At 68.1% G+C, this 52644-nt stretch carries 65 protein-coding genes (2 of these 65 running past the window's edge); 17 read left to right on the forward strand and 48 right to left on the reverse strand.

The features are described 5' to 3' along the window. Nucleotides 1-201: the end of a putative nucleotidyltransferase substrate binding domain-containing protein gene (locus DFR43_RS05815; protein ID WP_133596583.1), read on the forward strand. It extends 1287 nt beyond the left edge of the window; 201 of the gene's 1488 nt are visible here — the last part of the coding sequence; its start codon lies beyond the left edge, outside the window; its stop codon occupies nucleotides 199-201. Between the two features lie 17 nt (nucleotides 202-218). Here the strand turns inward: DFR43_RS05815 and DFR43_RS05820 are convergent, their stop codons facing one another. From DFR43_RS05820 to DFR43_RS05835, 4 genes are read right to left on the reverse strand one after another with little or no spacing between them, the layout of a single operon-like run. Continuing rightward, entirely contained in the window at nucleotides 219-2420 is a 2202-nt protein-coding gene (locus DFR43_RS05820) for a 3'-5' exonuclease (RefSeq protein ID WP_133596585.1), read from the reverse strand. Nucleotide 2421: 1 nt separating this feature from the next. Further along, complete coding sequence (locus tag DFR43_RS05825) at nucleotides 2422-2790, reverse strand: response regulator transcription factor (RefSeq protein ID WP_133596587.1); 369 nt, start codon at nucleotides 2788-2790, stop codon at nucleotides 2422-2424. Continuing rightward, complete coding sequence (locus tag DFR43_RS05830) at nucleotides 2787-5549, reverse strand: sensor histidine kinase (protein WP_133596589.1); 2763 nt, start codon at nucleotides 5547-5549, stop codon at nucleotides 2787-2789. Before DFR43_RS05830 ends, DFR43_RS05825 begins: the two co-directional genes overlap by 4 nt. 25 nt (nucleotides 5550-5574) lie before the next feature. Beyond that, nucleotides 5575-5772 carry a hypothetical protein gene (locus DFR43_RS05835; RefSeq protein WP_133596590.1) on the reverse strand — a complete coding sequence of 66 codons (198 nt, stop codon included), beginning with the start codon at nucleotides 5770-5772 and terminating at the stop codon, nucleotides 5575-5577. Between the two features lie 118 nt (nucleotides 5773-5890). Here DFR43_RS05835 and DFR43_RS05840 point away from each other — a divergent pair, with 118 nt between their 5' ends. Then, nucleotides 5891-6139, forward strand: a complete 249-nt coding sequence (locus DFR43_RS05840) for a hypothetical protein (RefSeq protein WP_133596592.1) — start codon at nucleotides 5891-5893, stop codon at nucleotides 6137-6139. Between the two features lie 5 nt (nucleotides 6140-6144). On the opposite strand, the gene DFR43_RS05845 is transcribed toward DFR43_RS05840, so the two are convergent. The 3 genes from DFR43_RS05845 to DFR43_RS05855 are packed head-to-tail and all read right to left on the reverse strand — an operon-like array spanning nucleotide 6145 to nucleotide 7248. Beyond that, entirely contained in the window at nucleotides 6145-6558 is a 414-nt protein-coding gene (locus tag DFR43_RS05845) for a type II toxin-antitoxin system TacA family antitoxin (protein ID WP_133596595.1), read from the reverse strand. Nucleotides 6559-6584: 26 nt separating this feature from the next. Continuing rightward, a complete protein-coding gene (locus DFR43_RS05850; RefSeq protein ID WP_133596597.1) occupies nucleotides 6585-6905 on the reverse strand; it encodes a helix-turn-helix domain-containing transcriptional regulator in 321 nt (106 codons plus the stop codon). 1 nt (nucleotide 6906) lies between these two features. Beyond that, nucleotides 6907-7248, reverse strand: coding sequence for a type II toxin-antitoxin system RelE/ParE family toxin (locus tag DFR43_RS05855; protein WP_133596598.1), 342 nt, complete (start codon nucleotides 7246-7248; stop codon nucleotides 6907-6909). A 659-nt stretch (nucleotides 7249-7907) separates the two neighbouring features. On the opposite strand from DFR43_RS05855, the gene DFR43_RS05860 reads away from it, so the two are divergent. From DFR43_RS05860 to DFR43_RS05905, 11 genes are all read left to right on the forward strand, one after another. After that, nucleotides 7908-8822, forward strand: coding sequence for a helix-turn-helix transcriptional regulator (locus tag DFR43_RS05860; protein ID WP_133596600.1), 915 nt, complete (start codon nucleotides 7908-7910; stop codon nucleotides 8820-8822). 15 nt (nucleotides 8823-8837) lie between these two features. Next, on the forward strand, nucleotides 8838-8951 hold the full coding sequence (locus DFR43_RS13700) for a DUF262 domain-containing protein (protein WP_245988849.1): 114 nt from the start codon (nucleotides 8838-8840) through the stop codon (nucleotides 8949-8951). Between the two features lie 96 nt (nucleotides 8952-9047). After that, entirely contained in the window at nucleotides 9048-9329 is a 282-nt protein-coding gene (locus DFR43_RS05865; RefSeq protein WP_133596603.1) for a helix-turn-helix domain-containing protein, read from the forward strand. 35 nt (nucleotides 9330-9364) lie between these two features. Further along, nucleotides 9365-9934, forward strand: a complete 570-nt coding sequence (locus tag DFR43_RS05870) for an Hsp20/alpha crystallin family protein (RefSeq protein WP_133596605.1) — start codon at nucleotides 9365-9367, stop codon at nucleotides 9932-9934. 92 nt (nucleotides 9935-10026) lie between these two features. Beyond that, nucleotides 10027-12876, forward strand: coding sequence for a heat shock survival AAA family ATPase ClpK (gene clpK / locus DFR43_RS05875; RefSeq protein ID WP_133596607.1), 2850 nt, complete (start codon nucleotides 10027-10029; stop codon nucleotides 12874-12876). 17 nt (nucleotides 12877-12893) lie between these two features. Then, the gene (gene cls / locus DFR43_RS05880) at nucleotides 12894-14324 is read left to right on the forward strand and encodes a cardiolipin synthase (RefSeq protein WP_133596609.1); all 1431 of its coding nucleotides are present in this window, start codon (nucleotides 12894-12896) and stop codon (nucleotides 14322-14324) included. 27 nt (nucleotides 14325-14351) lie between these two features. Then, nucleotides 14352-16238 carry an ATP-dependent zinc metalloprotease FtsH gene (gene ftsH / locus DFR43_RS05885; RefSeq protein ID WP_133596611.1) on the forward strand — a complete coding sequence of 629 codons (1887 nt, stop codon included), beginning with the start codon at nucleotides 14352-14354 and terminating at the stop codon, nucleotides 16236-16238. Further along, complete coding sequence (gene trxC, locus DFR43_RS05890) at nucleotides 16231-16671, forward strand: thioredoxin TrxC (protein WP_133596613.1); 441 nt, start codon at nucleotides 16231-16233, stop codon at nucleotides 16669-16671. The genes ftsH and trxC overlap by 8 nt, the downstream gene beginning before the upstream one ends. Nucleotides 16672-16746: 75 nt before the next feature. Next, nucleotides 16747-17247, forward strand: a complete 501-nt coding sequence (locus DFR43_RS05895) for a phosphate-starvation-inducible PsiE family protein (RefSeq protein ID WP_133596615.1) — start codon at nucleotides 16747-16749, stop codon at nucleotides 17245-17247. Continuing rightward, nucleotides 17225-18190 (forward strand): zinc metalloprotease HtpX, encoded by a 966-nt coding sequence (locus tag DFR43_RS05900; RefSeq protein ID WP_133596617.1) that lies wholly within the window; start codon nucleotides 17225-17227, stop codon nucleotides 18188-18190. Before DFR43_RS05895 ends, DFR43_RS05900 begins: the two co-directional genes overlap by 23 nt. Before the next feature lie 24 nt (nucleotides 18191-18214). Continuing rightward, nucleotides 18215-19366 carry a S1C family serine protease gene (locus tag DFR43_RS05905; protein WP_133596619.1) on the forward strand — a complete coding sequence of 384 codons (1152 nt, stop codon included), beginning with the start codon at nucleotides 18215-18217 and terminating at the stop codon, nucleotides 19364-19366. A gap of 18 nt (nucleotides 19367-19384) precedes the next feature. Here DFR43_RS05905 and DFR43_RS05910 read toward each other — a convergent pair whose 3' ends face one another. The 28 genes from DFR43_RS05910 to DFR43_RS06040 form a co-directional block, all read right to left on the reverse strand. Next, entirely contained in the window at nucleotides 19385-19852 is a 468-nt protein-coding gene (locus DFR43_RS05910; RefSeq protein ID WP_133596621.1) for a lysozyme, read from the reverse strand. After that, on the reverse strand, nucleotides 19849-20325 hold the full coding sequence (locus tag DFR43_RS05915; protein ID WP_133596624.1) for a hypothetical protein: 477 nt from the start codon (nucleotides 20323-20325) through the stop codon (nucleotides 19849-19851). The genes DFR43_RS05910 and DFR43_RS05915 overlap by 4 nt, the downstream gene beginning before the upstream one ends. After that, entirely contained in the window at nucleotides 20322-20624 is a 303-nt protein-coding gene (locus tag DFR43_RS05920) for a DUF6127 family protein (RefSeq protein WP_133596626.1), read from the reverse strand. The genes DFR43_RS05915 and DFR43_RS05920 overlap by 4 nt, the downstream gene beginning before the upstream one ends. A gap of 68 nt (nucleotides 20625-20692) precedes the next feature. Then, on the reverse strand, nucleotides 20693-21043 hold the full coding sequence (locus DFR43_RS05925; RefSeq protein ID WP_133596628.1) for a DUF2793 domain-containing protein: 351 nt from the start codon (nucleotides 21041-21043) through the stop codon (nucleotides 20693-20695). A gap of 12 nt (nucleotides 21044-21055) precedes the next feature. Then, nucleotides 21056-21646 carry a glycosyltransferase family protein gene (locus DFR43_RS05930; RefSeq protein ID WP_133596630.1) on the reverse strand — a complete coding sequence of 197 codons (591 nt, stop codon included), beginning with the start codon at nucleotides 21644-21646 and terminating at the stop codon, nucleotides 21056-21058. Continuing rightward, nucleotides 21646-23919, reverse strand: a complete 2274-nt coding sequence (locus tag DFR43_RS05935; RefSeq protein ID WP_133596632.1) for a phage tail protein — start codon at nucleotides 23917-23919, stop codon at nucleotides 21646-21648. Before DFR43_RS05935 ends, DFR43_RS05930 begins: the two co-directional genes overlap by 1 nt. After that, the gene (locus DFR43_RS05940) at nucleotides 23919-24128 is read right to left on the reverse strand and encodes a hypothetical protein (RefSeq protein WP_133596634.1); all 210 of its coding nucleotides are present in this window, start codon (nucleotides 24126-24128) and stop codon (nucleotides 23919-23921) included. The genes DFR43_RS05935 and DFR43_RS05940 overlap by 1 nt, the downstream gene beginning before the upstream one ends. Beyond that, nucleotides 24125-24352: a hypothetical protein gene (locus DFR43_RS05945; protein WP_062196822.1), complete on the reverse strand. Its 228-nt coding sequence runs from the start codon at nucleotides 24350-24352 to the stop codon at nucleotides 24125-24127. Before DFR43_RS05945 ends, DFR43_RS05940 begins: the two co-directional genes overlap by 4 nt. A gap of 16 nt (nucleotides 24353-24368) precedes the next feature. Next, nucleotides 24369-25154 carry a phage BR0599 family protein gene (locus tag DFR43_RS05950; RefSeq protein ID WP_133596636.1) on the reverse strand — a complete coding sequence of 262 codons (786 nt, stop codon included), beginning with the start codon at nucleotides 25152-25154 and terminating at the stop codon, nucleotides 24369-24371. 2 nt (nucleotides 25155-25156) lie between these two features. Then, on the reverse strand, nucleotides 25157-26716 hold the full coding sequence (locus tag DFR43_RS05955; RefSeq protein WP_133596639.1) for a hypothetical protein: 1560 nt from the start codon (nucleotides 26714-26716) through the stop codon (nucleotides 25157-25159). Next, nucleotides 26713-27768 (reverse strand): hypothetical protein, encoded by a 1056-nt coding sequence (locus DFR43_RS05960; protein WP_133596641.1) that lies wholly within the window; start codon nucleotides 27766-27768, stop codon nucleotides 26713-26715. Before DFR43_RS05960 ends, DFR43_RS05955 begins: the two co-directional genes overlap by 4 nt. A gap of 3 nt (nucleotides 27769-27771) precedes the next feature. Further along, the gene (locus tag DFR43_RS05965; RefSeq protein WP_133596643.1) at nucleotides 27772-30471 is read right to left on the reverse strand and encodes a sbcc family protein; all 2700 of its coding nucleotides are present in this window, start codon (nucleotides 30469-30471) and stop codon (nucleotides 27772-27774) included. After that, on the reverse strand, nucleotides 30471-31112 hold the full coding sequence (locus DFR43_RS05970; protein WP_133596645.1) for a DUF6441 family protein: 642 nt from the start codon (nucleotides 31110-31112) through the stop codon (nucleotides 30471-30473). Before DFR43_RS05970 ends, DFR43_RS05965 begins: the two co-directional genes overlap by 1 nt. Beyond that, the gene (locus DFR43_RS13615; RefSeq protein ID WP_164499708.1) at nucleotides 31109-31273 is read right to left on the reverse strand and encodes a hypothetical protein; all 165 of its coding nucleotides are present in this window, start codon (nucleotides 31271-31273) and stop codon (nucleotides 31109-31111) included. The genes DFR43_RS05970 and DFR43_RS13615 overlap by 4 nt, the downstream gene beginning before the upstream one ends. Next, nucleotides 31273-31701 (reverse strand): DUF6631 family protein, encoded by a 429-nt coding sequence (locus tag DFR43_RS05975; protein ID WP_133596647.1) that lies wholly within the window; start codon nucleotides 31699-31701, stop codon nucleotides 31273-31275. The genes DFR43_RS13615 and DFR43_RS05975 overlap by 1 nt, the downstream gene beginning before the upstream one ends. A gap of 10 nt (nucleotides 31702-31711) precedes the next feature. After that, complete coding sequence (locus tag DFR43_RS05980; RefSeq protein ID WP_133596649.1) at nucleotides 31712-32464, reverse strand: phage tail tube protein; 753 nt, start codon at nucleotides 32462-32464, stop codon at nucleotides 31712-31714. A 125-nt stretch (nucleotides 32465-32589) separates the two neighbouring features. Beyond that, nucleotides 32590-32805, reverse strand: coding sequence for a DUF7210 family protein (locus DFR43_RS05985; protein WP_425471075.1), 216 nt, complete (start codon nucleotides 32803-32805; stop codon nucleotides 32590-32592). Then, complete coding sequence (locus tag DFR43_RS05990; RefSeq protein WP_133596651.1) at nucleotides 32802-33227, reverse strand: hypothetical protein; 426 nt, start codon at nucleotides 33225-33227, stop codon at nucleotides 32802-32804. Before DFR43_RS05990 ends, DFR43_RS05985 begins: the two co-directional genes overlap by 4 nt. Further along, nucleotides 33224-33508 carry a head-tail joining protein gene (locus DFR43_RS05995; protein ID WP_133596653.1) on the reverse strand — a complete coding sequence of 95 codons (285 nt, stop codon included), beginning with the start codon at nucleotides 33506-33508 and terminating at the stop codon, nucleotides 33224-33226. Before DFR43_RS05995 ends, DFR43_RS05990 begins: the two co-directional genes overlap by 4 nt. A gap of 13 nt (nucleotides 33509-33521) precedes the next feature. Further along, the gene (locus DFR43_RS06000) at nucleotides 33522-34523 is read right to left on the reverse strand and encodes a major capsid protein (RefSeq protein ID WP_133596655.1); all 1002 of its coding nucleotides are present in this window, start codon (nucleotides 34521-34523) and stop codon (nucleotides 33522-33524) included. 66 nt (nucleotides 34524-34589) lie between these two features. After that, entirely contained in the window at nucleotides 34590-34967 is a 378-nt protein-coding gene (locus tag DFR43_RS06005; RefSeq protein WP_133596657.1) for a head decoration protein, read from the reverse strand. A 3-nt stretch (nucleotides 34968-34970) separates the two neighbouring features. Then, nucleotides 34971-36194 (reverse strand): S49 family peptidase, encoded by a 1224-nt coding sequence (locus DFR43_RS06010; RefSeq protein WP_133596659.1) that lies wholly within the window; start codon nucleotides 36192-36194, stop codon nucleotides 34971-34973. Between the two features lie 4 nt (nucleotides 36195-36198). After that, entirely contained in the window at nucleotides 36199-37677 is a 1479-nt protein-coding gene (locus DFR43_RS06015; RefSeq protein ID WP_133596661.1) for a phage portal protein, read from the reverse strand. Continuing rightward, the gene (locus DFR43_RS06020) at nucleotides 37677-37898 is read right to left on the reverse strand and encodes a phage head-tail joining protein (protein WP_019562384.1); all 222 of its coding nucleotides are present in this window, start codon (nucleotides 37896-37898) and stop codon (nucleotides 37677-37679) included. Before DFR43_RS06020 ends, DFR43_RS06015 begins: the two co-directional genes overlap by 1 nt. Then, nucleotides 37898-38290, reverse strand: a complete 393-nt coding sequence (locus DFR43_RS06025) for a hypothetical protein (protein ID WP_133596663.1) — start codon at nucleotides 38288-38290, stop codon at nucleotides 37898-37900. The genes DFR43_RS06020 and DFR43_RS06025 overlap by 1 nt, the downstream gene beginning before the upstream one ends. Further along, nucleotides 38290-38781, reverse strand: a complete 492-nt coding sequence (locus DFR43_RS06030; RefSeq protein ID WP_133596665.1) for a hypothetical protein — start codon at nucleotides 38779-38781, stop codon at nucleotides 38290-38292. Before DFR43_RS06030 ends, DFR43_RS06025 begins: the two co-directional genes overlap by 1 nt. A 36-nt stretch (nucleotides 38782-38817) precedes the next feature. Continuing rightward, the gene (locus DFR43_RS06035; protein ID WP_133596667.1) at nucleotides 38818-40791 is read right to left on the reverse strand and encodes a phage terminase large subunit family protein; all 1974 of its coding nucleotides are present in this window, start codon (nucleotides 40789-40791) and stop codon (nucleotides 38818-38820) included. Nucleotides 40792-40864: 73 nt separating this feature from the next. Beyond that, nucleotides 40865-41395 (reverse strand): hypothetical protein, encoded by a 531-nt coding sequence (locus tag DFR43_RS06040; RefSeq protein ID WP_019562352.1) that lies wholly within the window; start codon nucleotides 41393-41395, stop codon nucleotides 40865-40867. A 120-nt stretch (nucleotides 41396-41515) separates the two neighbouring features. Here DFR43_RS06040 and DFR43_RS06045 point away from each other — a divergent pair, with 120 nt between their 5' ends. From DFR43_RS06045 to DFR43_RS06060, 4 genes are all read left to right on the forward strand, one after another. Next, a complete protein-coding gene (locus DFR43_RS06045; RefSeq protein WP_123770450.1) occupies nucleotides 41516-41782 on the forward strand; it encodes a hypothetical protein in 267 nt (88 codons plus the stop codon). Nucleotides 41783-41875: 93 nt separating this feature from the next. Then, on the forward strand, nucleotides 41876-42121 hold the full coding sequence (locus DFR43_RS06050) for a hypothetical protein (protein WP_123770449.1): 246 nt from the start codon (nucleotides 41876-41878) through the stop codon (nucleotides 42119-42121). A gap of 34 nt (nucleotides 42122-42155) precedes the next feature. Next, nucleotides 42156-42743 (forward strand): DUF3489 domain-containing protein, encoded by a 588-nt coding sequence (locus DFR43_RS06055; protein WP_133596669.1) that lies wholly within the window; start codon nucleotides 42156-42158, stop codon nucleotides 42741-42743. A 126-nt stretch (nucleotides 42744-42869) separates the two neighbouring features. Beyond that, on the forward strand, nucleotides 42870-43238 hold the full coding sequence (locus tag DFR43_RS06060; RefSeq protein ID WP_133596672.1) for a hypothetical protein: 369 nt from the start codon (nucleotides 42870-42872) through the stop codon (nucleotides 43236-43238). Here DFR43_RS06060 and DFR43_RS06065 read toward each other — a convergent pair. From DFR43_RS06065 to DFR43_RS06125, 13 genes are all read right to left on the reverse strand, one after another. After that, nucleotides 43202-44467 carry a site-specific DNA-methyltransferase gene (locus tag DFR43_RS06065; protein WP_133596674.1) on the reverse strand — a complete coding sequence of 422 codons (1266 nt, stop codon included), beginning with the start codon at nucleotides 44465-44467 and terminating at the stop codon, nucleotides 43202-43204. The genes DFR43_RS06060 and DFR43_RS06065 overlap by 37 nt on opposite strands. Further along, complete coding sequence (locus DFR43_RS06070) at nucleotides 44464-45885, reverse strand: site-specific DNA-methyltransferase (protein WP_133596737.1); 1422 nt, start codon at nucleotides 45883-45885, stop codon at nucleotides 44464-44466. Before DFR43_RS06070 ends, DFR43_RS06065 begins: the two co-directional genes overlap by 4 nt. A 367-nt stretch (nucleotides 45886-46252) precedes the next feature. After that, a complete protein-coding gene (locus DFR43_RS06075; protein ID WP_055424142.1) occupies nucleotides 46253-46576 on the reverse strand; it encodes a helix-turn-helix domain-containing protein in 324 nt (107 codons plus the stop codon). Continuing rightward, nucleotides 46560-46943: a type II toxin-antitoxin system RelE/ParE family toxin gene (locus DFR43_RS06080; protein WP_072756620.1), complete on the reverse strand. Its 384-nt coding sequence runs from the start codon at nucleotides 46941-46943 to the stop codon at nucleotides 46560-46562. The genes DFR43_RS06075 and DFR43_RS06080 overlap by 17 nt, the downstream gene beginning before the upstream one ends. Further along, on the reverse strand, nucleotides 46943-47362 hold the full coding sequence (locus tag DFR43_RS06085) for a DUF6362 family protein (RefSeq protein ID WP_133596676.1): 420 nt from the start codon (nucleotides 47360-47362) through the stop codon (nucleotides 46943-46945). Before DFR43_RS06085 ends, DFR43_RS06080 begins: the two co-directional genes overlap by 1 nt. Further along, a complete protein-coding gene (locus DFR43_RS06090; RefSeq protein WP_054284883.1) occupies nucleotides 47355-47564 on the reverse strand; it encodes a hypothetical protein in 210 nt (69 codons plus the stop codon). The genes DFR43_RS06085 and DFR43_RS06090 overlap by 8 nt, the downstream gene beginning before the upstream one ends. Nucleotide 47565: 1 nt before the next feature. Next, nucleotides 47566-48042, reverse strand: a complete 477-nt coding sequence (locus DFR43_RS06095; protein WP_133596678.1) for a crossover junction endodeoxyribonuclease RuvC — start codon at nucleotides 48040-48042, stop codon at nucleotides 47566-47568. Between the two features lie 144 nt (nucleotides 48043-48186). Next, complete coding sequence (locus tag DFR43_RS06100) at nucleotides 48187-50472, reverse strand: phage/plasmid primase, P4 family (protein WP_133596680.1); 2286 nt, start codon at nucleotides 50470-50472, stop codon at nucleotides 48187-48189. Further along, on the reverse strand, nucleotides 50469-50723 hold the full coding sequence (locus tag DFR43_RS06105) for a hypothetical protein (protein WP_033371809.1): 255 nt from the start codon (nucleotides 50721-50723) through the stop codon (nucleotides 50469-50471). Before DFR43_RS06105 ends, DFR43_RS06100 begins: the two co-directional genes overlap by 4 nt. Then, on the reverse strand, nucleotides 50720-51466 hold the full coding sequence (locus DFR43_RS06110) for a hypothetical protein (RefSeq protein ID WP_133596682.1): 747 nt from the start codon (nucleotides 51464-51466) through the stop codon (nucleotides 50720-50722). The genes DFR43_RS06105 and DFR43_RS06110 overlap by 4 nt, the downstream gene beginning before the upstream one ends. Further along, entirely contained in the window at nucleotides 51463-51978 is a 516-nt protein-coding gene (locus DFR43_RS06115) for a DUF6511 domain-containing protein (RefSeq protein WP_133596684.1), read from the reverse strand. Before DFR43_RS06115 ends, DFR43_RS06110 begins: the two co-directional genes overlap by 4 nt. Before the next feature lie 11 nt (nucleotides 51979-51989). Next, complete coding sequence (locus DFR43_RS06120) at nucleotides 51990-52619, reverse strand: hypothetical protein (RefSeq protein WP_133596686.1); 630 nt, start codon at nucleotides 52617-52619, stop codon at nucleotides 51990-51992. A 3-nt stretch (nucleotides 52620-52622) separates the two neighbouring features. Continuing rightward, nucleotides 52623-52644: the final stretch of an ATP-binding protein gene (locus tag DFR43_RS06125; RefSeq protein WP_211338608.1), read on the reverse strand. 809 nt of this gene lie beyond the right edge of the window; 22 of the gene's 831 nt are visible here — the last part of the coding sequence; its start codon lies off the right edge, out of view; the stop codon is at nucleotides 52623-52625.

Below are 52644 nucleotides of genomic sequence, written 5' to 3' on the forward strand. Positions count from 1 at the left end.
GACCTGCTCGACGCGCTGGAATACCTCAGCACCCTGCGCATTCAGCACCAGGCCCGGCGCATGTCCGACGGCCACGCCGCCGACAATTACCTGCGCCCCAGCGAATTGTCCAATTTCGAGCGTGGACACCTCAAGGAAGCCTTTGCCGTGGTCAAGAGCCTGCAAGGCGTGCTGGCCCACCGCTACCCGATGAGTCGCTGAAGCGGCGCGGCGCATCGTCAGTACTTGATGCGGGCGTAGTAGGTCTGCTGGGCGGCATGCAACGCCTGCCCCAGCGTGTGTATGCCCTTCTCCGCCAGCAGCGGGATGAGTTTGAGGAACACCTCGGCCGTGACCATCGCATCGCCCATGGCGGTGTGGCGGCCGATGACGGTGACGTTGAAGCGCTCGGCAATGGCTTCGAGCCGGTGCGAGTCCTGATGGGGGTGCACCACGGCCGACAGCAGCAGGGTGTCGAGGACGGGCTGGTCAAACACCACCCCGGTCTTGCGTTCCTTGAGCTGCAGGAAGCGCATGTCGAACGCGGCGTTGTGGGCCACCAAGACCGTGTCCTGCGCGAAAGCGTGAAAGGCCGGCAGCACGTCTTCGATGACGGGCTGCCCGGCCACCATCTCCGGCGTGATGCCGTGTATGGGGATGGAGGCGGCAGGAATCAGGCGGCGCGGGTTGACGAGCTGGTCGAAGCACTCCTGGCGCAGCAGTTTGCCGTTGACGATGCGCGTGGCGCCAATCTGGATGATTTCATCGCCCTGGGCCGGGTTGAGGCCGGTGGTCTCGGTGTCAAAGACGGTGTAAGACAGTTCGGCCAGGGGGGTGTCCTCCAGGGCGCGGGTGCGTGCCGTGGCGCGGAACAGGTCGAAATCGTAGTACTCGGGCCGGCTTTCGCTGCGGACGAAGGCGGCGCTGTCGAGCTGCTCCTGCGGAGGCGCGGAAGGCAGCAGAAAGCGGAAGAAGGCCTCGTGGCTGGCCCGGTGGCGCTCGAACCAGAAGGCCCCCCCGTGGCGCTCGACCACGTCGCGCACCGTCAGGGCCGAGGCCTCCTGCCCCACCCGCATCGGATCGATCTCCCAGCCCATGACGGTTTCGGTGCTGATGGCCGGACCGCTCCAGACCAGATCGAGCTCGGCTTTTTGCTGCCCCTGGCTGGATGCATGCAGGCGCAGCCCCACGTAGCGAATGCCAAACGCCTCCTGCAATCGGGCGCTGAGAAACAGCAGGGCCTGGAGGATGGAAAAACTCTCGATGCGCAGCCACAGGTGGTTGTCCACGCCCATATCGGTCACGGGCAAGTCGAGCGCCTCCTCGATCCGGCGGCTGGCCGCGGCCACCAGATCGGCGCCGAGCATGTCCTCCATCGGCCAGCGGGTTTTCAGGGCATCGGCCGATTCGTGCACCAGGCGCTGCAGCCGCTGCGACATCCCCTGCACCTCCTCGCGCGCCACGGCCAAGAAGCGCTCGCGCATGGCGGGGTCGAGGTCTGGGTATTCGAGCATTTCCAGCGCCGCGCGGATGTTGCCCAGCGAGGCGCGGCTGCCTTCGGTCAGCCCGAGCAACAAGCGCTCGCGTGCGGACTCCTCCTCAAAATCGCGGGTGATGTTTTCCAGCATCAACACGAACCCGGCCAGCCGCTGGGGGGGCTCCCCCTCGCCCGCCGCCCCCGCCTGGGCGGCTCGCACAGGCGCCATCTGCACCCGCAGAAGCTGGCCCGAGCGGGTGGTGGTGACGAATTGCGCGCTCGGCTGGGCAGCGCCACGCAGCAACCGCTGCTGCACGTTTTCCAGGGCATGGGCCACCAGCTTGCGGTCAAACACGGTGTAGATGGAGCGCCCCAGCCCGATGAGCTCGGCCCCATCGGCTAAGCGGGGGGCCTGCGACATGGCCCGAAACTGCATGCGGGCCCGGTTGTTGTACAGCAGGATGCGGCCGTCGAGATTGCACACGACCACGCTTTGCGTCAGCTCCGACATGAGCGCCGCGAGTCGGGATTTTTCCTGTTCGATGCCTTCGGCGGCCTCGCGCACCTTGGCATCGATCTGGCGGCGCAAATCCTCGCGCTGAGCCACGAGCTGATTGAACAGGCGGGCCAGTTCCCGGGTTTCCACATTGCCTTTGGGACGCAGCTCCCGCACCACATCCGTGCGCAGCAGCACCCTCGCTTCCTCGGCCAACTGCACCGATGGCGTGACCCAGTGGTCGAACCACCGTTTCAGCCCCCAGGCAATCGCGGCCATGCCCATGCCCCAGGTCAGCGACACCAGCACCAGCCGGTCGCCGATCAGCCCCCAGACCGTGGCGCGCGCCTCGTCCTCCAGCGTCGAGCCAATGAGCCAGAACGTCAGCAGCAGCCACGCCACCGACACCGCTGCCGCCACACCCAGCAGCCACCACAGCCGCCGATCGGTCCGCCTGGGCCCTGGCATGTCAGCGCTCCAGCATCTCGCGCACCTTCTCCACCAGCTCGCGGGTGGAAAACGGCTTGGTCATGTAGGCATTGGCACCCAGGGCCAGGCCCTTGGCCACATCGGTGTCGCGCCCTTTGGCCGTGAGCATGAGGATGCGCGTGTCTCTGACCGATTCGGTGGCGCGAACCTCTTGGCACACGTCGAAGCCGCTCTTGTGCGGCATCATCACGTCCAGCAGCACCAGGTCCGGGCGATGGGCCAGGATGGCGTCGATGGCCTCTTGGCCGTCACGGGCCAGCCTGACCTCATAGCCCTCGCGCTTCATCAAAAACTCCAGCGAGATGAGGATGTTCGGTTCGTCGTCGGCAATCAGTATCGTGGCGCTCATGCGCGGTCTCCCGTCTCTGATGGGGCAGGCCCGTCGGCCGGCTCAGGATGCAAGGGCAGGTCGAAGCCGAAACAGGCTCCCTGCCCGGCGGTGCTGCGCAGCCACATCCGCCCGCCGAAATGCTCGACGATCTGGCGGCTGATGGGCAAGCCCAGCCCCGTGCCTTGGGGACGATGGAGGCCATCGCCCCCTTGGCGGAATTTTTCGAACACCAACTCCTGCTGCGCCTCGGGCACGCCGGGGCCATTGTCCTGCACTTCCACCACCACCCGATCGTCCTGCACAAACAGGCGCACACGCACACGGCCCGTCTCGGCGGGCACGAACTTGGCGGCATTGGACATCAGGTTGAGCATGACCTGGGTAAGCCGGTCCGCATCGGCGCGAATCACCACGGGTCCGGGCGGCAGCTCCAGTTCCAGCACGGCGTGCTTTTCCCGCAGCAGCTCGGTCACCGTCTGGGCCGATTGACGCACCAGCGCCACCAGATCCAGATCGGCGTTGTGCCATTCGGCATGGCCCGATTCGATCTTGGCCAAGTCCAGCACCTGATTGACGAGCCGGCTCAGCCGCTCCGACTCCGACACGATGATGCCCAGAAAACGCTTACGGTCCTCCAAAGTGATTTTGGGGTCCTCATGCATCATTTCAGACAACGCCCGTATCGCGGTCAGCGGCGTGCGCAGCTCGTGGGTGACGGAGGACATGAAATCGTCCTTGAGCTTGTCCAGGCTCTTGAGCTGCTCGTTGGCCGCCCGCAATTCGGCCGTGGCCAGTTCCAGCGAACGCGATTTTTCCTCCAGCTCTTTGGAGTGGATGCGCAGCCGAGTCGCCTCCTCCAGAATGTCCATCACGTCGTCGATGTCGAGCGACTCCTCCTTGACGACGGAGGCCACCATCACCCGGGCCGATGCGCTGCCTATCGCGCCAGCGAGCTGGGTTTCGATGAACTGCACCAGCCGGGCATCGGCCTGCAACTGCTGCACATCCTGCACGCCCTGGCGCTGGGCGTAAGCCTGCAACTCAGCCCGGGCGCGCTCTGGCCCGAGAAAACGCTCGGCCAGCGGCAGCAAATCAGACAAATGGGCCTGCCCGCGCCAAAACACCGGGCGTGCCGCGGTGGTGCGCTCGAACACATCCACGAACAACAGGGCCTGACTCGTCTCGCGGGCCGAGGGCGTGCGCCACAGCGACACCACCACATACGCCCCCACGTTGAACAACATGCTCCAGAACAGCGAATGCGTGAGGTTGTCCAGCCCCGTGAGCCCCAAAAACGCTTCGGGCCGCAACCACGGGTTGCCAAACAGGCCATCGACCAGGAACGCATCCGACATCCAGCCCGACTTGGCCAGCGACGGCAGCATCAGGGTATAGGCCCACATGGCAAAGCCCAGCACCAAACCGGCCATGGCCCCCTGCCGCGTTCCCCCTTTCCAATACATACCGCCCAACAGCGCAGGCGCGAACTGCGCCACGGCCGCGAAGCTGATCAGCCCGATACTGACCAGCGCATAGGCTTCGCCGGCCAGATGGTAGTAGGCATAACCCAGGAGCAGGATCAACACGATGGCCGCGCGTCGGATGTTGAGCAACAGCCGCGTCAGGTCACGGCTTTGGGCATGCATCCAGCGCTTGGAGCGCAGCAACACCGGCATGACCAGGTCATTGCACACCATGGTCGATACGGCGATCGCCTCCACGATCACCATGCCGGTGGCCGCCGACAGCCCGCCAATGAAAGCCAGCAAAGCCAGCGTGTACCAGCCCTCGGCCAGCGGCAGCGACAGCACGAACGTTTCGGGGTTCATGGGCAAATCGCCAAAGTACAGCACTCCACCCAGCGCGATCGGTAGCACGAACAGGTTGATCAGCAACAGGTACAGCGGGAACACCCAGGCTGCGCGCTTGAGGTGCCGCTCGTCCACGTTCTCCACCACCATCACCTGAAACTGCCGCGGCAGCAAAATCACCGACAGCATGGCCAGCACGGTCAGCGTGAACCACTGGGCATAGGCGAACGACCGCCCCTCGCCGAGCTTGAGCAGGTTGGCCAGTTCCGGCACCTGAGCGGCCCGCTGAAAAATGTCGCCCACCCCATCGAACAGGGCATACGACACGAACAGCCCCACCGCCAGAAATGCCACCAGCTTGACCAGCGACTCGAAGGCAATGGCCGCCACCATGCCCTCATGCCGCTCGGTGCTGTCCAGATGGCGGGCGCCAAAGACGATGGTGAAACCCGCCAGCGCCAGAGCCAGATAGAACGTGCTCTCCTGCCACCACGCCTGCGGCGAGGGCCACGGCTGGCCCAGCGGCGTCGTCAGCACGGCATACGCCACCGAAATGCCCTTGAGCTGCAAGGCGATGTAAGGCACGATCCCCACCACGGTAATCAGGGTGACCAGCCCGGCCAACAATGGGCTCTTGCCATAGCGGCTGGCGATGAAATCGGCAATCGAGGTGATGCGGTACGCCTTGGCGATGCGGATCATCTTGCGTACCACCAGCCAGGCCAGGATCATGGCCAGCATGGGCCCCAGATAAATCGGCAAAAACCACACGCCCGAGCTGGCCGCCCGGCCCACGCTGCCGAAATACGTCCATGCCGTGCAGTACACCGCCATCGACAGCGCATACACCCAGGGGCTGCCAATGAGCGAACGCCCCTGCGCGACCCGCCAATCCCCGTAATACGCCACCGCGAAAAGCAGCAACAGGTAAGCAAACGAGACCGCGACGACGAGCAAGGGCGACATGCTGCCTCCGACCCCCGGCCCGCGCTCAGTCGGGCGCCCGCTCCATGAGCCAAGCCAGCGCCGCGATCAACAGGCCCCAGAGCACGAACAACGCCAACGGAAACAGCGGAATGCCGAACCAGACGACCTCCTGGTCCCACAGGGCGATGAGCGGAAAATTGAACACCACGCCTGCCGCAAAAAACAGGGCCAGCAGGCGCTGGGACACCAGGGTCTCGTGCATGGTCGTCTCCTCATCGTGGCGGGCCCGGCCGGCTTCGCCGCCCCTGCGGGTCAACCGCTTATCACGTCTATTGTGCACCCGCGCCGCTTACCCCGGCCTTACCCGCGAGGGGTAAATCTTGACATGGCCCTCTTCGCCCATCCATGTCTCCTGGCCTGCATGGAATCACTCAGCAAGGCATTCGTTTTCCAAGGGCAAGTCCACGGTCAACGAACTGCTGCGGCTGACGCTGCTGGAGCCCGCCCTCATCCAGGCCATCCTGGCGGGCAAGCAGCCGCGCTGCATGAGCCTGCTGTGGTTCCAGCGAAATCCGCTGCCGACCGACTGGGCCGCGCAGCGGGAGGTGGTGGCACGGTTTGATGCCTGACCGGGTTACGAGCCCTCGATCACCCGTGCCACATCACCGTGGCAGGCAGTGCACTGGCCCACCAGCAGCAAGTCAGCACCCTTGATGGTGCCGCTGAAATGGGTGATCGTGGTCTCGTGACGGCAGTGGCCGCACCAGACGTTGGACAGCAGCCGCTTGCGGATGTCGGCAGGGATGGACTCCCAGCGTTGGCGGGCGGGTTTGGTGAAGGTCGGCAGAGATTCCACGCTCGACGACGATGCCCCGGGTTGCTCTTCGATGGGAGGCTCCTCTGCCGCCTGGCAAGCAGACCGAAGCACGAAAGTCGAGACGGGCAGGCCCGCAACAGCCGCCGCACGGCAGAGCAGGTCCCGCTGCTGGGGTGTCATCCGCAAAGTGATGCGGACACAGTCAGGGGATGCCTCGTTGTCTTCCGCCATCGGGATACCTCAGCCCTGAGCCCAAGTCAGGCCATCACGACCTGGGCGCGCACCTCGACCTTCAGCGCGCGCTTGATGGCAGCGAAGATCGCGGACACGTTGGTCATCGTCGGGTTGCCCGACTTCGACAGCATTCGGTGCAGGCTCTTGGCCGGCTTGTGAATCTCGTCGGCCAGCGCCTCGAAGCCCACGGTGGCGTTGACGAGGTCACGCAGGATCAGCTTGGCCGGTTCCGGTTCGCCGTTGACGAACAGGGTGATGGCCTCATCCAGCAGAGCTTGCGCGAAGGCCGGATCGCTCTGCACACGCGCGGCCACGGTCTCTTTGAAGTCACGGGTCAATGCCATGTCACTTCGCTCCTTTCAAGGTGGATGCCTTGCGGCGCTTGTAGTCGTCCCACAGAGCCACCGCCTGGTCGATGTCCTTCTGCTGGCGCTTCTTGGTCCCGCCGCCGATCAGGATGATGATCTTCAGGCCGTCCTTGGCCAGGTAGATGCGCAGCCCCGGGCCCCAGTCGATCTTGTACTCACCGATGCCGCGGAACCACTCGACGTTGGACAAATTGCCTTGCTCTATCCGGCTGACGGCTACGCGCACCTTGGCCGCGGCAGTGGCTTCCAGCGAGCCAAACCACTCACCGAAGGGGCTGTTGCCATCGGCCTGCAGCAGTTCTTTGACCTGGTAGCTCATGAGTCCATATGGTAACTTAAATGTTCCCAATGCACAGTAGTACCCGCTGTTGAGACCGTTTGACGGTCGCTCGGCGGCCTTGGTTGACGATGAACCGCCGCGCGTAAGCCGTTGATTTTGAAGAATCAGGTGCTGCGGCTACCCACAGGCCAGACAGAGAACAGAGACGGCTTGGGCCGAGAAAATGGCCGATGTCGGGCGTTCGGGCCGGGCTTCACCCGCAGCACGGATGGCCGGAGCCCCGCGTGGCGTGGGGATTTCGGGCAAGAAAAAGGGCCCGGAGACTTTCCGGGCCCTTGTGTATGGTGGTGGAACACGGAACCGGCGTGTGTCTGACCCTTACGGCCAAATATCAACGCGTCTGGCCTGAGGGTAGGCACCTTGAGAAAACGCGTTTTCGAGACGGAGCCTGCTCGCCAGTCGGTCCCTGTGGTCACGGTACTGCTTGGAAGCGGGTACGCAGCAGCGCCCGGTGGATCGAACAGGGGTACTCCCAAGCTCGACATCGAACTCGCCTCCCAGGGCGCGGCTGCTTCCGTGTTGTTGCCGTCCAGATCGTGGCGCATAATGTCATCAGTTTGATGACGTGAACCGCCTGGAGATGGACAAACATAAAACCAATCACAGCTTTTCAGTGGTCCGCCTCGGATGAGGAGCCTATGGTGACTCAGCCCCAGCGCGTCGAGACCTTGAGCCACGCCCAGCGCGAGCGGCTGGCCTACATCGACTTTCGGCTTTACTTCTTCGGTGAGATTGGCCGTCCCGACCTCATCGAACGCTTCGGCGTGGCGCCGGCCGGGGCGACGCGCGACTTGGCGCTGTACCGGGAAATCGCACCACAGAACATCCTCTTTGACGGCAGCCACAAGGTCTACCGCATCGGTCAGGCGTTCTCCCCACTGTTCGAGCACGCCCCGCAGCGTGTGCTGTCGGCGCTGGCGCATGGGTTTGGCGATGGCCTGAACGGCCCGGCCAGGCCCTTGCAGCCGCTCTTGCCGTGTGAGTCGCCCGCCACCCTGTCCATCCCCAGGATGGATGTGCTGGCCCCGGTCTGCCGGGCCATCCACGCCATGCGCCCCCTCGCCATCCGCTACCACTCGATGACGAGCGGCGAGACCGAGCGGGTCATCGTGCCCTTCGCCCTGGTGGATACCGGCCTGCGCTGGCACGTGCGGGCCTTTGACCGAAAGCGCGGCGAGTTCCGGGACTTCGTCCTCACTCGCATCGAAGCGCCGGCCTTGCTGGATGAAGCGCCCCAGGCCCACGAACGGCCCGATCACGACATCCAATGGACGCGCATCGTCGAGCTGGAGTTCGTGCCCCACCCGCGCCTTGAGCGCCCCGAGATCATCGAGCGGGACTACGGGATGCAGGGCGGCTCGCTGCGGGTATGGGTGCGCGCGGCGGTGGCCGGCTACATGCTGCTGCGCTGGAGCGTGGACTGCTCGCCCGACCATCGCCTCACCGACGAACAGTACCGCCTGTGGCTGGCCGATCCGCTGGCGCTCTATGGCGTCGAGAACGCCAAGCTTGCTCCAGGCTACCAAGCACCCAGCGGCGCAAAGAAACGATAGGAAAGAACAAACGCAATGGCCAAGACACTTGAAGCCCACGACAAGCTGATCCGGGAAATCTTCGAAGGCTGCTACCAGTTTGAAATCCCAGACTACCAGCGCCCTTACGCCTGGACGACCGAACAGTGACTCTTGACTTTCGGCATGTTAGGCGCAATATCTTGCAAAGTCTTGCAAGAACTTCCTCGAGCGAGGCCGCGTGACGACGGAGCTTGTGGGGGTGGTATGACAGCGCGCCAGCAGGCGATCTTCACACTCGACGAGTTGGCTGCCTACTTGAAAGTCGGCAAGCGGACGCTCTACCGGCTCGCCGCGCACGGGGAAATTCCAGCCTTCAAGGTCGGCGGGACGTGGCGGTTTCGTCAAAGTGAAATCGATCAATGGATCAATGATCAGATCCAAGCAGGCAGAAAGAAGGAGGTGATACGCACAGATGAGCAGCCAAAGTCAGCGGAACACTCCGTGTCGTCTGGGCGCGCTGTCCGTCGCCGCAGGCAAATGAAGTGAGCGAGAGTCTTCAATTTTTCTTCTGGAGGTGTGACATGGACATTGATTTCAAGAAGTTGGCTCCCTGGAACTGGTTCAAAAAGGAGCAGGAAGAACAACAGAGCACTGCCTCGCTGCCGGTGCAGCGCAATGACCTGCCGGTGGCGGGTGGGCCGGTCAGCCCCCTCCTGCAATTGCATCGCGAGATCGATCGCCTGTTCGACGACGCGTTTCGAGGCTTCGGTTTCCCGGCGCTGGCCATGCCACGCTGGCCGTCGGAGTGGCCGGGCTTGCTGAAACCGGCGCTGGACATCCAGGAGACCGACAAGCAGTACAAGATCGCCCTGGAACTGCCCGGCGTCGAGGAAAAAGACATCCAGATCACGCTCGACAACGACGTGCTGCTGGTGCGCGGTGAAAAGCGTCAGGAGCAGGAAACGAAAGACGGTGGTTTCCACCGGGTGGAGCGCTCCTACGGCAGCTTTCAGCGCGCTCTGAACCTGCCGGCCGATGCCAACCAGGACACGATCAAGGCCGCTTTCAAGAACGGCGTGCTCACGATCACGATGGAAAAGCGCGAGGCCAGTACGCCCAAGCAGGGGCGCTCGATCCCGATCAACGGCTGACGCAGGGCAGCGCGTTTTTCTCAAAAACCACAAGAGATGAGGCACCGTGATCTGCGGTGCCTCGCCCAGTTAACCCTCTCAGGAGCATCAGCATGGCCAGAAAACAATGCCAAGTCTGCGGCCAGCCCGCCACGGTGCGGGTGGAAACCAATCTCAATGGTCGCCACAGCACCATGCTGTTGTGTGACGGTCACTATCGCCAACTGGTGCGCCAGCAAAAGCGCACCGTCTCACCGCTGGAAGCCTTGTTCGGCTTGCGCAGCGGGCTGTTCGAAGACTTCCTTGGCAGCGACTTCTTCCGCATCGGTGACGACGCACCGTCCATGGCGGCCGATACCGACGAGGTCGTCGATGCCTCGTTCGGCGAACCCGCCCCGGCCGGTACGGGCACCTCGCGCCGTCGCGGCAGTGGGCTCGCCAGCCGTATCAGCGAACAGTCCGAGGCCCTATTGCAGGAGGCCGCCCGACACGCTGCAGAGTTCGGGCGCGCCGAAGTCGATACCGAACACCTGCTGCTGGCGCTATCCGACAGCGACGTGGTCAAGACCATCCTGGGGCAGTTCAAGATCAAGGTCGATGACCTCAAGCGCCAGATCGAATCCGAAGCCAAGCGCGGCGACAAGCCGTTCGAGGGCGAGATCGGCGTGTCGCCCCGGGTCAAGGACGCGCTCAGCCGTGCTTTCGTGGCCTCCAACGAACTCGGCCACTCTTATGTCGGGCCGGAGCATTTCCTGATCGGGCTCGCCGAGGAAGGCGAAGGTTTGGCGGCCAACCTGCTGCGCCGTTACGGCCTCACGCCGCAAGCGCTGCGCCAGCAGGTAAGCAAGGTGGTCGGCAAAGGGGCCGAGGATGGCCGCGCCTCGACGCCGACCAACACGCCGGAACTCGACAAGTATTCGCGCGACCTCACCAAGATGGCGCGCGAGGGCAAGCTCGATCCGGTCATCGGCCGCGCGCAGGAGATCGAGACGACCATCGAAGTGCTGGCCCGGCGCAAGAAGAACAACCCGGTGCTGATCGGCGAGCCCGGCGTCGGCAAGACCGCCATCGTCGAAGGGCTGGCGCAGCGCATGGTCGCCGGCGAAGTGCCCGAGACGCTGCGCGACAAGCGTCTGGTCGAACTCAACATCAACGCCATGGTGGCCGGCGCCAAGTACCGCGGCGAGTTCGAGGAGCGCGTGCAGAAGGTTCTCAAGGAAGTGACCGAGCACCAGGGCGAGCTGATTCTCTTCATCGACGAGGTGCACACCATCGTCGGTGCAGGCCAGGGTGGCGGCGAAGGCGGGCTGGACGTGGCCAACGTGTTCAAGCCGATGATGGCGCGCGGCGAACTGAACCTGATCGGAGCCACCACGCTCAACGAGTATCAGAAGTACATCGAGAAGGACGCCGCGCTGGAGCGTCGCTTCCAGCCGGTGATGGTGCCCGAGCCGACGGTAGCGCAGACCATGATGATCCTGCGCGGCCTGCGCGACACCTTCGAGGCGCACCACAAGGTCAGCATCACCGAGGATGCGATCATCGCCGCCGCCGAGTTGTCGGACCGCTACATCACCGCGCGCTTTTTGCCTGACAAGGCCATCGACCTGCTCGACCAGGCGGCCGCACGCGTGAAGCTGTCGGCCACGGCGCGCCCGGTGGCGGTGCAAGAGCTGGAGTCCGAACTGCACCAGCTGCGGCGTGAGCAGGACTATGTGGCGGCACGCAAGCAGTACGACAAGGCTGCTGAACTTGGCAAGCGCATCGAGGCCAAGGAAGCCGAACTCAAGAAGCTCGTCGAGGAATGGGAACGCGAGCGCGCCTCGGGCAGCGCCGAAGTCAAGGCCGAGCATGTCGCGCAGATCGTCTCGCGCCTGACCGGCATTCCGGTCAACGAGCTGACGGTGGAAGAACGCGAGAAGCTGCTGCATCTGGAGCAGCGGCTGCACGAGCGCCTGGTGGGCCAGGACGAAGCGGTGCGCGCGGTGGCCGATGCCGTGCGGTTGTCGCGCGCGGGCCTGCGCGAAGGCAGCAAGCCGGTGGCGACTTTTCTGTTCCTCGGGCCGACCGGCGTGGGCAAGACCGAGCTCGCCAAGGCGCTGGCCGAGTCCATCTATGGCGATGAAGGTGCGCTGCTGCGCATCGACATGTCCGAGTACGGGGAACGCCATACCGTGGCACGCCTGGTGGGCGCGCCTCCGGGTTATGTGGGCTATGACGAGGGCGGCCAGCTCACCGAGAAGGTGCGTCGCAAGCCCTACAGCGTGTTGCTGCTGGACGAGATCGAGAAGGCTCACCCCGACGTCTACAACATCCTGCTGCAGGTGTTCGACGACGGGCGGCTCACCGACGGCAAGGGCCGGGTGGTGGATTTCACCAATACCATCATCATCGCCACCTCGAACTTGGGCTCGGACATCATCCAGCGTCGGCTGAAGGCCCGTGGCGCCGCCGGCGAGGAATACGAGAAGACCAAGGCAGAGGTGATGGACGTGCTGCGCGGACACTTCCGCCCCGAGTTCCTCAACCGCATCGACGAGATCATCGTCTTCCATGCGCTGGGCAAGGAGGAGATCCGCCATATCGTCGGCCTGCAGCTCGATCGTGTGGCCCGCAACGCCGCCAGCCAGGGCGTGACGCTGACCTTCGATCAGACCTTGATCGATCACTTCGCGGAGGAAGGCTACAAGCCGGAATTCGGCGCGCGTGAGCTCAAGCGGCTGATCCGCAGCGAGCTGGAAACCGCACTGGCGCGCGAGATGCTCGGTGGCGGCATCGGCAAGGGCGATCACGCCAGCGCCCGCTGGGACGACAAGGCCGAACGGGTGGTTTTCGAGCGCAAGGAGCCACCAGTGAAGCCGGTCGAGCCTGAAAAGCCTGATGCCGCGAAAGTGGCCGAGGCGCCGTCGAGCGACGAAAGCAAGGCGACGCGCAAGAAAAAGCCGGCGGGCGGCGAATCTTGAGTCATGGGGAGGCTGTCGTGTCCGACCCCAACGGGCTGACATGGGCAGCCACCCTCGTGTCGCTGGCGGTCGCTATCCCCACAGCGGGGCACGCGGTCATCTACAAGCGTGACCCTCGATCGGCCACGCTGTGGGTGCTGCTGATCGCGCTGTTGCCGCTGGGCGGTTCGCTGCTGTATGGGCTGTTCGGCATCAACCGTTACCAGCGGCGGGCGCGGCGGCTGTTTCCGGGGCTGGGTCCTGCAGTTCGGCAAGATTTCTCACCCACGGTGCCCGAGGCCGTATCGCCGCCGCTTGCCGGCCTGGCGCACCTGGTGGGACGCGCCACCGGCCAGTCGCTGACCAGCGGCAACCGCATCGAGCCGCTTGTCGATGGCGAGCAGGCCTACCCGGCCATGCTCGCTGCCATCGAGTCGGCGCGGCACAGCGTCGCGCTGGCTTCGTACATCTTCGACAGCCAAGGCATCGGGGTGCAGTTCGTCGATGCGCTGCGCCGGGCTCATGAGCGCGGCGTGCAAGTGCGGGTGCTGATCGACGACGTCTATGCCCGCTGGAGGCTCCGCAGCGCCTACCGCGCCTTGCAACGCGCCGGTGTTCCGGCGGCGGCGTTCAACCCGACGTTGATTCCCGCGCGCCTGCATGCCGCGCATCTGCGCAATCACCGCAAGCTGCTGGTGATCGATGGCGAGACGGGTTTCACCGGCGGCATGAACATCTTCAGCCCGTATTGGCGGCCCGATGCGCCGGAGCAGGCCTGTCACGATTTGCACTTTCGTCTGCGCGGGCCGGTGGTTGCGCATCTGATGCGGTGCTTCACCGACGATTGGTGCGATACCACGGGCGAGCGGCTCAGCAAGGGTTTCTGGGGCGAACCGCCCGCAACGGCTGATGAGCAAGGAACCTCTTGGGCGCGCGGCATCGAGGCCGGTCCCGATGAGGCCCTGGACAGGATGCGCTGGACCTTCATGGGCGCTTTGAGCGCGGCGAAGCATTCGGTGCGCATCTGGACACCTTACTTCGTGCCCGATCAGCCGATGATCGCAGCGCTGAGCACGGCCGCGTTGCGCGGCGTGCGCGTCGAGGTGCTGACGCCCGCAAACGGCGACCATCCCACGGTGCAATGGGCCGCGCGCGCCCACTACTGGCAGGTGCTGGAGCACGGTGTGCGCATCTTCGAACGGCCTGGCCCGTTCGACCACAGCAAGCTGATGCTGATAGACGGCCAGTGGTGCTGCCTGGGTTCGGCCAATTGGGATGCGCGCAGCCTGCGCCTCAACTTCGAGTTTAATGTGGAGGTGTACGACACCGCGCTGTCTACGCGGCTGGAATCCCTTTTTGATGCCGCCCGTGATGCGTCGAACGAGATATCGGCCATGGCGTTGCGCGCCCGCCCGCTGGCCATCCGCTTGCGCGACGGGGTGGCCCGTCTGTTCACCCCCATTCTCTAGCGACACGACTTGCGAGGAACATTGCTCATGGAAAAGAAAGATCAATGGAACATCGGCTACTGGATCGTCGCCGGCCTGTTGCTGCTGACGCTGCAGAACTACTGGCAGGCGGCCAAGACCGTCGAGCCCGTGCCCTACAGCGAATTCGAGAAGGCGCTGGCCGAGGGGCGCATCGCCGAAGTGCTGGTGTCGGACCGCACGGTCACCGGGCGCCTGAAATCGCCGGACAGCCAGGGCAAGACCACCATCGTGGCCACTCGCGTCGAACCCGACCTGGCCGAGCGGCTGTCCAAGTACGACGTGCCTTACGCGCGGGTGGTGGAAAGCACCTGGCTGCGTGATGTGCTCTCCTGGATTCTGCCGGCGGTGGCCTTCTTCGGCGTCTGGTTCTTCCTGTTCCGCCGCTTCGCCGAGAAGCAGGGCATGGGCGGCTTCCTGAGCATCGGCAAGAGCCGTGCCAAGGTGTTCATGGAGAAGAACACCGGCGTGACCTTTGCCGATGTCGCTGGCGTCGATGAAGCCAAGGCGGAGTTGGTCGAGATCGTCGATTTCCTCAAGAATCCGCAGGAGTATGGACGGCTCGGGGCGCGCATCCCGAAAGGTGTGTTGCTGGTTGGCCCGCCCGGCACGGGCAAGACCCTGCTGGCCAAGGCCGTGGCGGGCGAGGCCGGGGTACCGTTCTTCTCTATCTCCGGCTCGGAGTTCGTCGAGATGTTCGTCGGCGTGGGTGCAGCGCGCGTGCGCGACCTGTTCGAGCAGGCCCGCAGGCAGGCGCCGGCCATCATCTTCATCGACGAGCTCGATGCGCTGGGCCGCGCGCGCGGCGTCGGCGGCCCCATCGGCGGCCACGACGAGCGTGAGCAGACGCTCAACCAGCTGCTCACCGAGATGGACGGCTTCGACAGCTCGGTCGGGCTGATCATCCTCGCCGCCACCAACCGCCCCGAAATCCTCGACCAGGCGCTGCTGCGCGCCGGTCGCTTCGACCGTCAGGTGCTGGTGGACCGGCCCGACAAGAAGGGACGGCTGGACATCCTGAAAGTCCACGTCAAGAAGGTGACGCTGGCTCAGGATATCGATCTCGAACAGGTGGCTGCGCTGACCACGGGCTTTTCGGGTGCAGACCTCGCGAACCTGGTCAACGAGGCCGCGCTGGCCGCGACCCGGCGCAAAGCGTCCGCCGTGGAGTTGCAGGATTTCACCGCCGCCATCGAGCGCATCGTGGCGGGCCTGGAGAAGAAGAACCGAGTGCTCAATCCCAAGGAGCGGGAAACCGTGGCCTATCACGAGATGGGGCATGCGCTGGTGGCGCTGGCGCTGCCCGGCACCGATCCGGTACACAAGATTTCAATCGTTCCGCGTGGCATCGGTGCACTCGGCTACACCCTGCAGCGGCCCACCGAAGACCGATTTCTGATGACACGTGCCGACCTGGAGCACAAGATCGCCGTGCTCCTGGGAGGGCGCGCGGCTGAGAAGCTCGTGTTTGGCGAGCTGTCCACAGGGGCTTCAGACGATCTCGCGCGGGCCACCGACATCGCCCGCGACATGATTACGCGCTACGGCATGGATGAGGGCTTGGGGTACGTTGCTTTTGAGGCACAGAGGCCGCGTTTTCTTGATGCGCCTGAACTGGTACAGGGTGGCTGCCGGGTAGCCGAATCGACTCAGACACGCATCGACCAAGCCATCCGTGACATCGTGATGGGTGTGTTTGATCGTGCATACCGAATTCTCGAAATCAACCGAGAAGTGCTGGAGCGGTGCGCGCGCGAACTGCTCGCACGGGAAACGCTGGATGAATACAGCATCCGGCAACTGACGCAAGGGCTACAGCTCGAATCCCCATGTCACAGCGGCCCAACTGCCGGAGCCATTACTTCCTCTGTGTCCCAGGAGCCACCTCATGAGTGACAGCATGCATATCGTCTGCCCACACTGCCAATCCATCAATCGCGTGCCAGCCAACAAGTTGGCAGAGAAGCCCAATTGCGGGCGGTGCCAGCACCCGCTGTTCACCGGAGAACCCATTGATCTGACCACAGCGACCTTCGCCCGTCATCTGGAGCGCAGTGACCTGCCGCTGCTGGTTGACTTTTGGGCGCCGTGGTGCGGACCGTGCAAGATGATGGCGCCGCAGTTCGAGCAGGCAGCCTCCCTGCTTGAACCCAAGGTGAGGTTGGCCAAGGTAAATACCGAGGCCGAGCCTCACCTGGCCGCCCAGTTCGGTATTCGCAGCATTCCAACCCTGATTTTGTTCCGAGGGGGACATGAGGTTGCACGTCAGGCGGGCGCCATGGGCGCGCAGGACATTATGCGCTGGGTGGCTTCGCAATTGCCCCGATGATTCAGGTGCAATCGAGTCGTCTTCTCGGACTCCCCGTTCCATTAACGTTTCATTGAAAGAGGGAGCGCAACGCTTATGCATAAAGAATCTGGCCACACGGCCCTTGACGAGATGCGCTCCCAGTGGCGGTTGATGACAGTTTACGAGCGCTTCGAGCAGGTCGTCGCCCTCGTTCTGTCGGCGGTAATTGCCGTCATCATCGTGGTGTCGCTGTTCCAGCTCATCGCCATCGTCTTCACGCTGCTGGTCCTCGATGCCTTCAATCCCCTGGATTACAAGGTATTCCAGAGTGTGTTCGGCATGATCATGACGCTCTTGATCGCGATGGAGTTCAAGCATTCCATCGTGCGCGTGGCGGCGCGTCGGGACAGCATCATCCAGGTCAAGACCGTGATCCTCATCGGCCTGATCGCGCTGGCGCGCAAGTTCGTGGTCCTCGACCCCGACACGAGTCCCGCCAAAATCGCCGCGCTTGCAGGAGCCACACTGGCGCTCGGTGCCACTTACTGGCTGATGCGCGAGCGCGACGACCGCGCCGCCGAGACATCTGAGCATGACCCGTCATCATCCCAGTGACCCGCGCGCGGCGTTGTTGCAACACCGCTGGCTCAACCGCCTGCAGACCGGGCTGTTGGTCCTGACCCTGGTCGGGATCGCAGCCGCCGCAGGAAGCCTGCTGTTCGGGGAAAGCGGCCTGTGGCTCGCGCTGTTTGCAGTTGCAGGCACGTTGTTGCTGGAACCGGCAGCCGCATCCGCCTTGACCTTGCGCCTGTACCGCGCACGGGCTTTGCACCCGCACGAAGCCCCCGAGATTTGGGCCCTGTTGCGCGAGCTGTCCGCCCGTGCCGGTTTGCCCGCCACGCCGGTGCCGCACTACGTGCCCAGTGCCGTCGTCAACGCCTTCGCCACCGGCTCGAAGCAGCATGCATCGATCGCCCTCACCGATGGCCTGCTGCGCAGCCTGAGCCCACGCGAGCTCGCGGGTGTGCTCGCGCACGAGGTCGCGCACATCGCCAATGAGGATCTGCGTGTCATGGGGCTGGCGGATTCCGTCAGTCGCCTCACGAGCCTGCTGGCTATGGTCGGACAGATCGCTATTGTGTTCAGCTTGCCCGCACTGCTGGCCGGCGCGGTGGCGGTCAATTGGCCTGGTCTATTGTTATTGGCCGCATCGCCCCAGCTGGCCCTGCTCGCACAGCTCGGCTTGTCTCGCGTGCGTGAGTTCGACGCTGACCGCCTCGCGGCGGAACTGACCGGCGACCCGCAAGGGCTGGCGTCCGCGCTGGCGAAGATCGAGCGGGTCAGTCGCTCCTGGCGTGCCTGGCTGTGGCCGGGATGGGGCAATCCCGAGCCTTCCTGGTTGCGCACGCATCCGGCAACGCAAGATCGCATCTCACGCCTGCTGACGTTGGCGCCTGGACCAGCAACAGCCTTGCCGTTTCACGCGCCCCATTTCTTGCCGGAATCCGCTGTGACGCCGCGCCCGCCGCGCTGGCGCCCGAGCGGGCTATGGCGCTGATTGTCTATCAACAGGAGACTTCTCATGGCCTACCCTGACCCGTACCCACGCCCCGCACCGGATCCCTTCATCCGGCGCTGGCTCTTCATCACCGCCTGTATTGCCACGCTCATGCTGCTGTGGCAGTTCCTGCCCGCCATCGAGGCATGGTTCACTCCGCGCGAGGCGGCAGAACGCACCGTGACGGCGCGCGGCGACTTGGCGGCGGACGAAAAGGCCACCATCGAACTGTTCGAAAAATCACGCGCCTCGGTGGTCTACATCACCACCGCGCAGCTGGTGCGCGACGTCTGGACGCGCAATGTCTTCTCCGTGCCCCGTGGCACGGGATCGGGCTTCATTTGGGACGACGCCGGCCATGTCGTCACCAACTTCCACGTCATCCAGGGCGCGTCCGAAGCCACCGTCAAGCTTGCCGACGGCCGCGACTACCAGGCCGCGCTGGTGGGGGCGAGCCCAGCGCACGACATCGCCGTACTCAAGATCGGCGTCGGCTTCAAACGCCCGCCTGCCGTGCCGGTCGGCACCAGCGCCGACCTCAAGGTGGGACAGAAGGTGTTTGCTATCGGCAACCCCTTTGGCCTGGACTGGACGCTCACCACCGGCATCGTCTCCGCGCTCGACCGCTCGTTACCGGGAGAAGCGGGCGGCCCGGCCATCGATCACCTCATCCAGACCGACGCCGCCATCAACCCTGGCAACTCCGGTGGGCCGCTGCTCGATTCGGCAGGAAGGCTCATCGGCATCAACACGGCGATCTATAGCCCCTCCGGCGCCTCGGCCGGGATTGGTTTCGCCGTGCCGGTGGACACCGTCATGCGGGTAGTGCCGCAACTCATCAAGACCGGCAAATACATCCGCCCGGCGCTGGGCATCGAGGTGGACGAACAGCTCAATCAGCGCCTGCTTGCGCTGACGGGAAGCAAGGGCGTGTTCGTGCTGCGTGTCACCCCCGGCTCGGCAGCGCACAAAGCCGGGCTCGCTGGGGTCGAGATTACCCCACAAGGCATCGTGCCCGGCGACCGCATCATCGGTGTTGATGGCAAGGCGACAGACGATGTGGCCAAGCTGCTCGCGCGGCTAGACGACAGGAAGGTCGGCGATGTCGTCGTCTTGTCCGTGGAGCGGGCCGGCAAAACGCGCGAAGTGCGTGTGGAGCTGCAACCGGGGATTTGATCGAGTCGACCCGGCCTATCAGGCGGCGCGGAGCAGGCAAGTCGCCTCGGCCTCCCGCCGCGTGACAAGCCCCGGCAGCACCTTGCCACCGCCAAAGACCCAGCGCCGCAGCTCGGTTGCGGCGCTGGGCCAGTCGCGCTGATTGACTCGCCTCCGTAGCGTCGACGTCTGCAGCCGCCCCGCGCCGAGGTTGAACGTGAAGTCCACGATGGCCGCGAGCCGTTCCTCGGGCTCCGTCGCCAGCACCGGACAGTAGCGCAGTGTGGCGGCGAGCGCGGTTCGCAGATCCTGGGCCAGATAGACCTCGCCCTCGTCCTCGGTAATCGGCGGATGGTCCGGCTTGCAAAGGTGACCGTAGCCGATGGTCCAATACCCTGCCGGGCAAGTATAGGGGTAGGCGCGGCGCTGCGGATCGTGCTTGGGAACACGATGGAAGCCCTCGAAGCGCTTGGCCAGGTCGACCGCGGCCGATGGTACTTCGATCACGTCCGTACCCGGTCGAACACGCGGCCGAGGAACCAGAAGTTCAGCACGCCGGCCCACAGCGCCTGGTCCGCCTCGGTCCAGGCGGCCTGGATGGCCGGAATCCACTCCACACCCGCATCGACCGCGCCGACGAAGGCGGCGGTCTTGGCCGCGCAGTACAGCGTCATGAACCAGTAGGTGATGACCGGCCGCACGCTGCTGGAGAGCGCGTCGGCCCACCGCACACCGGATCGCTGGCCCTGGGCGGCGACGGCCTCGCGCAAGGCCTCGACCGCACCGCTGTTCCAGGCGGCCTCGCTGGCGGCGGCGATCTCGGCCATGCGCTGGGCGCCGCGCAGCTTCTCGAACTCCAGCGCCTTGTCCTGCATGGCGAGTTCATGGCGGCGCTCGCCCTTGCGGTCCAGCCACTTGAGAACCTCGGGCGCCAAGCGGAAGGCTCCGCCCAGGAGGCCGCCGAGTAAGGTCTCGATCATTGGCCACCTCCCATCAGCTTCAGCTTGATGGCGGCTCCGACCAGCAGTGCGGCGAGGATGGCGGTCGTGGCCACCTTGATGGTGGTCTGCCATGCCGTGCGGCGCGCGTCGCGCCAGGCTTCGAGCAGATCGCGCAGTTCGCGGATGTCCCTTGCTGCGTGGCCATTCTCGAGGCCGAGGTGCGCGAGCACCCGCTCGGCTCCGCGCTCGGCGGCGCGGTCGAGCAGGTCGTCGAAGTCCTCGCGGCGCAGGAGCAGCGTGTTCTCCGCGAGGGTGGGCGGCTGGGTCGGTTCGGTCATGGGCTTGTCTCCAAAAACGACAAACCCGCCACGTGGGCGGGTTCGGGGGTGGCGGACGGGGTGCGGGGTCAGATGGGAACGCCGGCGCTCCAGCCGGTGGGCTTGTAGACGGCAAGCCGATCCTCGGCCGCGACGTAGGCCAGCCAGCCGACCTTCGGGGCGTGGTACTCCCAGACACCATTGATCCGCACCGCGATCTGGTCGGTCCTGCCGGCCCAAGCGCCGGTCGCACCGGCCGGCACGATGTAGCGATCGCCCTCGGTGGGGCTGGCGGGCGGCGCGGCCGTAGTGCGGCTCGTCACCGACAGGCCCACGATGGCGCCCAGGCGCTTCAGGTTCGCGTCCATCTCGGTGTGCCAGCCGGACTCGCCCAGCGTCCAGCCGTAGACGAGGCCCAGGTTCGGATCGGTCAATGGCATCAGTTCATCTCCTCACGGTATCGCAAGACTCGGCAGTGACCCCAAAGCCGTGCTGCGCGTGCGGCGGTGGTGCTGGTTCGGGTGCTGCCGCCAGTGGCGGCCGACGAGGGGCAGGTGCAACACGCTGCCCTGCCGGGCCACGAGGCGGGTGAGCAGCCAGTCGGCGCCGGCGTCGAGATCGGCGATGCGTGTCAGCACCGGCTCGACGGCGCTTCGGCGCATCACGATCAGGCCGTGGACGTGGCTGGCCGAGTGGGCGTGCTGGAAGGCGCTGTAGGCCAGCCGCCGCACGCCGAGGGGGCGGCCGTCCTCGTCGATCAGCGCCTCGTCGGTGTAGGCGAGCACCGCCGAGGGGCAGGCCTCGAGCGCATCGGCCAGGGGCGCGAAGGCCGCGGCCTCGTAGCGGTCGTCGGGATCGACGCAGGCCACGAGCGGCAAGGTCCCTCGCGCGAAACCCTCCGCCCGGGACTGCCCCACCCGCCCCGGGAGTCCTGGCAGCAGATGCAGGCGGATCGGCGCGCCGGCGAGGCTCGCGAGGCATTCCTCGCGCCAGTGCCCGGGCTCGTCGAGGGTGAGCAGGTGCACGTCGATGCGCGCGCTCATCACACCCCGCCCCAGTGCTGCCCCCAGCGCAAGCCGTAGCCCGCGCGCTCGACGGTGCGCACCTGTGCCTGCCAACTCACGAGCCCGTCGCGCTCGGCCTCGATCTCGACGGTGACGCGGTTGCCTGCGACGCCGGCGTCCAGGGCGGCGCTGGTCACGTCCCAGGTCCAGGCGTGGCCGGTGAGGCCGGCCTCGGTGCGCACCAGCGCGCCGTCGCGGTCTCTGATGCGCACGGTGTAGGCGGTTCCGGGTTCGGGGCCGATGTCGCCCTCGTCCTGACGCACGAGGTAGGCGGTCTGCTGGGTGCGGTCGCGGTGCGCCCAGGTGAGGGTGAGGTCGCCGGCGACCACGGCGGGCTCGCGCTGGCCGTTGAGCCGCACTCGCCCCGGTGGGTACGGCCGCGCCTGGCGGCCCGCGAGCACGAGGGGCGCACCGTTGGCAGCCAGCACCGCATCCCCTTCGGCGCTGGCCGTGCGCGGGACGGCGGCGACGAACACCGACTCGCCCGGCGCGCGCTCGATGGTCTCTGCGGCCAGCCACTCGCCCACGCCCACCAGTCGCGTGCCGGCCGGATGCATCTGTGGCGTGGTGTCGAGCACCCCGCGGGCGAGATCCACCGTGCCCGCGGTGGCATCGAAGGCGAGGATCGCCACGGCTTCGCGCATCGCACCAAGCGCATCGACCAGGTAGGCGTAGTCGCCGACCGCCAGGCGCTCGGGCTGGGCCAGGGCCGTCACCGGCACGGCCAGCGCATCGGCTTCGCTCGCCGACAGCGCCTGGCCGAGCGTGAGCAAGGGCGCGTAGTCCTCCGGGGCCACTGCCTCGAGCTCACCGCTCGCGGGCCCGGTGGCGAGCTGCCAGTTCAACTGCCCCGAGCTGCCCGCGCAGGCCAAGGCCCCCACGTAGGTGTCGGTGTCGGTGAGGTAGTCGAGATCGGCCCGCGACAGCCGCCGCGCGAGTTCCCAGTACGGCACCTCGACCGCCAGCACCAGGGCCGGCGGCAGCGGTTCGAGCGGCGGCTCTTCGAGGCGCGGCGGGGTGGGGGCGAGCACGGTCTGGCCCATGCCGAAGACGTCCTCCACGGCCTCGATGCGCCATTCGATGGCGCCCAGCGTGCCGGTGTCGATGCCGGTCACGCGCACCACCATGCGCTCGATGCCGAGGCGTGGCCAATGCAGCAGGAACACGTCTCCCGGCAGGGGCGGACGCTCCAGGGCGCCGGGGACGATGGTCAAGGTCATGCGCGCCAGGGGCGAGCCCAGCGCGCGCAGGTCGCGCAGCGCCAGCCGCGCGGCCAGCGGCCCGTGGTTCACGCCCGGATAGTCGCGCCGCTGGTTGATCACGCCGCCTTGCAGCTGGATCGCGGCGAGGTTCTCCACCGTGACGGTGGCTTCCTTGCCGGTGGCCCAGTCGGTGTAGACCACGGTGATCTCGTTGGGCAGTTCCCCCCACTGCGCGCGCTCGAAGCGCTCCACGCGCACGATCTCGTCGGGGCCCAGGAGCGGCAGGCCCTCGATCCAGTAATCGTCGCGCAGGAGCTTGAGCTCGAAGCGGCCCCGTTCGGGGTCGAGGTAGAGGATGCCGCCGACGTGGTCGAGCACCTGGGCGATGAAGGCCTCGATCGGCTGCTGGCGCGTCCAGACCAGGTTCAGGCCGAAGCCTTCGGCTTCGAGCGCCCAGGCCGCGTTCCAGAAGCTTGCGCCGAGGGTGGACGGCGGATAACCCATGCCCCAGTGCGGGTCGGTGAGGCACTGCACCAGGATGTGCGCCGGGTTCATGCCGACGGTGAGAGAGGTGCCGGTGTCGGCATCCCAGGTCCGCACCTCGGCGTTCCAGGGCATCCAGGGTTCGTCGTGCCAGCCCGCCGTGAAGCGCCGCACCCGCACCGCCCAGGGCTTGAGGTAGGGGTTGTTCGCGGCGAACAGGATCTTGCGTGCCACGATCGACAACACCCCGCGAAACGCCGGGATCGCTGCGCCCAGGCGGCTCATCAGGTAGTCGTTGCGGCCTTGCGTCGCATCGCCGCTGAGCACATCCACCTCACCCACCACGCCGCCTTCGCGTTCGTCGCCGCCGAAGAGCGTGGGCTTGTGGATCGAGAGCCGCCCCAGCCCATGGCCGACCGCCAGCGGCGCGCGGCTCGCATCGCCCCAGGCGCTGCGGTCGCCGATCTGGATCTCCTGCACTGCATCCACCGGCCCCTGGCACAGCACCAGGTGCATCCCGATCCGGTAGCGGTAGCCGACGGTCTGCTTCTTGCGGCTACCGCCCATCAGCGCGGCTCCTCATGGCAGGCCTGCGCGACCTCGACCACGCGTGCGGCCATCGCATCCCCGGTGGCGAGCAAGCTCGAGGCGGGAAGCCCCCGGGCGAGGAAGGCCCGGAAGTCCAGGCCCTGGCGCGCGAACCAGGTGCGCGTGCCGTGCACGCACAGCCCCGCGGCGCGCACGTGGGCGATGGTGACGGTCACGTCCTTGCTCATTTCTTGCCGCCCTTCTTCTTGATCGGTTCGGCCTCCAGGTCGCCGTACCACACGACGTTCGCCCCGCGCAGCAGCACCGCGCCGAAGACGACCGGGATCGGTCGGCCCTCCTCGGCCGTGGGCGCGTCGAGGTCGGAGAGTTCGGCGGGTTTGGGAGCGGGCGGCTTGGGCGCCAGCGCCGCCGAGACCAGCGCTGCCACGACGATGACGACCAGGTACCACATGGGAGGATCTGTGCGTTCAGAAGACGCCCGTCGAGAACGGGTTCTTCGTCGGAATGAAGGGGAAGCCGCCGTAGTTGGCGAGGTTGTCGAAGCGCGCGGCGCAGGTGGGCATGCTGTGATCGCAGCCGGCCACGAGGTCGACGAGCGTCTGCGGCGCAAGCCCCACCGGGTAGAGCAGTTCCACGCCCGCGGTCGATTCGCTCACGATCATGTGGCGCGCGCCTGCCGGCGTCTGCAACCAGCCGCCGGCGAGCATGCCGGCCACCTCGGGCGGGAGGCTCGCCAGTTCCACCTGGCGGCCTTCGGAGCGGATCACTTCGGCGCTGGCCGAGATCGGCGTCGCCCCGCACGCGGCCGAATACAGCACGTGCGAGCAGGCGCGGCTGTACAGGCGCCGCAGGCCGATGCGCTTCAAGCTCACCTGGGCGGACTCGCAGCGGATGCGCGCAGAGTCATCGGCCACCTCCACCCCGAGCACGCGGCCCATCCAGCGCGTGCCGGAAAGCCACCAGGCATCACCCCAGGCGTCACGTCGGGCTACATTCAACCGCACCGCGGTCGCCTCGCCGGTGAGGGTCGCTTGCAGCAGATGCCGCACCAGCGCGTGGTTGGGTGGCAGCCTCAACTCCAGCGCTGACTTGGCCGCCTCGGCGCCGAGCGCCAGCGCGCTGCGCTCGAGGGGGCAGCGCTCGTAGCGTTGGCCGCCGATCTCCACGTCGAACTCGTGCGGGGTGAGCCGGAAGGTGGCGCTCGTGCCCTCGAGGGCGTAGAGCTCGACCTCGAACAGGGGGCTCTCGCTCATGGTCAGGACGGGGTGTACGTGATGAGATCGTTGCCGCGCGGCTCGGGCAGCCGGCGCAGGGTCAGGGGCATCTCGACCAGCGTGGGGCTGTGCCAGTACAGATCGACGGCGTCGTGGTCGAGCCGGCAGCGGGCCAGGCGCAGGACGCGGCTGCCGGCGGGCACCGCGGCGTCGAGGCCGGAGCGCAGGACCAGCACGCCGCCTTCATCTCGGTGGAGCGCGCCGGTGAGGACGGCCTGGCGCGTGCCGTCGGGGTGCAGGATCAACGCGGCGGCCGAGCGGTGCCAGAAGGCGGCGCCGGCCTCGGCGTTCACGCGCAGGTACCCGGCCTCGACCTCGGCCTCGGCCTGCACGCGCAACACCGGCGCCAGACCGTCGGGCAGCCAACAGGCACCGAGCCGCCCTTGGGCGCGGTACAGCCGCGCGCGCCAGCGGGCGATGTCTTCACGCCCGGCCGCCAGAAACCGGCGCTGAAAGGTGCTCGTCGGCCACGGGTCGTCACGGCGGACCCACGCGTCGGCCGGCGAGAGGTCCTGCCGGGTGAGCACGCCCTGCGCCGTGACGCTGGGATCATCGCGCCAGTTGCCGTCGGGCCAGACGGGCAGGCCGTCGAGCCAGGGGTCGTCGAGCAGGCCATCTATCGGCAGCGGCTCGAAGGCCACCTGCGCGGTGACGCTGCCGGCATCGAGGCCGGGCACCCACTGCGCGAACTCGGCCGGCTCCAGCGCGACGCCCTCGACCAGGGGAGCGACGGTCGCGCCCGCGGGGACGGCCCGCGCCAGCGGCTCGGTGAGCCAGAGCCGCTCGGGCTCCACCTCGGCGAGCGCCAGCGCCTGCCAGCCGTCCGGGGCCATCAGCAGCGCGAAGCGACGATCCGCAGGCCAGTGCAGGCCGTCGTGCTCCAGGTACGGTCTGGCCGATGCATGGGTGAAGCCCGCCGCCTCCACTGGCGTCACGGCCAGCGCCAGCGCGCCCCTGTGCGCCGCCGTGGTCAGCCTCGCCATATGCTGCGGCAGCGGCCACCAGGCGAGCCGGCCCAGATGGTCGGCCAGCCAGTCGGCCACCAGCGCGTCGCTCGCGCGCCCGTGGCCCACGTGGTAGGTCAGGAAGCGCCGCGGCACGCGCCGCAGCCCTTGCCGCGCCTCGTTGCCCGAGGCGAGCCGCACTACGCCGGTCGCCCATTGCAGGCGCTCGATGAGGGGCTCGGCCCAGTCGTGACGGAAGGCGAACACCCCGCGTGGAGCCTCGGGCCAGGGCGTCTCGCCGAAGGCCTCCATCGCTTCTGCGACCATCGCCGCCGCGGCGGTATCACGGCGCAACACCTCGACGAGCAAGGCGGCGGCGTGCAGCGGCGGCGCGGGCTCGGCCAGCGTCTCGGCCCACAGCGTCGAGAGATGGGGGGTCGGCAGCGGCTGGGCCGAGGTCTCGGCGAAGGCGGTGACGGCGAGCGCCCCGAAGGCCGCGCGCGAGATCGCCTCGGCACGCTGTTCGACCACCTGCGCCATCGCAGCGGGTTGGGCGGCGGCCTCTGCAAGAGCCTCGGTCAACACACGCTCGGTCATGCCGACTCCAGCCCGAACTCGGCGGCGTTGAAGGCGCCTTCCGTCCACGGCACGTTGCCGTTCGGGTTGCGCTCGAACAGCGCCGTGTGCCAGGCCAGTTGCTCTTGCAGATGGATGTCGGCGCTCACCGCCGTCTGCGCACCGCTCGCCACGATCCCGCGCACGCGGCCGGTGCCCGCATCCGTCTTGCGCGCGAGCAGGGTCACCTGCACGCCGTGGATCGCCGGGGTGGTCATCGCGGGCAGCGCCTCGACGTCGAAGGTCTGGCGCAGGCCGGCGGTGGCCGCGCGGATGGCCGTGGCTTCGTCGCCGTCGCTCACCGCGGCCCAAGCGGGCAGCCCCAAGGGCTCGACCGTCCATTGGTTCAGCGCCCCAGGCGCTTGCGGCTTCAAGGCATCGACCCGCACGTCGCCGAGGAAGGTGTTGTTGATCGTGCCCAAGGTGTCGGCGATGTAGAGGTCGTCCACGTCGACGGTGACCGGGCAGGCTTGGCCCGGCACGGCCCCCACAAAAGCAGTCAGCAGTTGCCCGCCGTTCTGGACGGTGTCCTGCGACCACAGGTCGATCGCGAGCACACCGTTCGCGCGCACCTTCACCGTGCCGTTGGCCGTGCCCTGCACGACCTGCAGTTCGACGTAGTGCCAGCCGCGCGCAGCGGCGGTGGCCACCGAGGTCGAGATCAACTGGTCCCAGTAGCCCCTGCGATACAGCCGCAAGCGCCCGTCATTGCCGATCGTGACGAGGTGCGTCACCTGCGCGGTAGTGTCGCGCACGCCGAGCAGCACCGGCTCCTCGCCGGTGTTCTCGAACGGCGCCACGCGCAGTGCCGCGCCCACGATGAGGCTGGTGCGCCCGGTCTCCAGGTTCTTCACATACCCGCCGCCGGCGCCTGCGGGCAGGCGCAAGGCGTAGGACGAGGGTCGCCGGCCGGGGATGCGCGTGGCCTGCGGCGACAGATACGCCGCCTTGCCGCGCGCGAGCCACGGGTCGCCGAAGGGGTCGAGTGCCTGCGGGTCGTAGTGATCGAAGCCGTCGATGAAGATCAAGGCCATGGCTTACCCCTGGAGCGCCGCGCGCACCGCGCGCGCGTTGCGCCCGATGATGTTGAGGATCACCCGCTCGCCGGCGGGGGTCTGCAGGTGGTCGTGGGTGACGCCCGGGTCGATGGTGTTGACGATGCGCACGGCCTGGCTGACCTGCGGCGCGGCCGGCTGCACCTGGACCTGGGGCACGAGTCCCCCGGCGGCCAGGGCCAGACGCCGCCCGTCCCACACCGGCGGGGCGGACAAATCGTTGAGGGCATCGAGGAAGGCCACGCCGACACGCCGGACCGCCGCCGCACGCACCACGTATTCGCCGGCCGACAGCCGCGCCGGGATCGAATCCGAGGTCGCCGTGCCGGGACCCGTGACGAAGCCGCCGGCCGCGAACTTCTTGATCCCGCCCAGCAAGGCCATGACGGCCGCCACCATCGCCGCCATCGCGGCGATGGCCAGCGCCGGCCCGGCGATGGGGATGGAGGCCTGCGAGGCCGCCGCGACCGCGCCGGCCTGGGCCGCGTCCATCGACACCTTGGCGGTGGTCTCGGCAGACTTCTGCGCCACCGACTGGGCCGCCGCCGCTTGCTCGATGGCCTGCTCCTGCTGGAGGAAGCCGAGCTTGAGCGCGAGCATGCGCGCCTGCATCGCCACCCACTGCTGGAAGGGCTGGATCACCATCTGTTGCAGGAAGGCGTCGGCCACCTGGCGGAACAGGTTGGACAAGGCCTCACGAAAGCTTTGCGCACCGGTGACCATGCCCTGCAAGGCGGTGCCGAAGCCCTCGCCGATGCGGTTCCACAGCGGCGCGAGTTCGTCGGCGACCAGCCGCGTGCGCTCCAGTTCGTTGCGCCAGGCGGCCACGCGATTGACCGCCTCCGGTCCGATCGCCTGCGCGGCCTGCTGCATCGCGGGCAGCAGGCGCTGCATCTCGGCCGCAGATTGCTGCTGCAAGGCGACGATCTGCCTGCGCGCCTGGGCTTCGGTGAGCAGCCCGGCCTGCTGCTGGATCTGGATCGCCTCCTGGGCATTGCGCAGCCGCTCGGTGACGAGCCGCCACTCCTGTTCCAGCCGGGCGAGGTTGGCCTGGGCGGCCTTCACGTCGATGAGCCGGTCGATCAGCGCCACGCCCGCGGCGTCGTTCTCGGCCGCCAGGCGTGCGCGAAGATCCCGGACGCTGCGCTCGATCGCGGCGCGCCGGTCTTCCGCCGTGTCGGTGCCGGTGAGCTGGGCGAGTTCCTCGCGCGCCTGGGCCAGCGCATCGGCCAGTTCCCGCTCGGCCTGGGCGGCGGCGCGGGCGTTGGCGACCTCGATGTCGGCGCGGCGGTCGTTGAGGACGATGAGGTCGGCCTCGAGCTTGGCGATCTCCGCTTTGGCGCGCAGTCGGTCCGATTCTGATGCGCGCGGGTTGGTCGCGACGGCTTGGCTAGCGGCGAGTTCCTGCCGGCGGCGGGCGATCTCGGCGTCGAGTTCGCGCTGCTCCAGCGCAGTCTTGCGGCCGTGGTAGTCGCGCACCGACAGCAGCCGGTCTTCCAGTGCTTGATCGAGCGCGCGCTGTTGGCGCTCGAGGCCGTCTTTGAGCAGGGCGAACTCGGCGTCCATCTGCGCCTTGCGCAGGGCCGCCAGGGCGCTGGCGGCCTCGCGGGCCTGGCCCGGAGCCGTGAGCCGTTGCAGCAGCGCCGGGTCGGCCTGGATGCGCGGCGCCTGGACCTCGATGGGCTTGGGGTCGAAGAGGCTGTCCCGGAACTCGGCCAGTTCGTCCAGCCGCCGCACGAGGCTGCCCTTGAGTTCGGCGATGATGGCCTTGGCCCCGGCGGTGTTGCCGCGCAGGGCCTCGACCGCCGCCGCGACACCAGCGCCGATCGCCTCGCCGAGTGCGACGAAGGCCTTGCCGACCGTGGCGGCACCCAGCGCCAGGGTCTTGAGCACCAACACCACGCCATCCAGGATCGCGCGCAAGCTGCCGCCCTGCTTGGCCGACTCGACCATCCCGCCGGCCAACTCGTTCATGGCCGGCAGGAACGCCTCGATCACCCGGTTGGCCAGACTCGTCGCGGCGAGCCGCAGCTTGGCCAGCGAGTCGTTGAACACCTCGGCCTGCGCGGCGGTGTCGCCGCCGATCTGCACGCCGAGCGCTTCCATCTCGCCGGTCAGGGCCGCGATGCCTTCGCGTCCCTGGTTCAGGAAGGGGATGAGTTCGGCGCCGCTCTTGCCGAAGAGCTGCACCGCCAGCGCCGACTTCTGCGCGCCGTCGGGCATGGCCTTGAAACGGTCGGCCAGATCGAGCAGCACCGCATCGGTCGCGCGCAGCGTGCCGTCCTGGTTCCTGAACTCGACGCCGAGGGCGGTAAAGCGCCGGGCGGACTCCTCCGAGCCCGTGGCCGCCTCGAACATCGTGGTGGCGAGCTTCTTGAGCCCCGTCTCGAAGGTCTGCGCCGAGACACCGGACAGTTCGGCCGCCGGCACCAGGGTGGACAGAGCCTCCACCGTGATGCCTACGCGCTGGGAGAGCTTGTTGAGGGCATCGGCCGAGTCCAGCGCCGACCTGACCATCGCGGCCAAGCCCGCCGCCGACAACGCGACGCCGAGCCCGGCGAGCACGCCGTTGACCCGGCGTGCGGCGTCGGCCAAACCGCCGAGGTTGCGCTGGATCGAGCCGAAGGCCGCGCGTGTCTCGTCGACGGCGCGGATGAGGATCTGGGCTCGCTCGGTTGCCATTAGAGTTTGTCCAATTCACGCCCGATCGCGGCAGCGAGCTTGGGCAAGGCGCCTTGCACGCCTGCTGCGAGATCGAACCGGCGCTTCAGATCCACCCGCCGCACCAGCACGGCGATGGGGATCTCCTGGCCGCGCTGCAGGCGCTTGACGCCGCTGCGCTCGCGCTCGGCGCGCTTGAAGCGGTTGAGCTGTGCGGTGTTCTCCCGGATGTTCTCGGCCATCAGCAGCACGCGGCCGTTCTTCTCGACGAAGAAGGCGTTGCCCGAGCGCATCAGGCCGTCGATGACCTGACGGAAGCGCTTGGGGCCGATCCGTCCCGGTAGCAGCGGGATCAGCATCCGGCCCGCCACCGTGCCGCCGTGCGTGTGAATACCGAGCCAGGGGATTCGACTTCCCACCCACAGGGCGGGCAGCCGTTCGGGCTTCTGATCGAACACCTTGGCCTGCAGCGAGGCGACGAAGCTCGCGCGCCGGACCTGGAAGGCGCTGCGCATCTGGGCGCGGGCGGCCTCGCGCACGTCACGGCCGCCCGAGACCATCCCTTTGGCGACGGCGGCATGGATCGCCCGCCGGCGTTCGGCGCTCCAGGCGGAGAGCTTCCTTGGATCGAGCAGTCCGGAGGTGGCCAGCGTCAGTTTCATGGCCGCACGTCCTCCCACAACTCGCGCTGCAGCCGCTCGATCGCCGCCCGGTCGCCCTGGGCCGCCACCGCGTGCAAGGCCAGCCGCAAGGCGTTCTGCCTACCTTCCAGCCGACCGTGGGCGGCCAGCAACCCGCGCACTTGCGCGAGCGTGTAGCCCATCACCTCGGCGTGGCGGTGGCCGGCGGCGACGAGCCGGGCGACGGCATCGTCCCAGCCGAGAGGATCGGCGCCAACCGTTCGCCCGAGCGCGCGATGCTCGGCGCCACGCGCCGCACGAAAAAATCCGCGTTCACCTCGAACACGGCACAGGCCAAGGTGACGGCCTCGTCGAGCGCCAGCCCCTCGATCCAGGCGCGCTCGCGCCGGGTGGCGAGCGCGAGCAGTTCCAGCACCGCCTCGCCGTGTCGGGCGAGCAGCGCGAGCCAATCCGGCTCGGCCGAGAGGTCGGCGGCGATGGGTCGCACCGCGGCGAGGATCCGCGGCAACTCTCCCAAGCGGATCGGCGTGAGTTCCACTGCGGCGCCCGCCACCGTGACCACCTGGGGCACGGGCGGAAAGGTCTGGAAGTCGGTGCGCGTGTGGGTCATCGCCATCCCCTTACAAGAGCACGAGACGGCCGAACTGGCCCAGTTCGCCGTCGGTGGGTTTGGAGAGATCCGCCAGCACCTGGCCGGAGAGTTCGAACTTCAGTAGTTCGTCGGTGATGATCGAGAGCTCCTTGGCCGGGTTGATCGCCACGCGATAGAGGTCGATCACCACCTCGCGGTTGGCGTCGGCGGTGTTGAGGCCCTCGAAGCGGATCCAGCGCTCGGGCAGCGGCCGGGTGAACATCGCCGTGCTCTGCGCGGCACCAAAGGCGTAATCCACGGTGAAGGGCTCGACATAGGGGCCGCCGGTCGTGGCGTCGAGGATCAGCACCGAGCCGTGCCGGGCGTGCACCTGGTACTGCGTCGCCGGCAGGGGCTTGGGCGGGCTGCTGCCGTCCTGGATCTGCACCGCCGAGACGTTCTGGTGCGCGAGCGGATAGAGGCTGCCCGCGGTGACCGGGTTGGGCAGCGCCTCGCCCGTGACCGTGCCCGGTGCCACCGTGGTCGAGTGGCCGTAGAGGGCGAGCGCGAGGTTGCCGCTGCTCAGTTCCTCCAGCGTGCAGGCGAACTCGCCCTTCTTGGTCTTGATGAGCTGCAGGTCGGTCAGGCGCTGGCCGGACTGCGCCTCCTGGTGTTCCAGCGTCTCCACCGACAGCGACACCTTCAGTTCCGGCACGTTGCCGACGAAGGTGAGGCCGGCCGGATTGCCAGCCGAGTCGCGCGCGCCGATGTAGACGCGTCCCTGTCCAGAAAAGTAAGCCATTGCCGTGCCTCCTCAGCGATCGGCGATGTGTCCGGACAACGCGCCGTGTCGGCGCGTTGCGGCGAAGGCTAATGCCCGCGTAGCGGGCGTTAAGCGAAGCGGCCGAAGCCAGAAGTAGGCCATGGTCAGTCTCCCGTGGAGGTTGCCGCGGCGGCGGGACCGTCACGGCGCGAGGGTTTGAGGGATGGCGCCGGGGAGTCCGGCGTGACGAGCCGGGCCACGCCCCGGGCGATCAGCCAGCGGGCGCTGGCCTCGGGCAGGTCCAGCCGCGCGCCGGCGCTCAAGCGCCGACCGGCGTGGGTGTGGGCTTGGAGCAGTTCGATGTGCATTGGATGGGTCATCCCGGGGTCGTGAGGTCGGTCAGCGTGGTGCGGTAGCGGATCTCGTAGCGCGCCGGCAGCATCACCGTGCCGGCATCGAGGTCGTCGGCGTCCCAGTCGGCGTCGAGCTCGCGCACCGCGAGCGCCAGGCCGCCCAGGTTCGGGTCCGCGAGCACGGCGGCGTGGGCGGCGACGATCAGCCGGTCGGCCGCGTCGAAGGCGTCCGTGCCGCGCGCGAGCGCGACCAGGCGCACGGTGAGCGAGCGGTCCACCAGCCGGTTGGCATGCGCGGTGAGGGCGTCGCCCTCGACGAAGACGAGCAAGGCCGGGCCGGCCTCGCGGGGCAGCGGTGTGGCCGGCTGGCGCAGCACGGGTGCCGGGGCCAGGGCCGCCTTGAGCCGATCGATCAGGAGGCGCAGCAGGCGCTCGCGCACCGAGTTCATGGCAGCCTCGCAAGCTGGGCCCGGCACTCGCGGCCGTCGCCGAGCGCTCGCACCTCGCGCACGCGGTAGGGCTCGCCGGCGATGGTGACCACGTCGCCCGGGGCGAGCGCGAGGCGCGAGGCCGCGTACTCGATCTCGAAGTCGCGCGCCAGCGCCAGGCCGTCGAGCACCGTCTCGTCCGGCGCGCGGAACGCACAGTGCACGGTGGCGGCGCCCACCACGACGGGCGTCAAGAGCCCCGCGCGCTCGGCGGCGTCGTACAGATCCTCCACACGGACCATCGGACAGGCACCCTCAGACGGTGAGCTTCACCAGCACGCCGGGCCGGTGGCACATCGGCAGCGGGTTGCTCTGGGTGTGCAGATCGGTGCCGCGGTCGAACTTGCGCGGCTCCTGCTTGGCGTAGAGCGGCTGGCCCAGGGTGTTCACGGTCTCGTTGAAGTCGGCCGGGGCGAAGTAAGTGGCGAAGGTGTCCACCGTCCCCAGCGGAAAGGCGTGGGCCTCGCCCGCGGCGATGAAGCGGCGCGCGTTGCCGTCGGCGTCGGTGGCCTGGCCGCGGTACTCCTCGAAGGTGATGCCGGCGTAGGTGAAGCCGCGCCGCACGTCGTTGATGAGGACTGCGCCCTGCTGCCAGTTCTCGAAGGCCTTCTCGACCTTGGCGTGGCCGGTCAGCGCCGCGAAGAACTCAGGCGAGCACAGGCAATGCACGCCGGTCATGAACTCGCCTTTGAGGTTGTCCTCGATCGCGGCCAGGACCGACAGGCATTTCGCCTTCACGTTGGTGCCGGCGTTGCCGAGGTCGAAGGCAACGACCTGCGGGGTGAGGCCGAACTCGGTGAACAGGTCGTAGATCGTGCTGCCGTCGGCGTCCAGGATCTGGCCCTTGAGCGCCCCCATGCGCAGGTGTTCGAGGGTGATCGCGTGCTTGTTGCGCATGGTCTCCAGGTGCCGCGCCAGCACGCCCGCGACGGCCTCAACTTCCGCCTCCGAGCCGAAGGCCCGGATGCCCTGGACCTCCTCGGGCAGCACCACGTCGTCGTGCGGGATGTGCGGGACGACGAAGGAACGCAGCCGGCGCTGGCCGCGTTCGCCCACCGTGCCGGGCGAGCCGGGCGGCCGGGTGGGCAGCAGGTTCAGGCGCCCGGCGTACTCCTCGATGACGACCTGGCGCGTGCGCACGGGCTTGGCCGGAAACAGGTTCAAGGCTTCCAGCCGCCCGTAGCGGTTGGGGATGAGGTTGATGGCCGCCGTGAGGCTCGCCATCGAGAAGCCGGGGGAATCGAAGGGGTTGAGCATCGGGAGACTCCAGAAACGACGAACCCGCCGAATGGCGGGTCGTCCGAGGTGTGGGGAGGGGCGGAATCAGGCGCTGTCGCGCACCACGATGCCGCGCGCTTCGAGCTGTGCGATCGCAGCGAGCTGCTGCGCGGTGGTGATCCCCGCGGGCCAGACCAGCGCGTTTCGCGCGACGATGGCGTGGCGGGCGATCAGGATCGCGTCCTCCCGGTCGATCAGCGTCGCATCGACGGCCAGCGCGAGCACGCCCAGGGCGACTTCGCTGCCGTCGCCGGCCGCGGGGTCGAGGGCCTTGAGCTTGCTTGTGGCCGTCTCGCGGCCGACCACGGCGCCGAGCGGCAGGTTCTGCCCGGCCGCCACGGTCGCCCGCTCGCGCGAGTACAGATTCGGCGCCTCGTACTTCAGCAGGTCGCCGAGGGTGGGGGCTTGGGTGAGCGTGGGCATGGTTCACTCCCGGGTCACGAGTTTCTTCACGGCGGCGACCACGGGCGAGGCGGCCGGATCGGCGCCGGGGGCGGCCCAGTCCTGGGGCGCGTGGGTCGAGCGCACGGCCGACTCCATGCTGTGGGCGGCGCGCGCCTCGATCAGGGCGCGGCGCACCTCGGCTTCGGTGCGGCCGGCGGCGATGAACTCGGCGGCACGCTCGGGGCAGCCGGCGATCAGACACAGTTGCGCGATCGCTTGCGCGGACTGCGCCACTTCGCGGCGGGCCTCGGCCACCAGGGCGGCGGCCTCATCCACACCGAGCGTTTCGGACGGGGTGTCGGTCATGGTGGGGGTTCCTCGGAAAACGGTCGCCTTCCCGGTCGGGGCTTGGCGCGGCGGGGAAGACGGACGCCGCGCGGCAGAAAGATGTCGGTCGAACTCGGCGAGCACCGCGGCCAGCGTCGCCACCCCGTCGGCCAGCCCCGTCTCGACGGCCTGCGGGCCGAAGAAGAGCGCGGCTTCGGTCGCGCGCACCACGTCCTCGGACAGGCCGCGCATCGCCGCCACGTGCGCGACGAAGAGCGCGTGGAGCCGGTCCACCTCGGCCTGCAGCGCCGCGCGGGCGGCATCGTGTAGCGGCTCGTGCGGCGAGTAGTCGTTCTTGCGCTCGCCCGCGGTGACCGCGGTGTAGCGCAAGCCGTCCCGGGCGTCCTTGACCGACTGGTCGACGTGCAGCGCGATCACCCCGATCGAGCCCACGCCGCCGGTCTCGGTGACGAAGAGCCGATCGGCGGCGCAGCCGATGGCGTAGGCCGCGGAGAAGGCGGCGTCGTTGGCCACGGCCCAGACGGGCTTCACGGCGGCCGCCTCGCGCACGCGGCGGGCGAGCTCGAAGCACCCGCCGGTCTCGCCGCCGGGCGAATCGATGTCGAGCACGATGCCGGCGACCATCGGGTCGCCAAGGGCTGCCTCCAGCCGCGCGCCGATGTCGGCGTAGCTCATCAGTCCCGAAGCCGCCTCCAGCCCCAGGGTGCGCTTGACCAGGGTGCCGTGGATCGGCAGGACCGCGATCGAGCTTGACGGAAACGCCGGAGGGGTCGGGGCCCTCGGCAGCGGCGGCGCGAGTTCGACGTCCGGCGCGGTGAGATGGAGGCGCTCGGAGAGCACCGCGAGGATCACGTCGAGCTTGGCGCGCTGGACGAGCAAGGGCGTCCCGAACAGGCGGGCGGCGAGGTGGGGCAGCATCGGTTCAGTCCTGAAGTTCGGTGTCGGGCGCGGGTGTCGGCGCCGGCGTCGATGCTTGGTCGTGCCGCGGATCCGAGTCGAACACCAGCCCCAGCTCATCGGCGCGCCGATTGTCCGCCGCGATCTCGCGGTCGATGTCTTCGGCGTCGTAGCCGTAGGCCGAGATGGCTTCGGAGCGGCTCATCAGCCCGGCGCGGATCGCGAGCTTGAGCGCGTTGAACTCCTTGAGCGGATCGACCCACTGCCAGCCCTGCGGGATCCACTTCGCGGCCAGATACGCGCGCCGGCGGCGCGCGAAGCCGGGCAGGTTCAGCGCGCCTTCCAGCACCGCCTGCTCCATCCAGGCCCGCCACACCGGGCGACAGAGCTGGTGCACGATCACCCCGTGCTGGAGGGCCTCGCAGCGGCGGCGGAACTCGAGCAATCCCGCGCGGATGCTGGAGTAGTTCACCTGCGTGAGATCACCGGTGAGCATCTCGTAGGTGATGCCCATGGCGGCGGCCACGGCCCGGAACTGCTGGCGCATGAACTCGGCGTAGGAGCTGCCGACATCGGCTGGCGCGGAGAACTTGATGTCCTCGCCCGGCTCCAGGATCTGCAAGGTGCCGGGTTCCAGCCCGGCGAGTGCCGCACCCTGGGCGTCCGGCAGCCCTTCGCCCATCAGGGTGTCCTCGGGCGCGAGCCGCGTGATGAAGCCGGCGAACATCGCCGCGGTCTTCTTGCGCACCAGTTCCGCGTCGTCGTACTGGTCGAGTTCGTGCAGCTTCACCAGGGCCCGCGCAAGCCACGGCTCGCCGCGGATCTGCCCCGGGCGCAGCGGGCGGAACAGGTGGATGACCTCGTCCGCCGGCACGCGCACGGTCTCCATGCCGCCCGTGCCGGACATCGGCGCCAGACTCCCGTCCCCGGGGTGCGAGCGGGTGAGGTGATAGGCCACCCGCCGCCCGAGCCGGTCAAACTCGATGCCGGCGCGGATCACGTTGCCTGAAGGCAGGTCGCGGTTGAGCGTCGTCGGCAGGTGTTCGGGCTCGAGCACCTGCAGCTGCAGACCCACCGGCAGACCGTCCTCCGGGCGGCGCCAGCGCAGGCGCACCAGCGCCTCGCCGCCTTCGAGCATCGCGCGGCAGGCGAGCGCCTGCAGGCCGTAGAAGTCGGTCAAGCCCGCCGCATCGGCCTCCTCCACCCAGTCCCACCACAACGCGTGGATGGCCTCGCGCACGGCCGCATCCGTCACCATGCTCTGCGGCTTGATGCCGGTGCCGATGGCATTCGCCACGAAGGCCTCGATGCCCGCGGCCGCCCAGGCGTTGCGCCGGGCGAGATCGCGGCTCTTGGCGCGCAGCTCGCCCTGGGTGTAGGCGAGTGCCGCGACCGCCCCGGGATTGCCGACCTGCCAGGCGACGGCCCGGCGGCCGCCGCCCACGCCGTCGTAGGTGGGGCTCGTGCCGAGCAGCCGGCGCTTGAGGGTATGCCACCAGCCCATCACGTCCCCTTGGTCGTGTGAAGGCGGATCTGCCGCGGCGCGCCGGGCCACAGCCCCGTGGCCACGGCCTGCTCGAAGAGCTCGCGTTTCACCTGGCGAATAGCAGCTTGCAGTTCCTCCACGCTGCGGTACTCGACCGTCTTGTCGCCGAAGCTGACGCGCTTCTCGCCCTTGGCGAGTGCGGCTTGCAGGGCGTCCAGGTCGGCTTGGGTGTAGGCCATCAGCGGTACACCGTGAGGTTGATTTCGAAGGAATCGGAAAACGACGCTGAGGTCGTCGCGCAACTGATGTCGACGAACTGGGCGGTCTTCTGGTCGGTGCTGGATCGCACGATGGCCATGCGCTGTGTGCCTCTGTCGGTGCTACTGCGGGCAAGCGCCGTCCAGCAATAGTTGGCGTCGGGCATGGCATTGGCGAAGGTCACGCGGTAGCGCCCTGCGGCCAGCCGCGTGACCGAGGCGACGTTGTGCGCGGCGCGTACGACGACCTGGTTGCCCACAAACCCGAAGCACACCCAGGCCCGCGCCAGCCCGGGGTGGCCGGCATCGATCTTGGTCTTGACCTCCAGGCCGATGCGGCCGGCCAAGGCGCCGATGCGCGAGGCCAGGCTCATCAGACCAGGGCCCCTTCGAAGATCGCGACGAAGTCGGTGTCGGTGTCGCCCACGTCGGCCGCGGCCACGGCGCCGATGTTGCTGCGCGCCTGGGCGGCTTCAGCGGCGGTGAGGGTCTGCGCCGCGTCGAAGCGCACGCGGTGGTTCACCGCAGTGAGCAAGGCGTCCAGGCCGCTGGTGCCGTCTTGCAGCAGCTGCTGGATCTCCAGCAGCGTGTCATAGGCGGCATCGGCCCCGCCCAGGATCTCGGCCTTGAGCACCTCCAGCAGCGTGACGATCTTGCTCGACGAGTAGGTGCTGCTCGTGGCGACCTGGGTGTCGTCGATCGCCCCCGAGGCCTGCAGCGCGGCCTTCAGCTCGTTGATGGCCGCCACCAGACTGGACTTGTCGGTGGTGGTGAGGTGGGCGAGATTGCCGGCCTTGGCGCGGACGTCGTTGAACTCCTGCGCGACGCGCAGGACGAGGCTTTCGATGCGGGTGGCCAGGGACATGGGTTCTCCTTCGGGGTTCGGGACGGCCGGCGGGGATCAGCGCAGCCAGGGGCTGCGGATGACACGCCGGCCGGGGTGGCGGTTCGTAGAAGTAGCGAGGCCACCGCTGGGGGTGGCCTCGGAAGGTCGTTCGATTAGCGACTCGGGCTCGCCGGCCGGCGGCAACCCCAGTTGCCGCTCCAGTTCGCGCCAATGGCGCTCCTCGAAACGGTCCAGCCCCACGGCACTGGCCGCGGCGCGGGCATACACGTAGCAGTCCAGCGCCTCGTTGCGCTCGCGCACCTTCTGCCACTCCCGCACCGGAAAGCCATTCCTGTCGCGGCGGGTGATCAGCTGCTCGGCGCAGAGCTGCTGGAGGAACTCGGCGTCGATCTTGGGCAGGTGGACGAAACCGGCCGGGTAGGTCACCGTCACGCCGTCGTCGGCCACCTCCGCGCTCTGGCGCAGGTGGTTGTAGAACTCGAGTTTGGCGAGCCCCGCCGCGACCGCATACACCTTGATGCCCCGGCGCAGCTTCTTGCCCGCCTGCGAGACATCGACCGCCGTCGGTGTGCCGATCAGGGCTGCGCCGCCCATCGAACCCGTCCGCACGCCCTTGACCGCCATGACCCGCGCGTCGCGGCAGGCGCGCACGAAGGCGTAGGCCTCCTGCGTGGCAAAGCCGGTGTCCAGCGCCAAGCGGGCCAGCGGCATGGCCGCGCCCGAGGCGTGGGTCCAAGTCTCGGCGAGCATCCCGGTCAGCGCCTTCCACACCGCATCGCGCGCGGTGTCGCCCATCAGCACCCGGTGTTCGATGAGCCAACACTCCTTGCCACGCCCGAAGGCCCAGACCGAGACCTCGATGCGGTCCTTCTGCACGTCGGCGCCAGCGGTGAGCAGCAGGCCGCCGGCGGGAATGGTGCCGATGGCATAGTCCTCGCGGCGCTCCAGCAGGCGTTGCCAGTCGGGCGCTTCGCCCTCTTCGACCCAGGTCTCGCCGAGCTCGGTGTTCTTGAAAGTCTTGATGGCAGCGGCCGATCGCGACTCTTTACTGACGGCGGCTTCCCACGCAGCGGCGATCTCGCACCAGGCGCGCCAGCCCAGCGGGCTGTACAGCGACGACAGATGAAACCCCGCCGTCTTGCCCGCGCCTTCCGCCGTCGCGCGCCACTCGCCGTGCTCCAGCATCCAGGTCTTGTGGTGCTCGGCGATCGCCGTCTCGCACGATTCGCAGACGTAGGCCGCCGTCTCGGGCCGGCCCTTCTCCCAACGCAGTTGCTCGAAACGCAGCCACTGCCGGTGCGAGCAATGCGGGCAGGGCACGAAGTAGCGGCGCTGGTCGCTGGCCTCGTACTCACGCTCGATGGCCGAGGCGCCCGCGATCGTCGGCGTCGAGACGATGAAGATCTTGCGCCGCGCAAAGGTGCGCGTGCGCGCCTCAGCGAGCGAGATCGCATCGCCCTCCCCCTCGACGTCGAGCGGGTAGGCGTCCACCTCGTCGAGAAAGAGATAGCGCACCGGCATCGAGCGCAGGCCCACCGCGCTGTTCGCGCCAGTCATCACCAGCACGCCGCCACGAAACTCCTTGGCGAGGATGGTGTTGCCCGAGTCGCGCGAACGCGCCGGAGCGATGAGTTCGCAGAGCACCGGCGACTCCTCGATCAGCGGGTCGATGCGCTGCTTGGAGTTGCGCTTGGCCATCTCCACGGTGGGCCACACCGCCATCATCGGCCCGGGGGCGTGGTGGATCACGTAGCCGATCCAGTTCGAGCCGGTCTCGGTCGCGCCCACCTGCGCGCCCTTCATGAACACCACGCGCTCGATGGGCGAGGTCGGCGACAGGCAGTCCATGATCGCCTTGAGGTAAGGCGTGCGGCTGGTGCGCCAGCGCCCCGGCTCGCTCGAGGCCTTGCTCGACAGCACCCGGTGACGGTCGGCCCATTCGGAGACGGTGAGCAGCGGGTCCGGCGTGAGGCCCTCGCGCCAAGCGCGCTCGATGACGTCCCAGCCCTCATAGGCGAACTCGTCCATCACAAATTCGTCGGGAACGAATTTGGACGCGCGCCAGCGCGCCCGGCAGGGTGAAACACAGGGATGTGTTTCATCAATCGACCCGAACCTTGAGTTCCCCGAGCTCGGCGAGGTGCTCGCGCACGGCGGCATCCAGGGCCACGTGCAGGGTGTGAGCCTCCACGCCGAGCCGGGCCGCCATCTGCGCCGAGATCCGCGCCGGCCAGTTGAGCCAGGCGTCGCGCTCCGTACGGGCGAGCTTGAACACATGCGCGATGGCCTGGTGGCGATCGACCAGTTCGCCCTTGAGGCGGGCCAGCCGCACCTTGTTGGTCTGCGCCTTGACCACCTCGTTGACCGTGCGCGCCTGCACGAGCGTGGTGCCGCCTGCGGGCAGGCCGGTGGCGAGGTTGGGGGCCGGATCCTCCGCCACCCGCACCTTCACGGTCCGGGAGCCCGTTCCCGCCTTCGGCGGCTCGGAGTTCCGGGTCCAGTCGCGGTCGGCCCGGTCTGGGTCGATGGTGCCGTCCGCCTCGGGCGTGATGCGCCCGGTGCGGATGGCCTTGTGCACGGCGGTGTCCGATACCCCACGGTGGCGGGCGTAGGCGCGAATCGAGATGCCCATGGCCCTTTTCGATCAAGTCATCGTCAGTTCTTGGCCAACACCCGCAGAAAACGCTTGGCTTCACGGGCGAGAAGCGCGTTCATCACGTCACCCCGAACCACCCGATCGAAAGGACGCCCGATGAACCCCCACATCCCCGACCTTCTCGCCACCAAGCTCGCCGAGGCCGCCCTGACCGTGCTGGTGCGCACTTGCCGCAAGGAGGTGGCCGCCGCCAGCCGCGACGAGCTCGAAGCCGCCTGCGCCGCGATGCGCGCCAAGGCCCGGCCGGTCATCGACCGCTTGTTTGACGACGCAAGGGCTGCGCCCTGGGTCGGCGAGATGGCCTTCCACGCCGCCGCGCTCGAACTGGCGCAGGCCGGCATCGCGGTGTTGCGCAAGGTCTGACGAGCAATGCGAAGCCAAGCAAGAACGCTTGGCTTCTCACGCGAACAGCGCGTTCATCACCTCACCCGATCACCACGCACCAAGGAGCAGACCATGACCCTGCGCATCCGCCAACCCCAGGTCACCGACACCAACGGCAACGCCCTCGGCACCCGCCTGATCCGAATCGAGTTCGACGAGCAAGGCCCAACGACCGTGATGCACGACGGCCAGCGTTACGACTTCACCGGCAAGACCGGCACCCACCTCAAAACCGGCTTGGCGGTGCGCGAGATGGCCACCGCGCGCGATGCGCGCCTGTGGATCAGCCTCGATGGCGAGCACCTCTGGGAAGACTGACTCGCGCCGATCCATCCCTATCCAGGAGCAGACCATGAGCACCATCACCCTGACCCCCGCCCAGCACGCGATCCTGGCCCATGCGCTCGAGCACAGCGACGGCCGAATCGACTGGTTCCCCGAGCACATCCAAGGCGGTGCCCGCCGCAAGGTGCTCGACGGCCTGGCCAACCGCGCCCTGATCGCCCGCCAGGGCGAGGTCTGGGTCGTTGCCGACGCAGGCTACGAGGCCTTGGGCGTGCCGCGCCCGGGTGCCCGCACCGCCCCGCGCCAGTCCTTCGTTGCGAAACTCGATGCGGTGATCGCCCGGGCCGAGCAGGCGCAGACGGCGCGCGACGAGGCCGACCTGGAGGCGGCGGTGAACGCCGCCGAAGCGGCCTGGGCGCAGGATGCGCATCGCAGCGCCGAGCCGCGCCGCCCCCGCGCCGACAGCAAGCAGGCGCAGGTGATCGCGATGCTGCAGCGTCCCGAAGGCGCCACCCTCCGCCAGATCATGGACAGCACCGGCTGGCAGGCGCACACGGTGCGCGGCACCTTGGCCGGGGCGCTGAAGAAGAAACTGGGCCTGACGATCGTCTCCGAGAGATCCCCGGGCGGCGAGCGCGTCTACCGGATTCGCTGACTGTCAAAGGCGCGGCCTAAAGCCGCGCCGTTTCCCAAAGGAATCAATCAACGATCTGATGCTTGGCTTCTCGATCGAACAGCGCGTTCATACGGGTGTCGCCACCCCAACCCGCAGGAGCAACCCATGACCACGACCCAGCCCATCCCCGCCACCCGCAACGACGCCTGGGGCTTTTACGGCACGATGAACGAACACGCCGACGCCGCCTGGCCCATCACGATGACCACGATCTCGCAGGCCACCGGCCAGACCCTTGAGGCAGTGCGAGCCTTCCTCGACAGCCGTCACGGCCGCCACTTCGCGGACGCAGTCCTCACCCACCTGCATGCGGGCCAGACCCTCCACGACGCGATCGACGCCGCCACCCGGCAGTGGATGGGATGGACCATCGGCCGCCAGACCAGCAAGGACTACGGCATCCCGCGCGGGCTGCCTTATCTGACCGGGTTCGTGATTCACTGCGCGATCGCCGACGAGTCGCTCGCCGCCTGATCGAAGGCCACGCCGTCGGCCTCGCGGGTGGCTTGCTGGCCGGTGAAGTCCTGCCAACGGCGCACGATCACGTCCGCATACTTCGGGTCGAGCTCGATCAGCCGCGCCACGCGCCCGGCCTTCTCGGCGGCGATCAAGGTCGTGCCCGAGCCGCCGAAGGGGTCGAGCACCACGTCGCCGGGGCGGCTGGAGTTGCGGATGGCACGCTCGACCAGTTCCACCGGCTTCATCGTCGGGTGCAGGTCGTTCTTCTGCGGCTTGTTGAAGTGCCACACGTCGCCTTGGTCGCGGTCGCCGCACCAGTGACGCTCGCCACCCTCCGGCCAGCCGTAGAGGATCGGCTCGTACTGGCGCTGGTAGTCCGAGCGGCCCAGCGTGAAGGTGTTCTTGGCCCAGATGATGAAGGTCGACCAGTGCCCGCCGGCGGCGCGGAAGGCCGCTTGCAGCGTGTCCAGTTCGCTGGAGGACATGGCGATGTAGATCGCGCCGCGGGTGTGCGCCATGATCAGCGCCAGCGCATCAAAGAGGAAATCGTAGAAGCCTTCGCCCAGCGCATCGTTGAGGATGGGGCGGTGTTTGCCGCGCAGCTTGTCCTTGGCGCTGTTGGCGTAGTTCACGTTGTAGGGCGGATCGGTGAAGACCATGTCCGCCCGCTCGCCGTCCGGGAACAGCTGCGCGTAGGCCTCGGCGGTGGTCGCGTCCCCGCAGACCAGCCGGTGCGGCCCGAGCCGCCAGACGTCGCCCGGCCGAGACACCGGCTCTTCCGGCATCTCCGGGATGGCATCGTCCTCCGTCCGGCCCTCGATCTGGGGTTCCTCATCGGCCAGCAGTTCTGCCAGTGCATCGGCGTCGAATCCGGTGAGATCGAGATCGAAGCCATCGTCCTGCAGCGCCTCCAGTTCGATGCGCAGCAGGGCATCGTCCCAGGTCGCGAGTTTCGCGAGCCGGTTGTCCGCGAGCACCAGGGCGCGGCGCTGGGTCGGCGTGAGGTGGTCGAGCACGACCACCGGCACGGTGGGCAGGCCCAGCTTGCGCGCGGCGGCAAGCCGCCCATGGCCCGCGACCAGCACACCGTCGGCGCCGGTGAGAATGGGATTGACGAAGCCGAACTCCGCGATGGAGGCCGCGATCTGGGCGATCTGCGCGTCCGAGTGCTGACGTGCGTTGCGGGCGTAAGGGATGAGCTTGTCGATGGGCCAGTGCTCGATGCGCTCGGCGAGCCAGCTCATGCGGCCGCCTCCGCCGTCTCGCCCAAGCGCTCGGCAGTAACCTCAGCGAAGGGCTGGCCGGTGGTCGCGAGCACCGGCTCCATGCCCGGGTGGTGCTGCAACCACCGGCGCAGCGCGACGTCCACGTACTCTGGAGCGAGTTCGATGGCGCGTACCGGGCGGTCGGTGTGTTGCCCGGCCAGCAGCGTGGTGCCCGAGCCCGCGAACGGCTCGAAGACGATCTCGCCCACGTCGGTGTAGGCCTCGATGAAGAACTTCGGCAGGCCCAGCGGGAATACGGCCGGATGATCGATGCCTTCACCGATGCGGCCGCGCTGGCGCGTCACCTCGACGACCGAGTCCGGGATGCGGAACGCCTGCGTGGGCTGTCCGGCATGGTTCCAGGCGCCGACCTTGCCGTCCTTGCCGCGCATCGCGGTGGACGATCCGTCGGCGCGCAGGTGCGTCTCGTGCCCGGCCCACTTGCAGGGCACGATCTTGTTCGGCTTGCGCGAGCGTCGGTTGAAGTGGAAGACGAACTCGTGCCGGGGCGCCAGCCGCCCGGCCCAGTCGCCGGGCACGGTCACCGACTGGTCCCACACGTACCAGCCAAAGCGCCGCCAGCCCTGGGTGCGCATCCATTCGATCCAGCCGTCCCAGTACGGCTGCCACTCGTTGTCGCGATGCACGAGCCCGAGGTTGACCAGGAGTTGCGCGTCCTCGCGCAGTGCCGCGCGGGCAGCGCCGAACACGCCCTGCATCAACGCGTCCCAGTCGGAGATGCCGCCGGTGGTGTAGTCGCGCTGGTTGGCATACGGTGGGCTGGTGAAGAGCAGATGCGCCCGCTCGCCCTCGAGGAGGCGCGCGACGGCGGCCGCGTCGCGGCTGTCGGCGCAGAGCAGTCGGTGTTCACCGAGCAGCCACAGATCGCCGGGGCGCGTGACCACCACCGTGGGCGGTGTGACGTCGTCCTCGTCCGGGTCGCGGACCAAAGCACTCGTGTCCTCTTCGGCGGACGGTTCCGTCTTCTCGATGGCGTCGAGCAGGCCTTCGATCTCGGAGGCCGAAAAGCCGGTCAGGTCCAGATCGAAGCCGGCGTCGGCCAGTTCGGCGAACTCCAGCGCCAACATCGCCTGGTCCCAGCCGGCGTCGAGTGCGAGCCGGTTGTCGGCGATCACGTAGGCGCGCTTCTGCGCAGGCGTCAGGTGCGCAAGCTCGATCACCGGCACCTCGGCGAGCCCCAGCTTGCGCGCGGCCAGCAGCCGGCCGTGACCGGCGATCACACCGTGCTCGCCATCGACCAGGATCGGGTTGGTCCAGCCGAACTCGGCGATGCTGGCGGCGATGCGCGCGATCTGCTCGTCGCTGTGCGTGCGCGGATTGCGGGCGTAGGGGATCAGCGTCTCGACCTTGCGGTACGTGACGGCGAGCGTGTCCAGAATCGGTGCCTCGGAAACGAAGAAGCCCGCCGACGGCGGACCGTGGGCGGGCTGGGGGTGTCGGGGAGAAGGTCTCGGGCTGGAGGGCTGCAAACCGCAAACCCTGCAAACCTCGGTTTGCACCCTGACGGTGGCGAAGCGCCGCGCTCGCGCCCCCCGCATGGCTGGGTCGCCAGGAAGGACCCGTGAATGCCCGGGCGGCTTCCTCGACCGTCACCGCTGTCCAGAAGTTAGCCGAGATACTACCCCTGATCGGCCTGCTTTGTTGCACCCCTGAACGACCCCGGATTTGCATCCAGTCCGAAACTGTCTGTCAGCGCGCCCTGCGTTCATCAACGTTGCGCATGGGTTTGGAAGAGCTACCCCATCAGAGCACCGCCTCCAGCCCCTTGCGTTCGATGAGGTCGAGCAGCTTCTGCGAGGGACCGCTGGGCTTCTTGTCGCCCACTTCCCACTTGCGCACGGTCGAGACGCTGGTGTTGAGGACCGATGCCAGCACGGCCTGACTCAAGTGCAGGCGTTCGCGCAAGGCGCGCACTTTCTCAGCGTCGTATTCATGCACCGGCTCCAGGCACAGCGCGTCGTACTTGCGCATCTTGCGCTTGTCGATGAAGCCCAGGCGATGCAGGTCGCGCGCCGTTTCGTGAACGGCTTCGAGCAGGCGGCTCTTGGACTTAGGCTCGTTTGTCATGGCAAATCTCCTGCAATGTTCCGTCGGCAACGGATTCATCCAACTGGCGCGCGGGACGGGCCAGCAGATCGGCGGCCAGATCCTGCAGCGCTTCCAGTTCCTCGTCATCGATGTTGGCCCGCTCGTTTTTCTCGAAGCCGTAGACGAAGAACCAGCGATCGCCCTTGTTGGTGGCGATCAAGGTGCGCGCGCCACCACGCTTGCCGCGGCCAGCCAAGCCCACGCGCTTTTTCACCACGCCACCGCCCAGGTCGGCATCGATGAGGCCCGCGGCCATCTCCTCGACCGCTTGACACAACCCGGCGTCTGTCAGTTCGGTCTTGCGCATCCAACGAGCGAAGTGGCGCGTCTTGAAGACTCTTCTCATTAGTGAAGTATGCCACTTAGTGGCACCATGTGTCGAGAAGTTCCTTGCTCTCCGTTCAGACGGTCGGCCACGATCGAGAGCGCCCGCTGCCACCGCCGCCAGGCGGTGGTCCGGTCGCAGCCAAAGCGGGCGCAGATGTCGCGCCAGCGGTGGCGCTCGGCGCGCATCCACACGAGATGCCGTTCCTCTTCCTCCAGCCACAAGACCCAGCGCATGGTCTCGAGCATGCGCTCGATGGCCTCGAGGCTGGGTGGGAAGCGCCGGATCGTCGGCTCGGCCCCCAGCGTCTCCCAGGGCATGCGCCGGATCGCCGGCCAGGTGTTGAAGTAGCCCTGCACGCGCACGGACGGCAAGCGGTGGGCGGTGATGGCCGCCTCCCGGAAGCGTTCGGCCACACGCTCGACGGTCCACTCAGCCATGGCGCGCCTCCCGTGCGCCGTAGAGCCGCTCGCCGATTCGGCGGATCAGCTCGCGTTCCATCCCATCGAGCCGGTCGTCCTCCAGGGAGACGACGAGCAGGCGTTGCTCGCGCCAGCCGCGGCGCTTGACGGCTTCCACGTCCATCGGCTCGGGCTGCAGGCGCCCCAGCGGGCAGCGGTAGCGAGGGGTCGGGATGTCCATCTCACGCCTCCTGCGCCGCGTCGTGGAGCGGGAGGGCCCAGTGCAACAGCGCCAAGGCGTCGGCCTCGTTGTCGTCCGCCGGGGCGTGACCCCGGCGACGCACGGCCGCCATCACCGCGTCCTTACCGGCGCGGCCAGAGCCGGTGGCGTGCTTCTTGATCGTGCCCACCGGCACGCCCTGGTAGGGGACGCCGTGGTGCTCGCACCAGGCCGCAAGCGTGGCCAGGAAGCCGCCGTAGGCGTGCGCCGCGTCGGTCGAGACGTGGCGGCGCACTTCCTCGAAGACCAGCGTATCGATCCCGTCGGCGTGGGCCTTGAGTTCGCCCAGCCACGTCTTGAAGCGCAGGAAACGCATGCCGCCGCCTTCGAAGCGTCGGGGCTTGAAGGCTTCGGTGCCGCTGGTGATTCGGCCCGTGCGGTCGCGCAGCGCCCAGCCGGTGGTGGTGCCCAGGTCGAGGGCAAGCAGGGTGGTGTGCATGGTGTCAGTCCTCGTTCGGTGGGGACTGACGCATCCGACGCACGATATCGATTACTCCCGTGAGGCGCGCGCACGCGCGCGCGCGCGTAGAGACTTACGATGTACAGCGTCAGATGCGTCAGTCCTGTCGGTGGTCACGGGTGTTCAGTCGTCGGCATAGGGGGTGTAGGCGGGCTGCGTCGGGTGCTTGAGACCCACGCCACGGAAGCCCCGGATGCCGGCGGCGTTGCGCCATTTCTCGACGCCGCGGGTGATCAAGAGGTCGGAGAAGCGGCGCTGTGAGCCGACGAACTCGCCGGCGGCCTCCGCCCACTGCTTCCAGTCGCTGAACAGTTCGGCCGTCAGCGACTTGGCATTGGCCTCGCGCACGCAGCGCTCGTCGAGCCAGCGGCCCAGCGCGTCCTCGGCTTCGAAGTACTCTTCGGTGGCGGCCACCACCTGCGGCGGCGGATCGAGCCGGCCCAGGCGCTGCCAGGCCAGGCAGCCCTCCAGCGCCCAGGCCAGGATCCCGTCGCGCTCGGCGAGCAACTTGTGCTGCAGGTGTTTGTCGCGCCGCTCGGGCGGCACGGTGATCGTGAAGGGGATCAGGTGCAGCCGGCGCTTCATGGCCTCGTCGATGTTGCGGATGGCGGGCTTGTGGTTGCCGGCGACGAAGAGCTTGAACTGCGGCCAGAACTCGAAGAAGTCTTGCCGCATGAACCGCGCCGAGATCTTGTCGCCGCCCGTGAGGCTCTTGACCTTGGACTCGGCCCAGCGCCGCCCTTGCTCGGTTTCGATCGCCGCTACGAAGCGCGCGCCGCGCAACCCCGCCATGTCGGTCGGATGGCGGTCGGTACGCGTCTCCATGAAGGTGTCCATTGGCGCGTTGGCGGCGTAGTCGCCCAGGATCGTGGCCAGGGTGTTGACGAACACCGATTTGCCGTTGGCGCCGGTGCCGTAGAGGAAGAACAGCGCGTGCTCCTGGGTGGAGCCGGTGAGCGCATAGCCCGCCATGCGCTGCAGATAGGCTTGCAGTGCCGCATCGCCGCCGGTCACTTCGGCGATGAACTGCCGCCAGGTCGGGCAGTCGCCGCCGGGCGTGGCGGTCGTGATCTTGGTCATGCGGTCGGCGCGGTCGTGCGCGCGCATGCGGCCCGTTCGGAGGTCGACCACACCGCCTGGGGTGTTGAGCAGCCAGGGATCGGCGTCCCACTCGGCGGTGGTCGCGGCATGACGTCGGTCTGCGCGAGCCAGGCGTTCGACGCCGCCGACGGTGCCGGAGGTGGCCAGCTTGGCCGCCAGCTTGGGGTTGTCGGCCTGGAGGGCCGCGTGTCGGCAGACACCGCGGATCAAGTCGGTGGCCGCCAGCGTCTCCTCGTTGCGCCAGCGCCGACCGTCCCACACCAACCAGCGGCCCCAGGCCGCCACGTAGCGCCAGTCGCGGTGGTAGCGCCGGGTGAAGGCCAGCGCCAGGGCATCTTCGGTGCCCCACACCGATTCATCCGCGCCGATCACCGGCTCGCCGGGGTCCGCAATGTCATGCACCTGCACACGCGGACCGTGGGCGAGGAAGGCGGCGACGTCGAAGCCCTCGGCCACCGCATCGGCCGCGTCCCATCCCTGCGCTGCTTCCTCGGGCGGGTAGAGGATGTGGCAGGACTTCGCGCCGGCGGACAGGATGGCCTGAGCCGCTTGCACGGCGTACTCCCAGCCCGGCTTGTCGCGGTCAGGCCAGACCAAGACGGCCTTGCCCGCCAGCGGCGACCAGTCGGTCTTGTCCACGGGCGCATTCGCCCCGTGCATCGCGGTGGTGGCGCACACGCCGGCGTCGATCAAGGCCTGGGCGCATTTCTCGCCCTCGACCAGCACGACCTGGGCGGCCTCCTGGATCCCCGGCTGGTTGTAGAGGGGCCGCGGCTCGGGCGGAGCCATCTTGCGCCGTTTGGCGTCCCAGGGCCGGAACTCCTTCTTGCGCCCGGGCGGGTCGTAGCGGTAGACCACGGCGATGAGGCGCCCTTGTGCGTCGAGGTAGTCCCACTTGGCGGTGGCCGGGCCGAGGTCGTCGATCGAGGCCTTCTTGGCCGCCTTGCGCGGCGGCGCCGTGAGCGCTCGGCCGACGAGGTCCTCGGCCAGATCGAGGACGCGGGCGAAGTCGCCGTGCACGTCCACGCCGAAGTGAGCGCCGATCAGGTGGAACACATCGCCGCCGGAGCCTTCGGCACGGTCGGTCCAGAGTCCCGCCTTGTCCCCAATGAGCACGACCTCCAGGCTGTCGCCCGGGCTGCCGAGCACGTCGCCGATGAAGAACTTGCCGCGGCGCTTCTTTCCAGCGGGGAACAGGGTGAACAGCACCGACTCCAGCCTCGCGAGCAGGGCGGCGCGAATCTCCTCGCGGCGCGCGGTGGGGTCGGCGTCGGCGGGCGGGTCCGGGAGAGCGTTGAAATCGATCATGCACCGCCCTCCTCGCTGCCATCCGACGCGCTGCGGGCCATGGCTCTCGCGTGGTGCGAGGCCCAAACCTGCAGTTCCGACAGCCGGTAGCGCACCAGCCCACCCAGAAGGTAGTGCGGGATGCGGTGCTTGGCGCGCATCATTGGATCGGCGAACCAGTAGTACGGCAGGCGCAGGCTGGCCGCGGCTTGCTTGGCGTCGATCATGGGCTCGCCAATCGCGCCCGTCGTCGATACGGATCGGGTCCTCATGCCGCAGCCCTCCAGCACCGGTCCTGCCATGGGCACATCCGGCACTCGACATGGGTGGGATCGGAGAACGAGCGCGGCAGCAGTTCGCCCGCCTCGGTGGCCGTGATGACCTTCACGGCCCGGTCGGACATGCGCTGCGCCAACGCCGCATCGAACGGCACCAGCTCGGCGTGGATCTCCATGGTGTCGGCGTTCACCGCCGTGAACAGGGCCGGGTGCGCGTGCAGTTCGAGATAGGCCTGGTAGAGCGCGACCTGGGCGGCGTAGACGGGCTTGGCGACCGCGAGGCGATGTCTCTCCAACTCGCGCCACGATTTGGCGCCCAGGCACTTGTTCTCCCACAGCGCGGGATAGCCGGCCCCAAAGCCGAGGTCGGGCCCGGCGACGAGCACGCCATCGACGTGGCCCTGCAGGCGCCCGTCCAGCGCCGAGAAGCCGAATTGCTCCCCCGCGTCGTCGCGCGTGCGCAGATCGAAGCCCGCCGCGCGCAGCCATCCGACCATGCAGTCCTCGATGACGTGGCCGCGCTCGAAGACGCGCAGCAGGCGGCCGTCGGTCTCGCGACCCGGATCGACCGGGGCGTCGGCAAACTCGTACTGCAGCGCGCGCTCGCAGGCGACCCCGAGGCGCGAGGCGCCCAGGTAGGTGCGGCGAGGCTGCGCCGCGCGAGACTGCTGCAGCCCGGCATCGATCAGCGCCGTGATCTGACCCGACAGGCTCTTGGAGGCGTTGAAGTCCATCATCGCCGCGCCTCCTTGGGTGCTGCCGTGCGTGCCGTCTGCGCTTGAGCCTTCGGCTCCTCCCACGGCAGATCGTCCTCGAGGTCGGCGAAGGGATCGGACACCGGGTGCTTCAGCCCGCGCACCGGCGGGTACTTGGTCGCCTCGTGGTGCTCGACCATCGCCTCCGTGTAGCAGGTGACGATGGCGTCGATCACCTGCAGCGCCTCGGCCTCGGAGTACGCACCGAGGGGCTTGTCGAAGCCGATGCTTTCTGCCGCCGCACCGAAGGCCTTGAGGCACTTCCGCATCGCGGCCAGCTCGACATCAGACGGATCGATCATGGCGACCTCCTTGATGTCGGTGCGCCCCTCGCGCACCCGCAGCCAGTGGCCGTAGAGCGCGTGAAACGCCTCCTGGCAACGCCGCGAGCAGAACACCCAGTCGATCGGATAGCGCCGGGCATCGCCCACCGGATGCCGAAGGTCCGAGTGGCCGTAGCCGCGCGCCTGTCGTTTGCAGACCCAACACTTCACTGACCCTCCTCTCACTGCGCCCAGGCCGGTTTGCCCGGCACGGCGGGGCGTTGCGGGGCGGGCGGCGTGGGGATCGCACGGGGCGGGGCGACCGCCGCCGGGGCGCCACCGTTGCCGGTACCGGGGGCCTTCGGCGGCACGCCCATCAGGCGGACGTAGTCCGGGTGGTCGGGCTCGACGGCGTTTCGGATGACGTTCTTCAAGTCGCCGCGGCCGTCCTTCTCGACGTCGATGCGGGCCGCAAACTCGATGCCGTCGAGCTCGTGGAAGCCCTGGATGCGCCGCGCGGCGGCGGCCTGCGGGCTCATGTCCTGCGGATGGACGTTGCGGGCGGAATTGAGCACGGCGCGCACGAAGCTGCGCCCCATCTGGCCCCAGGCCGGGCCCTTCGCGCTGTGCAAGCCGATGTTCGACCACAGCTTGCGCCGAGCGTACTCGCCCTCCAGCACGACGAACTCGGCCGCGAGATACACCGAGCCGGTCTCGAAGCTCTGCGTGGCGTAGCCCCCGGTCCAGCCTTGGGCCGGGTCATCAAAGCCCCCGGGCTTGAGGGTCATGCGCACGCGGGCGAGCGTGCCCTTGGGGATGAGGTCGAAGCTTTGCTGCTGTTCGGCGTCGTTGAAATCGGACCAATGGGTCATGGCTTACTCCTGGGATGCAGTGGGG

The organism is Tepidicella xavieri (genome assembly GCF_004363315.1).
GTDB classification, from domain to species: domain Bacteria; phylum Pseudomonadota; class Gammaproteobacteria; order Burkholderiales; family Burkholderiaceae_C; genus Tepidicella; species Tepidicella xavieri.

Coding starts and splice junctions, on each gene's coding strand:
- DFR43_RS05820 (WP_133596585.1), bottom strand. CDS start 2,420: ATGCCAGGGCCCAGGCGGACCGATCGGCGGCTGTGGTGGCTGCTGGGT.
- DFR43_RS05825 (WP_133596587.1), bottom strand. CDS start 2,790: ATGAGCGCCACGATACTGATTGCCGACGACGAACCGAACATCCTCATC.
- DFR43_RS05830 (WP_133596589.1), bottom strand. CDS start 5,549: ATGTCGCCCTTGCTCGTCGTCGCGGTCTCGTTTGCTTACCTGTTGCTG.
- DFR43_RS05835 (WP_133596590.1), bottom strand. CDS start 5,772: ATGCACGAGACCCTGGTGTCCCAGCGCCTGCTGGCCCTGTTTTTTGCG.
- DFR43_RS05845 (WP_133596595.1), bottom strand. CDS start 6,558: ATGGCGGAAGACAACGAGGCATCCCCTGACTGTGTCCGCATCACTTTG.
- DFR43_RS05850 (WP_133596597.1), bottom strand. CDS start 6,905: ATGGCATTGACCCGTGACTTCAAAGAGACCGTGGCCGCGCGTGTGCAG.
- DFR43_RS05855 (WP_133596598.1), bottom strand. CDS start 7,248: ATGAGCTACCAGGTCAAAGAACTGCTGCAGGCCGATGGCAACAGCCCC.
- DFR43_RS05860 (WP_133596600.1), top strand. CDS start 7,908: ATGGTGACTCAGCCCCAGCGCGTCGAGACCTTGAGCCACGCCCAGCGC.
- DFR43_RS13700 (WP_245988849.1), top strand. CDS start 8,838: ATGGCCAAGACACTTGAAGCCCACGACAAGCTGATCCGGGAAATCTTC.
- DFR43_RS05865 (WP_133596603.1), top strand. CDS start 9,048: ATGACAGCGCGCCAGCAGGCGATCTTCACACTCGACGAGTTGGCTGCC.
- DFR43_RS05870 (WP_133596605.1), top strand. CDS start 9,365: ATGGACATTGATTTCAAGAAGTTGGCTCCCTGGAACTGGTTCAAAAAG.
- clpK (WP_133596607.1), top strand. CDS start 10,027: ATGGCCAGAAAACAATGCCAAGTCTGCGGCCAGCCCGCCACGGTGCGG.
- ftsH (WP_133596611.1), top strand. CDS start 14,352: ATGGAAAAGAAAGATCAATGGAACATCGGCTACTGGATCGTCGCCGGC.
- trxC (WP_133596613.1), top strand. CDS start 16,231: ATGAGTGACAGCATGCATATCGTCTGCCCACACTGCCAATCCATCAAT.
- DFR43_RS05895 (WP_133596615.1), top strand. CDS start 16,747: ATGCATAAAGAATCTGGCCACACGGCCCTTGACGAGATGCGCTCCCAG.
- DFR43_RS05900 (WP_133596617.1), top strand. CDS start 17,225: ATGACCCGTCATCATCCCAGTGACCCGCGCGCGGCGTTGTTGCAACAC.
- DFR43_RS05905 (WP_133596619.1), top strand. CDS start 18,215: ATGGCCTACCCTGACCCGTACCCACGCCCCGCACCGGATCCCTTCATC.
- DFR43_RS05915 (WP_133596624.1), bottom strand. CDS start 20,325: ATGATCGAGACCTTACTCGGCGGCCTCCTGGGCGGAGCCTTCCGCTTG.
- DFR43_RS05920 (WP_133596626.1), bottom strand. CDS start 20,624: ATGACCGAACCGACCCAGCCGCCCACCCTCGCGGAGAACACGCTGCTC.
- DFR43_RS05925 (WP_133596628.1), bottom strand. CDS start 21,043: ATGCCATTGACCGATCCGAACCTGGGCCTCGTCTACGGCTGGACGCTG.
- DFR43_RS05930 (WP_133596630.1), bottom strand. CDS start 21,646: ATGAGCGCGCGCATCGACGTGCACCTGCTCACCCTCGACGAGCCCGGG.
- DFR43_RS05935 (WP_133596632.1), bottom strand. CDS start 23,919: ATGGGCGGTAGCCGCAAGAAGCAGACCGTCGGCTACCGCTACCGGATC.
- DFR43_RS05940 (WP_133596634.1), bottom strand. CDS start 24,128: ATGAGCAAGGACGTGACCGTCACCATCGCCCACGTGCGCGCCGCGGGG.
- DFR43_RS05945 (WP_062196822.1), bottom strand. CDS start 24,352: ATGTGGTACCTGGTCGTCATCGTCGTGGCAGCGCTGGTCTCGGCGGCG.
- DFR43_RS05950 (WP_133596636.1), bottom strand. CDS start 25,154: ATGAGCGAGAGCCCCCTGTTCGAGGTCGAGCTCTACGCCCTCGAGGGC.
- DFR43_RS05955 (WP_133596639.1), bottom strand. CDS start 26,716: ATGACCGAGCGTGTGTTGACCGAGGCTCTTGCAGAGGCCGCCGCCCAA.
- DFR43_RS05960 (WP_133596641.1), bottom strand. CDS start 27,768: ATGGCCTTGATCTTCATCGACGGCTTCGATCACTACGACCCGCAGGCA.
- DFR43_RS05965 (WP_133596643.1), bottom strand. CDS start 30,471: ATGGCAACCGAGCGAGCCCAGATCCTCATCCGCGCCGTCGACGAGACA.
- DFR43_RS05970 (WP_133596645.1), bottom strand. CDS start 31,112: ATGAAACTGACGCTGGCCACCTCCGGACTGCTCGATCCAAGGAAGCTC.
- DFR43_RS13615 (WP_164499708.1), bottom strand. CDS start 31,273: ATGGGCTACACGCTCGCGCAAGTGCGCGGGTTGCTGGCCGCCCACGGT.
- DFR43_RS05975 (WP_133596647.1), bottom strand. CDS start 31,701: ATGACCCACACGCGCACCGACTTCCAGACCTTTCCGCCCGTGCCCCAG.
- DFR43_RS05980 (WP_133596649.1), bottom strand. CDS start 32,464: ATGGCTTACTTTTCTGGACAGGGACGCGTCTACATCGGCGCGCGCGAC.
- DFR43_RS05985 (WP_425471075.1), bottom strand. CDS start 32,805: ATGACCCATCCAATGCACATCGAACTGCTCCAAGCCCACACCCACGCC.
- DFR43_RS05990 (WP_133596651.1), bottom strand. CDS start 33,227: ATGAACTCGGTGCGCGAGCGCCTGCTGCGCCTCCTGATCGATCGGCTC.
- DFR43_RS05995 (WP_133596653.1), bottom strand. CDS start 33,508: ATGGTCCGTGTGGAGGATCTGTACGACGCCGCCGAGCGCGCGGGGCTC.
- DFR43_RS06000 (WP_133596655.1), bottom strand. CDS start 34,523: ATGCTCAACCCCTTCGATTCCCCCGGCTTCTCGATGGCGAGCCTCACG.
- DFR43_RS06005 (WP_133596657.1), bottom strand. CDS start 34,967: ATGCCCACGCTCACCCAAGCCCCCACCCTCGGCGACCTGCTGAAGTAC.
- DFR43_RS06010 (WP_133596659.1), bottom strand. CDS start 36,194: ATGCTGCCCCACCTCGCCGCCCGCCTGTTCGGGACGCCCTTGCTCGTC.
- DFR43_RS06015 (WP_133596661.1), bottom strand. CDS start 37,677: ATGGGCTGGTGGCATACCCTCAAGCGCCGGCTGCTCGGCACGAGCCCC.
- DFR43_RS06020 (WP_019562384.1), bottom strand. CDS start 37,898: ATGGCCTACACCCAAGCCGACCTGGACGCCCTGCAAGCCGCACTCGCC.
- DFR43_RS06025 (WP_133596663.1), bottom strand. CDS start 38,290: ATGAGCCTGGCCTCGCGCATCGGCGCCTTGGCCGGCCGCATCGGCCTG.
- DFR43_RS06030 (WP_133596665.1), bottom strand. CDS start 38,781: ATGTCCCTGGCCACCCGCATCGAAAGCCTCGTCCTGCGCGTCGCGCAG.
- DFR43_RS06035 (WP_133596667.1), bottom strand. CDS start 40,791: ATGGACGAGTTCGCCTATGAGGGCTGGGACGTCATCGAGCGCGCTTGG.
- DFR43_RS06040 (WP_019562352.1), bottom strand. CDS start 41,395: ATGGGCATCTCGATTCGCGCCTACGCCCGCCACCGTGGGGTATCGGAC.
- DFR43_RS06045 (WP_123770450.1), top strand. CDS start 41,516: ATGAACCCCCACATCCCCGACCTTCTCGCCACCAAGCTCGCCGAGGCC.
- DFR43_RS06050 (WP_123770449.1), top strand. CDS start 41,876: ATGACCCTGCGCATCCGCCAACCCCAGGTCACCGACACCAACGGCAAC.
- DFR43_RS06055 (WP_133596669.1), top strand. CDS start 42,156: ATGAGCACCATCACCCTGACCCCCGCCCAGCACGCGATCCTGGCCCAT.
- DFR43_RS06060 (WP_133596672.1), top strand. CDS start 42,870: ATGACCACGACCCAGCCCATCCCCGCCACCCGCAACGACGCCTGGGGC.
- DFR43_RS06065 (WP_133596674.1), bottom strand. CDS start 44,467: ATGAGCTGGCTCGCCGAGCGCATCGAGCACTGGCCCATCGACAAGCTC.
- DFR43_RS06075 (WP_055424142.1), bottom strand. CDS start 46,576: ATGACAAACGAGCCTAAGTCCAAGAGCCGCCTGCTCGAAGCCGTTCAC.
- DFR43_RS06080 (WP_072756620.1), bottom strand. CDS start 46,943: ATGAGAAGAGTCTTCAAGACGCGCCACTTCGCTCGTTGGATGCGCAAG.
- DFR43_RS06085 (WP_133596676.1), bottom strand. CDS start 47,362: ATGGCTGAGTGGACCGTCGAGCGTGTGGCCGAACGCTTCCGGGAGGCG.
- DFR43_RS06090 (WP_054284883.1), bottom strand. CDS start 47,564: ATGGACATCCCGACCCCTCGCTACCGCTGCCCGCTGGGGCGCCTGCAG.
- DFR43_RS06095 (WP_133596678.1), bottom strand. CDS start 48,042: ATGCACACCACCCTGCTTGCCCTCGACCTGGGCACCACCACCGGCTGG.
- DFR43_RS06100 (WP_133596680.1), bottom strand. CDS start 50,472: ATGATCGATTTCAACGCTCTCCCGGACCCGCCCGCCGACGCCGACCCC.
- DFR43_RS06105 (WP_033371809.1), bottom strand. CDS start 50,723: ATGAGGACCCGATCCGTATCGACGACGGGCGCGATTGGCGAGCCCATG.
- DFR43_RS06110 (WP_133596682.1), bottom strand. CDS start 51,466: ATGATGGACTTCAACGCCTCCAAGAGCCTGTCGGGTCAGATCACGGCG.
- DFR43_RS06120 (WP_133596686.1), bottom strand. CDS start 52,619: ATGACCCATTGGTCCGATTTCAACGACGCCGAACAGCAGCAAAGCTTC.